Annotated in this window: 37 protein-coding genes and 1 other annotated feature (1 of these 38 only partly in view); of the genes, 28 read left to right on the top strand and 9 right to left on the bottom strand. The window is 39.1% G+C overall.

The window, feature by feature from the left end:
• The first annotated feature begins 936 nt into the window (after window positions 1-936).
• The gene (locus ACXYMX_RS05905) at window positions 937-2616 is read left to right on the top strand and encodes a formate--tetrahydrofolate ligase (RefSeq protein ID WP_459043316.1); all 1680 of its coding nucleotides are present in this window, start codon (window positions 937-939) and stop codon (window positions 2614-2616) included.
• 111 nt (window positions 2617-2727) lie between these two features.
• Here the strand turns inward: ACXYMX_RS05905 and ACXYMX_RS05900 are convergent, their stop codons facing one another.
• Window positions 2728-4425, bottom strand: coding sequence for a M3 family oligoendopeptidase (locus ACXYMX_RS05900; RefSeq protein WP_459043315.1), 1698 nt, complete (start codon window positions 4423-4425; stop codon window positions 2728-2730).
• A 209-nt stretch (window positions 4426-4634) separates the two neighbouring features.
• Between ACXYMX_RS05900 and dpaL the strand changes: the two genes are divergently transcribed.
• The 3 genes from dpaL (at window position 4635) to ACXYMX_RS05885 (ending at window position 7001) form a co-directional block, all read left to right on the top strand.
• Entirely contained in the window at window positions 4635-5864 is a 1230-nt protein-coding gene (dpaL, locus tag ACXYMX_RS05895; protein ID WP_459043314.1) for a diaminopropionate ammonia-lyase, read from the top strand.
• Between the two features lie 38 nt (window positions 5865-5902).
• On the top strand, window positions 5903-6571 hold the full coding sequence (locus tag ACXYMX_RS05890) for a GntR family transcriptional regulator (protein ID WP_459043313.1): 669 nt from the start codon (window positions 5903-5905) through the stop codon (window positions 6569-6571).
• 142 nt (window positions 6572-6713) lie between these two features.
• On the top strand, window positions 6714-7001 hold the full coding sequence (locus tag ACXYMX_RS05885) for a DUF6509 family protein (RefSeq protein WP_459043312.1): 288 nt from the start codon (window positions 6714-6716) through the stop codon (window positions 6999-7001).
• 62 nt (window positions 7002-7063) lie between these two features.
• Here ACXYMX_RS05885 and ACXYMX_RS05880 read toward each other — a convergent pair whose 3' ends face one another.
• The gene (locus ACXYMX_RS05880) at window positions 7064-8752 is read right to left on the bottom strand and encodes a methyl-accepting chemotaxis protein (RefSeq protein WP_459043311.1); all 1689 of its coding nucleotides are present in this window, start codon (window positions 8750-8752) and stop codon (window positions 7064-7066) included.
• A gap of 259 nt (window positions 8753-9011) precedes the next feature.
• On the opposite strand from ACXYMX_RS05880, the gene ACXYMX_RS05875 reads away from it, so the two are divergent.
• On the top strand, window positions 9012-9995 hold the full coding sequence (locus tag ACXYMX_RS05875; protein WP_459043310.1) for an NAD(P)/FAD-dependent oxidoreductase: 984 nt from the start codon (window positions 9012-9014) through the stop codon (window positions 9993-9995).
• A gap of 116 nt (window positions 9996-10111) precedes the next feature.
• Here ACXYMX_RS05875 and ACXYMX_RS05870 read toward each other — a convergent pair whose 3' ends face one another.
• The 3 genes from ACXYMX_RS05870 to ACXYMX_RS05860 all read right to left on the bottom strand — a co-directional run bounded on the left by ACXYMX_RS05870 (window position 10112) and on the right by ACXYMX_RS05860 (window position 13207).
• Window positions 10112-11218, bottom strand: coding sequence for a DUF1648 domain-containing protein (locus tag ACXYMX_RS05870; protein WP_459043309.1), 1107 nt, complete (start codon window positions 11216-11218; stop codon window positions 10112-10114).
• Window positions 11215-11595, bottom strand: coding sequence for a GntR family transcriptional regulator (locus ACXYMX_RS05865; protein WP_459043308.1), 381 nt, complete (start codon window positions 11593-11595; stop codon window positions 11215-11217). Before ACXYMX_RS05865 ends, ACXYMX_RS05870 begins: the two co-directional genes overlap by 4 nt.
• Window positions 11596-11716: 121 nt before the next feature.
• Window positions 11717-13207 (bottom strand): polysaccharide deacetylase family protein, encoded by a 1491-nt coding sequence (locus ACXYMX_RS05860; protein WP_459043307.1) that lies wholly within the window; start codon window positions 13205-13207, stop codon window positions 11717-11719.
• A gap of 416 nt (window positions 13208-13623) precedes the next feature.
• On the opposite strand from ACXYMX_RS05860, the gene trhO reads away from it, so the two are divergent.
• The 4 genes from trhO (at window position 13624) to recQ (ending at window position 17989) form a co-directional block, all read left to right on the top strand.
• Window positions 13624-14598, top strand: coding sequence for an oxygen-dependent tRNA uridine(34) hydroxylase TrhO (gene trhO, locus ACXYMX_RS05855; protein ID WP_459043306.1), 975 nt, complete (start codon window positions 13624-13626; stop codon window positions 14596-14598).
• 111 nt (window positions 14599-14709) lie between these two features.
• Window positions 14710-15522, top strand: coding sequence for a DUF368 domain-containing protein (locus ACXYMX_RS05850; RefSeq protein ID WP_459043305.1), 813 nt, complete (start codon window positions 14710-14712; stop codon window positions 15520-15522).
• Window positions 15523-15725: 203 nt separating this feature from the next.
• Entirely contained in the window at window positions 15726-16157 is a 432-nt protein-coding gene (locus ACXYMX_RS05845) for a hypothetical protein (RefSeq protein ID WP_459043304.1), read from the top strand.
• A gap of 59 nt (window positions 16158-16216) precedes the next feature.
• Window positions 16217-17989: a DNA helicase RecQ gene (recQ, locus tag ACXYMX_RS05840; RefSeq protein WP_459043303.1), complete on the top strand. Its 1773-nt coding sequence runs from the start codon at window positions 16217-16219 to the stop codon at window positions 17987-17989.
• A 22-nt stretch (window positions 17990-18011) separates the two neighbouring features.
• Here recQ and ACXYMX_RS05835 read toward each other — a convergent pair whose 3' ends face one another.
• The gene (locus tag ACXYMX_RS05835) at window positions 18012-19166 is read right to left on the bottom strand and encodes an MFS transporter (RefSeq protein ID WP_459043302.1); all 1155 of its coding nucleotides are present in this window, start codon (window positions 19164-19166) and stop codon (window positions 18012-18014) included.
• Window positions 19167-19345: 179 nt separating this feature from the next.
• Between ACXYMX_RS05835 and ACXYMX_RS05830 the strand changes: the two genes are divergently transcribed.
• From ACXYMX_RS05830 to ACXYMX_RS05805, 6 genes are all read left to right on the top strand, one after another.
• Window positions 19346-20332, top strand: a complete 987-nt coding sequence (locus tag ACXYMX_RS05830; RefSeq protein WP_459043301.1) for a diaminopimelate dehydrogenase — start codon at window positions 19346-19348, stop codon at window positions 20330-20332.
• A gap of 231 nt (window positions 20333-20563) precedes the next feature.
• Entirely contained in the window at window positions 20564-21652 is a 1089-nt protein-coding gene (locus ACXYMX_RS05825; protein WP_459043300.1) for a M42 family metallopeptidase, read from the top strand.
• A gap of 132 nt (window positions 21653-21784) precedes the next feature.
• Window positions 21785-22747 (top strand): ornithine carbamoyltransferase, encoded by a 963-nt coding sequence (gene argF, locus ACXYMX_RS05820; protein WP_459043299.1) that lies wholly within the window; start codon window positions 21785-21787, stop codon window positions 22745-22747.
• 155 nt (window positions 22748-22902) lie between these two features.
• On the top strand, window positions 22903-23118 hold the full coding sequence (locus ACXYMX_RS05815) for a helix-turn-helix transcriptional regulator (RefSeq protein WP_459043298.1): 216 nt from the start codon (window positions 22903-22905) through the stop codon (window positions 23116-23118).
• Window positions 23108-23599 carry a hypothetical protein gene (locus tag ACXYMX_RS05810; protein ID WP_459043297.1) on the top strand — a complete coding sequence of 164 codons (492 nt, stop codon included), beginning with the start codon at window positions 23108-23110 and terminating at the stop codon, window positions 23597-23599. Before ACXYMX_RS05815 ends, ACXYMX_RS05810 begins: the two co-directional genes overlap by 11 nt.
• Before the next feature lie 66 nt (window positions 23600-23665).
• Entirely contained in the window at window positions 23666-24112 is a 447-nt protein-coding gene (locus ACXYMX_RS05805; protein ID WP_459043296.1) for a small multi-drug export protein, read from the top strand.
• A 620-nt stretch (window positions 24113-24732) separates the two neighbouring features.
• Here the strand turns inward: ACXYMX_RS05805 and sspI are convergent.
• Entirely contained in the window at window positions 24733-24945 is a 213-nt protein-coding gene (sspI, locus tag ACXYMX_RS05800) for a small acid-soluble spore protein SspI (RefSeq protein ID WP_459043295.1), read from the bottom strand.
• Window positions 24946-25038: 93 nt separating this feature from the next.
• Here sspI and ACXYMX_RS05795 point away from each other — a divergent pair, with 93 nt between their 5' ends.
• The 3 genes from ACXYMX_RS05795 to pheT all read left to right on the top strand — a co-directional run bounded on the left by ACXYMX_RS05795 (window position 25039) and on the right by pheT (window position 29595).
• The gene (locus tag ACXYMX_RS05795; protein WP_459043294.1) at window positions 25039-25800 is read left to right on the top strand and encodes a TrmH family RNA methyltransferase; all 762 of its coding nucleotides are present in this window, start codon (window positions 25039-25041) and stop codon (window positions 25798-25800) included.
• A gap of 56 nt (window positions 25801-25856) precedes the next feature.
• Window positions 25857-26086, top strand: a binding site (T-box leader).
• A 46-nt stretch (window positions 26087-26132) separates the two neighbouring features.
• Window positions 26133-27170: a phenylalanine--tRNA ligase subunit alpha gene (gene pheS / locus ACXYMX_RS05790; RefSeq protein ID WP_459043293.1), complete on the top strand. Its 1038-nt coding sequence runs from the start codon at window positions 26133-26135 to the stop codon at window positions 27168-27170.
• 13 nt (window positions 27171-27183) lie between these two features.
• On the top strand, window positions 27184-29595 hold the full coding sequence (pheT, locus tag ACXYMX_RS05785) for a phenylalanine--tRNA ligase subunit beta (RefSeq protein ID WP_459043292.1): 2412 nt from the start codon (window positions 27184-27186) through the stop codon (window positions 29593-29595).
• 67 nt (window positions 29596-29662) lie between these two features.
• On the opposite strand, the gene ACXYMX_RS05780 is transcribed toward pheT, so the two are convergent.
• On the bottom strand, window positions 29663-30232 hold the full coding sequence (locus ACXYMX_RS05780; protein WP_459043291.1) for a hypothetical protein: 570 nt from the start codon (window positions 30230-30232) through the stop codon (window positions 29663-29665).
• Between the two features lie 44 nt (window positions 30233-30276).
• A complete protein-coding gene (rnhC, locus tag ACXYMX_RS05775; protein WP_459043290.1) occupies window positions 30277-31206 on the bottom strand; it encodes a ribonuclease HIII in 930 nt (309 codons plus the stop codon).
• Window positions 31207-31294: 88 nt separating this feature from the next.
• On the opposite strand from rnhC, the gene zapA reads away from it, so the two are divergent.
• The 10 genes from zapA to ACXYMX_RS05725 form a co-directional block, all read left to right on the top strand.
• Complete coding sequence (gene zapA, locus ACXYMX_RS05770; RefSeq protein WP_459043289.1) at window positions 31295-31555, top strand: cell division protein ZapA; 261 nt, start codon at window positions 31295-31297, stop codon at window positions 31553-31555.
• 8 nt (window positions 31556-31563) lie between these two features.
• Window positions 31564-32103, top strand: coding sequence for a CvpA family protein (locus ACXYMX_RS05765; RefSeq protein ID WP_459043288.1), 540 nt, complete (start codon window positions 31564-31566; stop codon window positions 32101-32103).
• A gap of 90 nt (window positions 32104-32193) precedes the next feature.
• Window positions 32194-33900 carry a DNA polymerase/3'-5' exonuclease PolX gene (gene polX, locus ACXYMX_RS05760; RefSeq protein ID WP_459043287.1) on the top strand — a complete coding sequence of 569 codons (1707 nt, stop codon included), beginning with the start codon at window positions 32194-32196 and terminating at the stop codon, window positions 33898-33900.
• Window positions 33901-33916: 16 nt separating this feature from the next.
• Complete coding sequence (locus tag ACXYMX_RS05755) at window positions 33917-36274, top strand: endonuclease MutS2 (protein WP_459043286.1); 2358 nt, start codon at window positions 33917-33919, stop codon at window positions 36272-36274.
• 65 nt (window positions 36275-36339) lie between these two features.
• The gene (locus ACXYMX_RS05750; protein WP_459043285.1) at window positions 36340-36753 is read left to right on the top strand and encodes a DUF350 domain-containing protein; all 414 of its coding nucleotides are present in this window, start codon (window positions 36340-36342) and stop codon (window positions 36751-36753) included.
• Between the two features lie 342 nt (window positions 36754-37095).
• Complete coding sequence (locus ACXYMX_RS05745; protein WP_459043284.1) at window positions 37096-38793, top strand: long-chain-fatty-acid--CoA ligase; 1698 nt, start codon at window positions 37096-37098, stop codon at window positions 38791-38793.
• Between the two features lie 90 nt (window positions 38794-38883).
• A complete protein-coding gene (locus ACXYMX_RS05740) occupies window positions 38884-39468 on the top strand; it encodes a TetR/AcrR family transcriptional regulator (protein ID WP_459043283.1) in 585 nt (194 codons plus the stop codon).
• Window positions 39469-39520: 52 nt separating this feature from the next.
• On the top strand, window positions 39521-40294 hold the full coding sequence (locus ACXYMX_RS05735) for an enoyl-CoA hydratase (RefSeq protein ID WP_459043282.1): 774 nt from the start codon (window positions 39521-39523) through the stop codon (window positions 40292-40294).
• A 29-nt stretch (window positions 40295-40323) separates the two neighbouring features.
• Window positions 40324-41097, top strand: coding sequence for an electron transfer flavoprotein subunit beta/FixA family protein (locus ACXYMX_RS05730; RefSeq protein WP_459043281.1), 774 nt, complete (start codon window positions 40324-40326; stop codon window positions 41095-41097).
• 35 nt (window positions 41098-41132) lie between these two features.
• Window positions 41133-41642, top strand: the 5' portion of a protein-coding gene (locus tag ACXYMX_RS05725; protein WP_459043280.1) for an electron transfer flavoprotein subunit alpha/FixB family protein. Its footprint extends 465 nt past the window's final position; 510 of the gene's 975 nt are visible here — the first part of the coding sequence; its start codon is at window positions 41133-41135; its stop codon lies beyond the right edge, outside the window.

Genomic DNA, 41642 nt, shown 5'->3' with positions numbered 1-41642 from the left:
CAGGAGTATCGATGAGATAGTTTCAGAAAACATGGTTTCTTCATTCCTATCTTCAATTGTAAAGTTGAAATTTATTTCATAAACTTCCTGTGTTTTCATGCCAAAGGCATTTATCACAGAACTTGTCGAACTGGCCCGATTGTTGTATTGACACTTTATATTTAATACGCTCCGTTGCTTGGAGTACAGGCGCCGACTCCAGCGGGAACAGCGCGAGCTGAAGACCCCACAGGAGCGTGCCCTTCGCGACGAGGAGGCTGAAGTCGTGCCCGCGGAAAGCGTGCGCCGGAACGGAGAGCAACAGTTTATCAATGTTGGGTTTGGCCCGATTGTTGAATTGACACTTTATATTTAATACACTCCGTTGCTTGGAGTGCAGGCGTCGACTCCAGCGGGAACAGTGCGAGCTGAAAGCCCTGCAGGTAGCGAAGCGGACGACGAGATTGAAGCCGTGCCCGCGGAAAGCGTACGCCGGAACGCAAAGCAACAGTTTTTCTACATTCGTTTTGGCTCAGTTTGCTGAATACTCAATATATACTTATCCTACTGCTATCATACCATAATTACCACAAAAATCCTTTTTATATACAGAAAAGCACCGCTATTTGCGATCCTGATCATTGCTCTATATCTATATTATTTCGCTTGTTAATTCAACTCTTGTACCAGTGAACTGAACGGGTTACATACGATTGATAAGGCGTTTAACTTATTTTTTATTGATTAGCCAATGAAATGGAAAGGAACTCAAAAGATTGGTAAAGGAGCGGGAGGGAAAATCATCGACATACTCACTGAAAGTATCGAGAAGAGAATTGGATTTTTAGTATATTAAGTATAAACTGAATATATTATGGAGAAATTCTGTAAAGAGTCGCCAATTCATTCAGTGTTTGTTAAAGTATTAATAGGAAATTGAAAATAGGGAGTATGAAAATGACGAAAAATATTTTACCTCTGACAGATTTACAAATAGCTTCGAAATCAAAAATGCAATTGATTGGTGAAATCGCTAAACGTGCGGGAATTCCAGAAGAAGCAGTTGAACCTTACGGTCGATTTAGAGCGAAAATAGACGGCTCAAAATTAAATGAATGCAAAGTAAAGGGGAAAGTTGTTCTTGTAACAGCGATTAGCCCTACACCAGCAGGAGAAGGGAAATCAACTGTAACTGTAGGACTTGCAGATGCTTTAACGCGACTTGGCGAAAAGACGATGATTGCATTACGGGAACCTTCGTTAGGTCCTGTTATGGGGATGAAGGGCGGAGCAACTGGCGGAGGGTATGCGCAAGTACTTCCAATGGAGGAAATTAATCTTCACTTTAATGGAGACATTCATGCGATTACGACTGCCAATAATGCGCTTAGTGCTCTGATAGATAATCATCTACATAGAGGAAATGAGCTCAATATCGATCCTCGCAGAATTACTTGGAAGCGAGTAATTGATATGAATGATCGTGCGCTTCGCAATATCACAATCGGATTAGGAGGCCCCCAGCAAGGCGTTCCAAGACAAGAGGGCTTTGATATTACTGTTGCATCTGAAATTATGGCAATATTTTGTCTGGCGAAAGATTTAGAGGATTTAAAAGAGCGAATTGCTCGAGTCGTTATCGGTTATACATATTCTAAAGAAGTTGTTACTGTTAAAGACTTGGGTGTGCAGGGCGCATTAACACTTTTACTAAAAGAGGCGTTTAAACCGAATTTAGTGCAAACGATTGAAGGTACGCCTGCATTAATTCACGGAGGCCCTTTTGCTAATATTGCCCATGGCTGTAACTCCCTGGCAGCGACAAACACTGCACGTGGATTAGCGGATATAGTTGTTACAGAAGCGGGCTTTGGATCGGACCTTGGAGCTGAAAAGTTTATGAACATTAAAGCTAGACAAGGTGAATTCGGGCCAGATGCAGTCGTACTTGTAGCAACTGTTCGTGCACTTAAAATGCATGGCGGTGTACTTAAAACTGAACTTGCAGAAGAAAATATAAAAGCCGTTATGGATGGAATCCCTAACCTACAAAAGCACATTGAAACGATTCGGGTGTTTGGCGTGGAGCCGGTAGTCGCTTTAAATCGATTTGTAACAGATACAACGGCAGAAATAGAGGCAATTCTTTTTTGGTGCAAAGAAAACGGAGTTTCAGCGGCCTTAACTGAAGTTTGGGAAAAAGGCGGACATGGTGGAATCGAGCTCGGAAAGAAAGTTATCGAGCTGCTGGATCAAGAAAACAACTTCAAACCCATTTATGAGTTAGAAGATTCAATACCAAATAAAATTCGAACAATCGTTCAAAATGTTTATGGTGGAGAAGATGTAGCATTTACTAAAGAGGCATTGAAAAACCTTGAGGATATTGAAAAGAATGGTTGGGCGAACTTACCTGTTTGCATGGCAAAAACCCAATACTCATTTACAGATGATCCCTTGTTAATAGGGCGACCTGAAGGATTTAAAGTAACGGTAAGAGAAATCATTCCAAAACTTGGCGCGGGTTTTCTGGTTTGCTTAACGGGTGAAATAATGACGATGCCAGGTCTTCCAAAACAACCGGCTGCACTAAATATGGATGTAGATAAAGAAGGCAACGCTGTCGGACTTATGTGATAGGTTGCGTATCTACTAAGGGTTATGTGAAAAAGTAGACGATCGTTTAGTAAATAATAAAGCGGGACTGCCTTAGAATCGAATGATTCATTAGGCAGTCCCGTTTTTCTTTTATAGTAATTGGTCGTCTATAGAATTTAAATAGCTTTCGATAGTATCAATAACTGATTCCACACATGAGTCTTCAAAAGGGGAAATTAAACTCGATTCTTCGACTAGCTTTGTAAAAGGCAGTGATCCTCCAAGTTGGCAAAGGTGTAAATAATCTACCCAAGCATCTTTATGATTTTCACGCGAACGTTTCCAGAACTGGAACGCACAAATCTGCGCCAATGTATAATCGATGTAGTAAAATGGATCGGAATAAATATGACTTTGTCGCTGCCACAAACCTCCAGCTTCTAAATAACTGATGCCATCATAATCTCGATTTGGAAGATACTTTTTCTCAATCTTCTTCCATTCATTTTTTCGTTCAGAAGGAGTCAGTTCTGGATTTTCATAGACAACATGTTGAAATTCATCGACGGCAACACCGTAAGGAAGGAATAATACTGCATCGCTTAGATGTGCAAATTTATATTTGTCTGTATCTTCTCTGAAGAAGAGTTCCATCCACGGCCAAGTGAAAAACTCCATACTCATGGAGTGGATTTCTGCACTTTCATACGTCGGCCAAATATACTCTGGAATACCAATGTTCCGGCTAGAGTAAACTTGGAAAGCATGTCCAGCTTCATGTGTAAGTACATCTATATCTCCAGAAGTTCCGTTGAAATTCGAAAATATAAATGGAGAGTCGTAGTTATCAATAAATGTGCAATAGCCTCCACTTTCTTTCCCTTTTTTAGCCTCAACATCTAATAGTTTTTTATCCAACATAAATTGGAAAAATGTATCCGTCTCAGGTGAAAGCTCTGCATACATTTTCTTTCCGTTTTCAATAATCCATTCAGGAGATCCTTTTGGAGTAGCATTGCCAGAAAGAAATTTTAGCGATTCATCATACGATTTTAGTTTTTCTACGCCAATCCGTTTTGCCTGACGCTCGTAGAGTTTGGTCGCTAGTGGGACAATGTGGTCGCGCACTTGATCGCGAAACTTTTTAACCATAGATGCATCATAGTCGATTCGGTTCATACGAATGTAACCAAGTTCAACGAAGTTTTTGTACCCTAATGTAGTTGCAATCTCGTGACGAATCTTCACGAGCTCATCGTAGATCTCATCAAATTTATCCCCGTTATCTGAGAAAAATTGAACAACTGTTTCGGATGCTGCTTTACGTACTTCACGATTTGGTGATTCTGAATAAGGACCCATTTGTGCAAGCGTTAACGATTTTCCATCAAATTCAATTTGTGCGGATGCGACCAGTTTTGAATAATCGGAAGAGAGTTTATTTTCCTTTTGAAGCAAAGGTACAATGGCCGGTGAGAATGAACTGATGGAGTTATCTGCTAGTGCAAATAATTGAGAACCCCATTTATCCTCAAGTTCAGCTCTAAAAGGTGTAGCAACAAGCTCCTTATAGTAAGCAGTTTCTAGTTCTTGGTATTCGGGATTGATTTCATCAAAAAAGTCTCTTTCGGCTTTGTAAAATTCATCATTCGTATCAATCGAAGCTCGAATATACGCTAGATTTGATTGTGTAGAATAATCGCTGCCTATTGCATTAATTTTTTCAATTACCTTATTTTGTTCTTCAAATGAAGCGGCTGCTTTGAATTTCGATAAAAGTACCTCGAAGTCAGCTTTAATATCTTGGATGACGGGTCTTTCATATTGATATTCATTAAATGTAATCATTTCTGATCCTCCTTAAATCCTCACGTAGAAGTAACTACAGTCTTCATTATTTATGAAATAGAAAAATATTGCAACGAAAAAAAGTTATCCATCATATAAATAACATTATTGTAAATTGTATAATATGTGTAGTGTGGTATATTACATATCAGTCAGCTAAATTGACTTTCATTTTAAAAGAGATTTGAAATTTGAAAGGGGAATGCAAAATGCAAAATTCAACAAATCAATTACTAAAGTGGGAATTCAATCGTATGAAACCCGAATTTAAAATAGATCAGGCTATTATGGATTTTACAACAGAAGAAATAAATAAGGTACATACATTTCAACAATCCTATAAGGAATATAATGAAACACCTTTAGTAAGGCTCTCTGAATTAGCAAAACATTTAAATGTTGAAGAAATATTTGTGAAAGATGAGTCGCATCGATTTGGATTAAACGCGTTTAAAGTTCTTGGAGGTATATATGCGGTAGGAAAATATCTTGCAGCGAAATTAAATAGAGATATTGAATCACTTTCTTTTGAAGAATTAAAATCACCTGAGGTAAAAAAGAGTTTAGGAGAAATTACATTCATTTCAACGACTGATGGAAATCATGGACGTGGAATAGCCTGGGCAGCTAGAGAATTAGGCCATAAATCAAGAATATATATGCCGAAAGGATCTACTCAGAGTCGACTCGAGGCGATACGAAGTGAAGGCGCATTTGCTGAAATAACAGATGAGAACTATGACGATACGGTTCGCTATTCAGCAAGATTAGCAGAAGAAAATGGTTGGGTAACCGTTCAAGATACTTCATGGGAAGGCTATGTAGAAATACCAGTTTGGATTATGCAAGGATATGCATCGCTTGCTAAAGAATCGATTGAACAAATGGCGAAGCATACGAGTAAATCACCGACACATGTGTTTTTACAAGCAGGGGTAGGTTCTTATGCAGCATCAATTACAGCTTTCCTCGTGCAGTATTATAAGGAAATGTATCCGAAAATAATTGTTGTTGAACCGCATTTGGCCAATTGCTATTATTTATCTTTCAAAAAAGCAGATCATGCCATCCATTCTGTAGGCGGAGCGATGAACACAATTATGGCGGGATTATCATGCGGAGAACCAAGCCCGGGTGCTTGGGAAATATTAAAGAACTATTCCGATGCTTCGTTTTCATGTGATGATAAAATTGCAGCGCTTGGCATGAGAGTTTTAGGAAATCCACTGAAGCAAGACGCACCAATCATTTCAGGGGAGTCAGGTGCAGTCACAGCAGGGCTATTGTATTATTTAATGACAAATAATGATTCGATTGAAGTGAGAAAACAACTTGGCTTAGACGAAAATTCGACCGTATTATTAATTAATACTGAGGGAGATACGGACGAAGAAAATTACAGGAAAGTCGTTTGGGACGGGATACCTTCCTTAGATTAAAAGATGCATTTTAAACCTAGTGTTAGGAGGAGAATGAAATGCTACCAAATAAGGCAACGGGCAAGATTAAGCGTACGTTCATGCGCGATGAAGTATACAACACGTTACGTGAATGGATAATCACCGGTGAACTAGAGCCCAATCAACAATTAAAAGATCAGGAACTATCGGATAGATTAGGGATTAGCCGTACGCCTATTCGAGAGGCTTTACTTAAACTTGAAGACGAGGGGCTCGTCATTACTAAAGCAAATCGTTGGACACTAGTAGCTCCAATCGACTTACTGGATGCTGAAAATATCTATTCAATCGTAGGTACACTTGAAGGACTAGCGATTGAACAAGGAATTCAAAACATAACAGCAATAGATATTGATGAACTAGAAAAACTCAATCAAACCTTTAAAGAAACGATGGATTCAATAGAGAGGATTAAGTCATTTTTAGCAGATAATGCGTTTCATGAAAAGATTGTTCGATTTGCTAACAACTTGGAATTAGTGAAGTTGCTTGAAAGTTTGAAAGTGAAAATAATGAGAATTGAAATTCATTATTTTAGTCAAACAGATAGCAATCATACATCTTACTACGAACATGAGAAAATAATAAAAGCTTTAAAGGAATTAAATGCACCACTTGCAGTACAAGAGATTAAGGCGAATTGGATCAACAGTTTGAAACGAATCCAGAAGGATGAGGAATCTTAATATTTACAGCAAATTCTCATTCCGAATAGGTTTGATCAATTTCTTGTTTGAAAATAGAGTGCGATATACGTACTTTTTTATCTAATAGTGTATTATGAAGAAAGATGAAAACTAATTTTAATTTTAAAGGTGGATGATGTTTATGAACATAACCGAATATACGTTAGATAAGATGAATGACCCAACTGGAATTCTAACTGGGGATCGCTACGAATACCGACTTTATATTTCATTAGATGAAGAAGATGAGTTGTATTCAGAGGGTGGGACAGGCTTAAGAGTAATTTTTGCTGTCGACGAAGGCGTAGAGCGTATCGCAACATATAACTTTTTTGACCGCGCATCTGAGAGTCAGTTAGATTTCGAATTAGAAGAAGATGAAAAAGCTGAGATTCTTGCGTTTTGTAAAGAGAATCTTGTTGAAAAATAAATTATGAGAAAAATCCTGTACACAGAAATTCTTGTGTACAGGATTTTCTTTCGTAGAAAGCATTATATTTTGAATCGATTAACTTCCTGCTGCAATTCTTCTGCAACGTTCGCAAGTGCTTGCGAACTGGAGGAAATTTCTTGGTTCACGCCAAGTTGCTCAACTGTAGCGGCGCTCGTATCATGTGCAGTGGTTACAGCAGCTTCTACAAGTGTAATCACATCCGCAGAACCTACAGACACGACATCGGTGATTGTACGAATTTCCTCAATCGCAGCAGTCACTGTGCCAACATTACGATCGACTATACGAACTGCTTGTTCAATTTCTTGGAAGATATTCATAGAACTCGAAGTGGATAAAAGACCTGCATCTACACTTTGACTGCCAATATTAATCGAGATAACTGCTTTCTTAGTATCTTCTTGAATGGTATTCATCATAAATTCAATCTCAGATGCGGATGTTTTAGATTGCTCGGCAAGTCTACGAACCTCCTCTGCAACAACAGCAAAACCTTTTCCATGTTCACCCGCACGTGCCGCTTCTATTGCTGCATTCAAAGCGAGTAAGTTCGTTTGTTCAGAAATGGCGGTAATGATGGCGGTTACCTTTTGTATTTCAACAGATTGCTCAGCCACTTGGCGAATAATTGTTGCGGAATGATCGATTGTGGAGTGAATGTTATCCATTTGACTGGATACTTCCGCAACAATTTTAGAGCCATCTGTAACAAGTATTGAAACGGTATTGGAAGATGAAAGCATGTCGTTATTACTGTCTGCAATGCGTTGGACGCCACTTTGTAAAGATTGCATTGAATTGGCAGTTTCATTGACGATAATTGTTTGTCTTTCACTACCACGCATATTTTCTTCGGCCGCTGCAGCTACCACTTCTGAAGACGCAAGACTTTCTTCGGAGCTTGCGGATAACTGTTCAGCTTGGGATGCGAGTTGCTGGGATGTAAAACGAACGCGTTGTAGCATAGCTCTTAAGTCTGCAGACATTTTATTGAATGAAACCGCCATTGCACCAATCTCATCCCGATTTTTGATAAGTATTGGTTCATGTTGTAAATCACCTGCAGCAATTCGTTCGATGGCCTGCGTCATCTTTTGAACAGGACGTGCGATACTTCGGCTAATTGCAATCGCAACAACGATGCTTATTAGTAGTCCTAAAGCAATTAGAACCAACATTATAAGATTTGTAGTTGCAATAAGAGTGTTTATGTCGTTTCGTGTTTGCTTCATTATGTCTTGTTGAGATATTTTTAGTTCTTCAGCTTTTGCCATGAGACGATTATTATAACTTGCAGCTTCAATTGCTGACGCCCGAACTTGTCCTTCTGTTCCACGCATGTTCATCTCAGTTGTAGCCTGGACTTTATTAATATAAAGATTTCGAATACTTGTAACTTCTTCAATGATTATGGCGTCTTCTTTACTGTCAATGATACTCGCTAACTCATCAAGTAAAGCAGAGGATTTCTCGACAGCTTTCTCATTGTCCTCAAGGTGGACCCTGGTCTTATTAATTACGTAAGCATTCAAGGCTATAAAACTATCTTTTTGTGTACTAATCAATTCATCAACCAAATTTACTTTATGAGTTCGATCATCTAAAAGCAGCTGATATTCACTATTTGTTTTTTGCATTGAATAAAAAGACGTACCGCCTATTAATAGCATGAGAATAAGTAGAATTGAAAATCCAGTCCATAACTTTTTTGAAACAGATAGTTTCATTACAAAATCCCCCTAAATAACATTCTCTATACAGTTCTAATATCCCATTATACTGAATTAAGTAATATTTACTATGGGTTGTTAGCTTAAGAAGCAAATATAGTGAAATTTAGTGGGGAATACCAAAGGGGTGGCTTAAGCTGAAACAGATTATGTGTATTTTTTAACGGGTTGTTAGATAATGTACATAGTAGTAAGATTGAAATGAATTAGTATGGGCTAGCGTAGGAATAGACTAAATAAATTGGAGTGTTTGCAAATGGACAAGGAAATAGTTGATATTACAATTATCGGGGGCGGACCTACAGGACTTTTCGCTTCCTTTTATGCTGGAATGAGAGAAATGTCAGTGAAAATTATTGATAGCTTGCCACAACTCGGCGGGCAGCTCATTGAACTTTATCCAGAAAAATACATTTACGATGTGGGTGGGTTTCCTAAAGTTCTTGCAAAAGACTTTGTGGCGAACTTAGTTACACAGGCACATTATTCAAATCCGGAGATTATTCTCGGGGAAACTGCGCTTTCGGCAACTAAAGATGGAGATCACTTTATTCTTGAAACAGATAAAGGTGTCCATTTAACAAGAACAATATTGTTAACAGCTGGAATTGGAGCTTTTCGCCCAAGGAAGATTGGTTTGAAAGAAGAAGTGAATTTTGAAGAAAAGACGCTTCATTATGGAATTAAGGATTTAAGTATATTTAAAAATAAGGAAGTACTTATTTGTGGCGGGGGAGACTCTGCAGTGGATTGGTCACTAATGCTGGAAGACATAGCATCGAATGTAACGCTGGTTCATCGCCGGGAACGATTTACTGCTCACGAAACAAGCGTAAATCAGCTAATGGAGTCAAAAGTGAAAGTCCTTACTTCTCGTGCCGTAAAATCTATAGAAGGCGAAGATAGCAACGTGAGTGGCATCGTACTCGCGGACAAAGAAGGCAATGAAGAACTTTTACCAATAGATCATCTTATTGTTAATTATGGAAACATTTCTTCCCTTGGCCCTTTAAAAGAATGGGGACTGGATATGGACCGAAATTCCATTAAAGTGAATACGCGTATGGAAACGAATATTGAAGGGATCTACGCAGCAGGGGACGTAACTACTTTTGACGGCAAGGTTAAGCTAATTGCGGTTGGTCTAGGTGAAGCACCTATTGCAGTGAATCATGCAAAAGCGTATATCGACCCTAAGGCGAGAGTGCAGCCACTTCATAGTACAAGCGTATTTAGTTAATTTAAGAAGATGAAAAGTAGTTCATTTAAAAACGACGTAATTCATATGTGCTTCCCGAATAAACGGAAGGGCATAATGGATTACGTCGTTTTTTTGCGTGCATCTACTCATTTATTTTATAAAAGAAAAGTAAAAAGTAGTATAAGTGCAATTGGTCCAAATAAAATAACGAATCCTAAAGGTTGGCCAAAGTTTAGTGTCCATCCAACACCGAAACGTTTTTCTACAAAAATAGACGGGTCATTTTTATTAATGTAAAATAGACCGCCTTTCCAATATTGATCGTCATCATAATCGGTGACACCTTCAACTTCTTCGTCGAGCGTGTCAACGTCTAATCGTGTTCCACTTTGTCCAAGTTTAAATGCATAAACACCTGTTAATACAAAAATAACAACTAAAAACCCTATCGGAAGGATAAACAATACGAATGGATTATTCATTTTTTCATGAATCATACCCAATTGAAGAAAACTAAAAAGAATCGTCATGATCAACATGATTGCAAATAGTAACCAACTTGTATATTTTCGAAAAGCTAGTTGCTGCGTCCGAGTTTTGTTTTTTGCTGTTGCACTTATTTTAATTCCAGATTTCTTAGTCAACTCATTAATCGCTAGCATCATAACTTGAAGAACGAAAAGGATAAGTAACAAGGACAATGCGGAAAAAGGTGTTTTTTTACTAAATGCATCTGGCTGGCCATCAATACCCCAATGGGTGGGTATTAATTCTGGTAGATTCGCATATTGCGTAGCTGAGTAAGCTATCAACCCAACTGTAATCAAGATCGGTAATGTGAAAAATACCCAATGCAACATTTCATCCGCCGTACGAACGGTAAGATCAGTAATGCGTATTTGTTTTAAATCTGTACCCCAGTTATTCGTCTTCTTTAAGTTGGCAGTCTTTACATGAAATAAAAAATAAAGACTCATACTTAAGAGGAGAATCGCAAACTGGATTGCAGTTCCTGTTAACACTAGGGTTTCTTCTCCAATTTCTGTTGTCAATGCCCATATTGTAAAAATGGTGATCGACAAAGCTCCAAAAACTGCGGTGATGATGGAGTAATATTTTTTATAAGAACTTAAGGTCGATTCATCGACGAGTGGAGTTGGTATTGTAACACCAAATACGAGTGTCTTTTTCAATAAGTAAGGCATTGAAGCTTGAATTCCAACGAGAAATAACCCAACGAAAAGAAATATACTTAGTGTCATTCTAATTCCTCCTCAATTTTATTGAATAGTTTATGGACCATTGAAATGATTTCCTTGTCTTGAATCCCAACAGCTAGTGCTTCCGCAATTACCGGTCTCATATATGCTTCGATTCGTTTTTGTGCAAGATCTGTCGGATTCTGTGGATTCACGATTACACCTGATTTTGGAATGATTTGTACAATCCCTTTTTTCTCAAGTTCGTGGTAAGCCTTGTTTACAGTATGCATATTTACTCCGAGATCCGCCGCTAAGCTACGGACAGATGGAAGAGATTTTCCTTCACGAAGAGAACCACTAGCAACACCTTCAATAAGAGCATTTACTAACTGTGTGTATATGGGAATCTCTGAATGGGGTTCAATTTTAATATACATTCGAATCTCTCCTTTTCAATTATCCCAATGAATGTGTTCTACTATCATTATAGCAAATGTGTTCTGTAAGTTCTAAAAAATACCCCGATTCACCAAATACTTTTGGCAAATCGGGGTTTTGTCATTTATCGAGTTCAGAAACTTTAACAAAAATGAATCCTTCTTGTTGCAAATAAGCGAGCATGGCCTCTAAGCCGTCAGCAGTTGATTGATGGATGTCATGCATTAGGATAATACTTCCGTCATTTACGTTATTTTGAACACTTGCTAATAGGTTAGCTGGATTTCTATGCTTCCAGTCTAATGTATCAACATCCCAAAGGACTACTGGCAAATCGGTTTGCGCTCGGACATTTTTATTTACCGAACCGTAAGGAGGTCTGAATCCACCCGTCATTTTTAAACCAGTAACTTCTTCGATAATTGCTGTCGTTCTATGAATCTCATTACTAACTCTTTCGCCACTCAACTTTGTTAAGTCTGGGTGGTTCCATGAGTGGTTTGCAAGTTCATGACCTGCATCGGCAACACTTTTGGCGATCTCAGGATAATACTCAACTCGGCTTCCTAGCATGAAAAAAGTTGCTTTGGCATCATATTTTGCTAAGGTCTCAAGGATTTGTGTGGTTACTTTTGGATCTGGGCCATCATCAAATGTAAGTGCCACCCGCTTTTTCTCTGGAATTGTTGGTGGTACTTCCGTTTCGCTAGATTCTGGATTTTCAATCGTATCAGCACCATCCTCATCTACTGCTTCTTCAGAAGATGAATCTTCACTAGGTGATTGAACTACGTCCTCCTCTACAACTTTGAAAACGTCTGCAAGAACAGAGTTTAACTCTAGTAATGGAATGCTAACGATAGGGACACCAGCTGATTTGGCGGCAATCGGGTATCTATCGAAATAAAAGTAAATTTCTTCGTCTGAAACAGCAAAGTTAGAAAAGTTATTCCAACTTGGTTCTGTATGAAGTTGTGCCTTTTCAGGGTATATGGATTTAGAATACGCTGGATCTTCAAATAGCTTTTCTCGAACTAGTTTTGAAACTAACTCAAGGTGTTTATCGTCAGAAGAAAAAAGGTCTTGTATCGTAATCTCTTCTCCAGTTTTAGGGTTTAAGTGAAAAGATTGAATTTCTGTCGACCCATTTGCACCACCGGAATAGCTTGTATTTACAAGAACAAACGAATAGTTTCCTGATTGATGTGAAAATGTTTCGAACGAAATATTTAATTCACCTGGAATATCTAGCTGTTTAACTCTGTTCTCATTCATTTTTGCTGAATATATTTCTTTTGCTTGTTGTTTATAAGTTGAGATTTTTTGATTAAATGATTTATGTATACTTTGTGGATATTGAATAGCTGAAGGAGCGAATGGATCGTTGAAGATTTCTGTGACGATTTTAATTCCAGGATAATTTGAATCGATCGAATCAATGATAACAGGAACTTCGATTTCTTTTTTGACCGTGCTACTCGAAGAAGCACTCTTTTCTAAGGATAGGAAAATTAAAACTCCGCTTGTGATTACAAGTGAAAATATGAAAAATGTAAACACGATATCTATCCAGGCTCTGTGCTTTTTTCTATCGTTTCGTTTCATAGTCATTTCATTTATAGACTCCTTTTTCTAGATTTATAGAGTTAGACGTTAGGAAAGTCGTAATAGTTTTAAAATCTCATTGTTTTTATGTTGTATTTTGTCGATTGCTATCTAAGTATAGTCTACTAGCAAGCCCGTCTGCAAATGATCAAAGAACTAATTTGCAAATTTCACAAGAAAACATCACTCGACTCGTTACTAGATATCAAAATTCATTGAAAAATAAAGTGAGTTGTGACACATTTTCGAAATTTGGAAAGTAGGTATGTTAATCCTTTTTCAGATTAAAGAATTATGATACAATACGAATGTCTCGGATCTTGCAAATGCGGGAATGTTTTCGTATGTTTACAAATATAAATGTAACATCCGATCCAGTTGTTAATATAACATGCAATTATAAAAACAAGGTGGTTGGAAAGATGGAAAAAGGTACACATCGGATTCTGCTTTACTATAAATATGTAGAGGTTGAGGATCCAGAAACATTTGCGGCTGAGCATTTAAAAAACTGCAAAGAAATCGGTTTGAAAGGGCGCATTATCATTGGCTCTGAAGGAATTAACGGAACGTGTTCGGGAACTATTGAACAAACAGATGCATATATGGAACTTTTAAGAAATGATTTACGTTTTAAAGATATTGTATTTAAGATCGATGAATCAGATGGTCATGCTTTTAAGAAGATGCATGTTCGTGCGCGTGAAGAAATTGTTAATCTTAGTTTGGAAGACGATGTCAATCCAAATGAACTTACAGGAGCTTATCTAAGTCCTGAAGATTTTTTCAAGCAGATGCAAGAAGAAGATACGGTCGTTATTGATGCAAGAAATGATTATGAGTATGATGTAGGCCACTTTAGAGGCGCAATACGTCCAGATATTCAAAACTTCCGTGAGCTTCCTGAGTGGATGCGAGAAAACAAAGAGAAATTTGAAGGTAAGAAAATTTTAGCTTATTGTACAGGTGGAATTCGTTGCGAGAAATTTTCAGGGTGGCTTGTTCGTGAAGGCTATGAAGACGTAGGGCAATTGGATGGTGGAATCGTTTCTTATGGGAAAGATCCAGTTGTAAAAGGGGAACTTTGGGATGGCCAATGTTACGTCTTTGATGAAAGACTTGTCGTTCCTGTTAATCAAGTGGACCATGTGATCATTGGGCGCGATCATTTCGATGGTGAACCATGTGAGCGCTATGTAAACTGTGCGAATCCGGTATGTAATGCACAAATTCTATGTTCTGAAGAAAATGAGTATCTATATATGAGAAGTTGTACTGATGAATGTCGAGTTCATCCACGAAATCGTTATTTCATAGAACATAACATGACTGTGGAAGAATACGATGAACGTATGGCTGCAATTGAAAATCATAGAAGTGAAACTCTTGTGAGGTAATAAAAAATGTCGGCTGTGCAGATTTGAAATTTCGCAGTCGACTTTTTTATTGACTTTTCATACCTAGAGTACTTCAAAATCAGGCTGAATATTGAAAGGATGGACTTAGTAATGAGGTGGAGTAATTTATATCGCGGTGTTTTCATGGCGATCAGTGATTTAATCCCTGGAGTTAGCGGCGGAACAATCGCATTCATTTTAGGTATTTATGATGAATTGTTAGAATCTATCAGTGGGATTTTTAGTCGCAACTGGAAGAAGCATATTGGGTTTTTATTGCCTTTAGGTATTGGCGTCGTGATTACTCTACTTTTATTTAGCAAGGTGATTGAGTATTTATTAGAAAATCATGCGATACCAACGCAGTTTTTCTTCATTGGTCTAATTATTGGTGTGATTCCATTTATTGCAAAGCAATCGGAAATGAAAAAGTATTTCAAGGCAAAACATTTTTTCATTATGTTTATTGTAGGAGTTGCCCTAGCATCTTTTGCATTTGTCAGCCCTCAGGATACGACACCGATGACAGAACTCACTACTTCAAATGTACTCGGCTTATTTTTTTCGGGGTGGTTAGGTAGTATGGCCATGCTGTTGCCGGGAATTAGTGGATCATTTATATTATTATTATTGGGTGTATATTCTACCGCAATTGCCGCATTATCGAATTTGAATTTCTCAATTATTGCTGTTATAGGTGCTGGTGTTGTTGTTGGTTTTATAGTTAGTAGTAAAGCGATTAGTTATTTACTTAAGAATTTTAAACTAATAATGTTCGCTGTAATTATGGGCTTAATTTTGGGGTCAATTTTTGTTGTTTATCCAGGACTTCCATCCAATGGGATGATGTTCGTGATAAGTATAGGTACCTTCATTGCAGGTTTACTAATTGCGAAAGTGTTCAGTTCTCCTCAGGCAACATGAGTTTGCTTTGGCAATGAAAGTATTTCGTAAAGAGTTATATATATTAAAAACGTGAGAACATTACCAGTTCAAGCGTTTTTTTATTGCTTTAGATCGATTGTCTCCAGTTATGGTATCCATCTGCTTACACTTTTGTGATTAGGTATTTCATTTCAATAAGGTTAGGAATCTGGTATTGTTAGAGTAAGAATTAAGAGGGAAGGATGAGTGCTATGTCAGGACCTGCATTACGTCAACTTCACGCGCATCGTGCGATTCATGAGGGCGGACTTTCTGGAGCAATTAGTAAAACATCGAATATGATGGATTATTTAAAGCAAGGTGACTTAGAAACTGCTGAGAAGGCGGCGAACGACTTAATTGATTACTGGAAAACACGAGTTATTAGTCATGCTGATGCTGAGGAATCAGGCTTTTATTTGGAAATTGCTAATGAAAATCCCGAATTAAAAGAATCGATTACAATGCTAACGCGTGATCATGATTTACTTCGAATTATTGTAAAAGATATCGAAGAAATTCGAGAAACAGAAGGCTTAAGTCCAGAGGTACTTCATCGATTTCATTCATTAATGGTTATTAATGAGATACATAGTAGAGATGAAGAACGTCTTTTATTTACAGATAATAAATAGGAGTGTTTTGAAAGCGCCTTTTCGTAGGCGTTTTCATTCTTAAGGGAGGAAAGTTGTCATTGAATCATAAAGCTACGGAAGTACTACAGACTTATTTTGGATATGACTCATTCCGTAAAGGTCAGAAGGATGTAATCGATAAGGTCCTAGGCGGACAAGATACACTTTGCGTAATGCCGACAGGTGGAGGGAAATCTGTCTGTTATCAAGTCCCTGCACTTGTTATGAAAGGCACAATCCTCGTTGTTTCTCCTCTTATTTCGCTCATGAAAGATCAGGTAGATGCTTTGCATGAAGCAGGTATTCCAGCTGCATATATTAATAGTTCGATGTCAGGAGAAGAATATCAGCGAACGATGGAAGCGGCGCTCTACGGAGAATACCGCTTGCTCTATATTGCCCCTGAAAGATTGGATTCTCCATCGTTTACGAACCAACTTCGTCTTATGGACGTTCCTATGGTTGCCATTGACGAAGCGCATTGTATTTCGCAATGGGGACATGACTTCCGTCCAAGTTATCGGAATATCAAAAACGTCATTTCTTATTTTGAACAAAAACCAGTCGTGCTTGCGTTGACAGCAACTGCGACACCGACTGTTCGTGAAGATATTTGTTCTCAACTTGGAATCTCAGATGGCAATACGGTCATGACAGGATTTGAACGTGCAAATCTTTCCTTTTCAGTAATCAAGGGACAGGACCGTGAAAAGTATGTAAAGGAATACGTGAAGAAAAACGAAGGGGAAGCTGGTATTATTTACGCCGCGACCCGAAAAGCTGTCGATCAAGTACACGATACACTTTTAAAGATGGGGATATCGGCGGAGAAATATCACGCAGGCCTACCGGATGAAGACAGGCAGTCAGGGCAAGACCGTTTTTTGAACGATGAAGCTTCGGTAATGGTTGCGACAAATGCCTTTGGTATGGGAATTGATAAATCGAATATACGTTATGTTATTCATTATCAAATGCCGAGAAATATGGAAAGCTATTACCAAGAGGCAGGTCGTGCGGGACGGGATGGCTTGGATAGTGAATGCTCGCTGTTGTTTTCATCTCAGGACGTGCAAACGCAACGATTTCTGATCGATCAATCACAAGATCAAACTCGAATTCCAGGGGAGTTAGAGAAACTCCAGTCGATGATTGACTATTGCCATACAGAAGTTTGTTTACAAAAATTCATTATTTCTTATTTCGGTGAAAAAGATGTCAAAACCTGTGGTCGATGCGCAAATTGTACAGATACACGGGAAAGTTCCGATGTGACTGAGGATGTTCAGAAAGTATTGTCATGTGTTATTCGCATGGGGCAACGTTTCGGAAAGACAATGATTGCACAAGTTCTCACAGGATCTCGAAATAAGAAAATGGCTGATTTTAACTTCGAGAAATTATCGACGTATGGCTTAATGAAGGGTAGAAGTGCAAAGGAAGTAACTGATTTTGTTGAATTTATTATTTCTGAGGGTTTTCTCGGTGTAGAAAATGGCCAATTCCCTGTGATTTATGTGACGGAGCAAGGAAAAGAAATATTAATGGGGCAAGGCAAGGTTCTTCGAAAAGTATCTGTCGTTACAAAACAAATAACAAAAGACGATCCGTTATTTGAACAACTTCGTGTCTTACGAAGAAGTTTAGCAACCGAAGCTGGGGTCCCACCGTTTGTTGTTTTCTCAGACACAACATTACGTGACATGGCAGCAAGAATCCCACTTACGGATGAAGAGTTCCTGGATATCCATGGAGTGGGTCAAGTAAAGTTAGAACGCTATGGACAGGCCTTTATGGATGAAATCAAGAATTACAAAATGCAGAATGCTTAAATAAAAAATCCGTAAAGCTGAATTATTTCAGCTTTACGGATTTTTTTAGTCCAAAGATTGCATAGGTTGCGACGGCTAGAAGGATAACTCCAGTAAGCATAAAAGCACTCTTGTATTCCAAGTCTAAAAAGCCGATAACTCCCGAACCTGCAACAACTCCAATAGAAAAGAATGCATAGAAATAGCCATAAGCTTTACCACGGAATTCCGCTGATGAAGAATCAATTAGCAATGAATTAATTGAAGGGAATAGGAATGCAAATCCTAGACCATAAACAATCATGGCTACATACAGTAAACTCAGCTCTTCTACTTGGCTTAAAAACAACATACTTAGTCCCATCATTCCCATTCCAAATGTCAGGGTAATCATAGGTCGGACTCGGTCAAAAATACGGTTGACGGGCAATAAAAAGATTAATATTGCAGTAATTCCAAATGTGCTCAATAAAAGTCCTGTAGTTTTTGTATCGAAACCGAGAAAAGCAACTTTCAAAGGCAATACAAGTGCAAGTACACCTTGTGAAAACATTAAAAAGAATGCACCTGCAAAAGCACGAACCATTCCCGACGATTGAAATAACATGCGTACACGGAAATTGGATGCTTTTTTTGTTGAGGGTAGTTTACGAACATATGTAAAAGACCTAAGAATAAAGAATGCAGAGATTGCAATTATCATCATAATTCCGCCATTTACAGCCATGATGAAAGGTGTGCTTGTTTTAGCAGCGACGATACCACCATATGCCGGACCTAATATTGCGGCTAACCCAACAAATGCTCCTGAAATAGCAACATTCCGACCACGTTTTGAATCTTCTGTTCGATTAGCTAAATATGTGAAAGCTGCTGGAACGATTAATCCTTCCATAAAGCCGTGAATAAAACGTACCCCGAGAAGACTATATGAATGATCTACGAATGAATACAGAAACAAAGAAAGAGATGCACCAAAAAGTCCTAATACTAGAATAACAAAGGGTCCTTGTCGGTCTGTCATGAAACCAGAAATGACGTTCCCTATCGTATTTGAAAATGAGTAGAGACCAACAGCAATACCTATGATGAAGGGGGTTGCCCCAGGTAATGATTGAGCGTAAGGACTCATTACAGGTAATTGAGAAAATAAATCAAAAAAGGAGAAAAAGACTATTAAATAGACAAAGTTCCGCATTAAATAAAGCCTCATTTCATTAGAGTAAACAAACCTACTACTACCTTACCATGATTTGTGCTCAAATGGATAAGGATAGATTGTGAACAATTCTCATCTATTATGCCTGATTCCAAAGTTGGCATTCATCTAGCAGAAAAGTTAGAATGGTTTTTAAGATCTGGAAAGGGGAAATTACATTGAGTAAAAAAATTAGAATAGGCATTGCAGGCTATGGCAATCTGGGTAGAGGGGTAGAATCTGCAATTGCACAAAATAAGGATATGGAGCTTGTAGGCGTTTTTACAAGACGAAATCCATCTGATGTACACTTGTTAAATGCTAAAGTACCAGTTTATATGGTAGACGATTTGAAAGATTTTCAAGAGAAGATAGATGTACTCATTCTTTGTGGTGGATCAAAAAATGATCTACCTGAGCAAGGTCCTGAGTTTGCTAAATTATTCAACACAATTGATAGTTTTGACACACATGCAAAAATTCCAGCTTATTTTGAAGCTGTAGATGCATCTGCTACTCCTAATAAGAAGACATCAATTATCTCGGTTGGCTGGGATCCGGGTTTATTCTCAATCAATCGTTTATTTGGCGAAGTTGTATTATCAGAAGGAGAAACGTATACATTTTGGGGGAAAGGCTTGAGTCAAGGCCATTCAGACGCTGTAAGGCGAGTTGAAGGAGTAAAAGGTGGAGTGCAATATACGATTCCAAATCCAGATGCAGTAGACCGAGTCCGCAGTGGGTCATTTCCTGAGTTAACAACACGTGAAAAACATACACGTGAATGCTACATTGTGCTTGAAGAAGGTGCGGACGCAGAGCTGGTGAAGCAAACAATTGTAACAATGCCCGATTACTTTATTGATTACGACACAACAGTAACTTTTATTAGTGAGGAAGAACTGAATCAGAATCACTCCGCAATGCCTCATGGTGGGTTTGTCATCCGCAGCGGTAAAACTGGGGAAAATACTTCACAAGTTATCGAGTATTCATTGAAATTGGACAGCAATCCAGAATTCACTTCAAGTGTATTGGTCGCGTATGCACGGGCAGCCTATCGGTTGCATCAAAACGGGGATTATGGTGCGAAAACTGTATTTGACATAGCTCCTGGTTTGTTATCACCGAAAAGCGCGGCAGAATTACGTAAAGAGATGCTCTGAGTGTGGGTGTAAAGACCCTTTTCGCCGATAAAAGACGAGGATGCGCCGATATCCGTTAGTGGGGCGGCGATATCTTGTCGTATTGCGCCGATAACCGTTAAAGTTTCGTCGATATACGCAATGGAACCGCCGATATATCTACACTACCTCACTATCAGTAGAATGTTTTGATAATGTATTCCTTTTCACATATACTATCCTTATGGCAATTTATTTAGGAGGGCGAAGGACTTGACGAAATTGGACGAAACACTAACGATGCTTAAAGAATTAACAGATGCAAAAGGGATTCCCGGAAACGAGCGGGAGCCACGTGAGGTTATGAGAAAGTATATGGAGCCTTTCGCTGATGAAATCGAGCAAGATGGTTTAGGATCATTGATCGCAAAGAAAACTGGTGAAGCAAGCGGACCAAAAATCATGGTTGCGGGTCATTTAGATGAAGTTGGATTTATGATTTCTAAAATTGACGATAAAGGCTTTCTATCATTTCAAACAGTGGGTGGCTGGTGGTCACAGGTTATGCTCGCCCAACGAGTAACAATCGTTACACGTAAAGGTGACACAGTGACGGGTGTAATCGGTTCAAAACCGCCGCATATCCTTTCACCAGAGGCACGTAAAAAGCCGGTAGATATTAAAGACATGTTTATCGACATTGGTGCAACTTCAAAAGAAGAAGCGATGGAATGGGGCATCTTACCTGGTGACATGGTCGTTCCATATTTCGAATTCACTGTCATGAATAACGAAAAATACCTTCTTGCAAAAGCATGGGATAACCGAATTGGTTGTGCAATTGCAATCGATGTAATGAAAGCGTTAAAAAATGACAAGCATCCGAACATCGTATTTGGTGTAGGTGCTGCTCAAGAAGAAGTTGGTTTACGTGGTGCACGAACAGCAGCGACGAAAATCCAACCAGACATCGGATTCGCAGTGGACGTAGGAATTGCTGGTGATACGCCTGGAGTTACTTCAAAGGAAGCGACAGGTAAAATGGGCGATGGGCCACAAATTCTATTATTCGATGCTTCTATGGTTTCACACAAGGGATTACGTGAACTTGTTGTCGACACAGCCGAGGAAAATGGAATCCCATATCAGTTCGAAACAATTCCTGGGGGAGGAACCGATGCAGGTTCTATCCACTTGTCAGGAAATGGTGTGCCATCACTTGCGATCTGTATTCCAACACGATACATTCACAGCCATGCGGCTATGTTGCACCGTGATGATTTTGACAACACAGTAAAACTGATTGTTGAGGTAATCAAAAAGTTAGACCGTGACACGGTAAATAAAATTACATTTGACTAATATACCAACTCAAGCGAATCCATTCGCTTGAGTTTTATTTTTTGTTTTTTTAATAAAAATACACTTGACATTATAAATATGCATACATATAATCATATATACAATTGAAATTGAATGTTGGGAGATGTATGAATGGTGAAATTAGAGAGTGAGCAAACAGATATTGTTGAGGGCCTTAAGGGAAGAGACTTGCTATCGCTTTTGGATTATACAAGCGAAGAGATAACGTACTTATTAAATTATGCTAATCAGATGAAAAAAGATATGCTTCAAGGAAAAATGCCGAAAATACTCGCTGGAAAAACGTTGGGGATGATTTTTGAAAAACATTCTACACGTACGCGTATTTCATTTGAAGTAGGGATGAATCAACTAGGCGGGTATGCAATGTTCATGAACGCTCGTGACATGCAAATAGGACGCGGAGAATCGATCTATGACACTGGACATGTTTTGTCGGAATATCTAGATGGGGTTATGATTCGTGCAAACTCTCATGAGATGGTGAAAGAGTTGGCTAAGAATTCAACGATACCAGTTATTAATGGTCTAACGGATATTTTTCATCCATGTCAAGCGCTGGCGGATTTATTGACGATTTTAGAAGTGAAAGGAAGCTTAGCAGGTCAAAAAATCGCTTATATCGGTGATGGCAATAACGTTGCTCATTCTCTAATTATTGCGGCTGCACATATGGGAATGCATATTTCGGTTGCAACGCCAAAAGGTTTTGAATGCAATCCGAATCTGTTGGTAAAAGCAAAAGCAATCGCAGAGACTACTGGGGGAAGCATTGTTGAAACAACTGATCCTGTAGCTGCTGTAAAAGATGCAGATGCTGTCTATACGGATGTCTGGACGAGTATGGGGCAGGAAGAGGAATCAGCTGCCCGTCTTGAAGCTTTTAAAGACTTTCAAATTAACGATGAACTTATTGCGCATGCCAAAGACGATTATATGTTTTTGCACTGCCTACCTGCACATCGCGAGGAAGAAGTTGCAACATCTGTCATTGATGGTCCAAATTCGTATGTATTTCAACAAGCAGGTAATCGACTGCACGCACAAAAAGCTTTACTGGCATTACTCTTGTAAAAATGAAGAAAAAAATAGATTGATTCAAGCTCATAAAAGTTTTACAGTTCGGATCCTTGGATTCGAACTTTTTTTGTTCATTAAACTTAACTAAATGCATATAATACTTTACATAATGTTAAGTTTACTGTACATTACGAGTAGGAGGTGTCGTGATGCTGAACAACAGGTTGAAAGAGTTACGTGCTCGTCATAGTTTTACCCAAATTGAACTAGCCAAACGTGTAGGCGTAACGCGACAATCAATCGGTTTTATTGAAAAAGGTGAATTTTCACCATCTGTGACACTATCTTTGAAACTTGCCCGGGCACTTGACTGTGACATTAACGAACTATTCTGGTTGGAAGGGGACGAAGAAAATGAAAAATGATATGCGCATTACCTATCCTTTGTGGATGATTTGTTTTCTTTTGTTAATTGCCGCGTCTGTCTATCTTGTCGGGAGCACGATCGTTATTGAAAGCGAGGCTGAGAATGAGATTTCATTTCTGTTGGACATAAGTTCTAAAATGATTTTGTTTCTTACTTTACTTGTACTTCTCGTCGGAAGTCTAACTACATTCACTATAAAAGTTCTAAAGCATAACCGTTTGAATCCACTAAGAAAGTTTAGTTTTTTTTATATGAAGCCTCCAGAGTATATAGATGACGACGAATTATTTCAACATGCGACGGGGCTAGCTACTAGAAAAGTGTATTCCTTTTTTGTGACAGCAATTCCTGTACTTTCCGTCTTGTATATTTTAACGCCAATTGGTAAGATGTGGATGGTAATAGGACTGTTACTTTTGGGGGTTATGCAATACTTAATTTATTATTTAGTTCTTAGAAAGTATGTCCTGATAAAGTGAATTTGATGTAGCTGTATATGTTAGTTTGGATGTTGCGTTTTATTCGTATTTGAAAGGGAAATGTGTATGTTTGAATATCTGTTAGTATTTCTAGGAGGGGCAATTCCGTGGTTGGAAATTGCGCTTGTTATTCCACTAGGCATAGTGAGTGGATTGTCTCCTTTTTGGGTAATCATTGCCGCGTTTACAGGTAATTTATTTACGGTACTTCTAGTAATTCTTGGATTTCAAAGAGTGAAAGAATGGCGCGAGAAAAGGAAAAAGGCAAAAGATCAAAGTGAATCAAAACGGACTGAACGCGGGAAACGGATTTGGAATAAATATGGAATGCCTGGGCTAGCTCTCTTAGGTCCAATTTTAATCGGGACTCATATCGCAGCTTTTATAGCACTTGCTCTAGGAGCTAGTAAGAAAAATACCACGTTCTGGCTAACGATAAGTATACTAATTTGGTCGATTGTATTTGGAGTAGCAACAGCGATGGGCTTTGATTTTTTTGTGAAGGTTGCATAAATAGGTTCTCAGAACGTTGAGTTTGTTAAACGAATAGGTCATGTGCAAGTATGTAAACTTGCACATGACCTATTTGTTTTTTAAAGGTATGAATATTGTTTTATAGACTAAACAGGCGCTTGCGCTTTTCTATGTCTAGTCTTCAGCGCCTAGCCCCTCGGGTCACAAGCCATTTTGCTGTGGTGGCTGAAGTACGCCTCCTCGCAAAGAGTCTTGTGCCTGTCGGGGCTAAACAGTCGCTTGCACTTTTCTATGGGCTAGACTCCAGCGCCTAGCCCCGCGGGGTCACAAGCCATTTTGCTGTGATGGCTGAAGTACGCCTTCTCGCAAAATGTCTTGTGCCTGTCGGGGCTGTTCAGGCGCTTGCGCTTTTCTATGGGCTAGACTCCAGCGCCTAGCCCCTCGGGGTCACATTTCATTTTGCTGTGAAGGCTGAAGTACGCCTTCTCGCAAACTGTCTTGTGCCTGTCGGGGCTGATCAGGCGCTTGCGCTTTTCTATGGGCTAGTCTCCAGCGCCTAGCCCCTCGAGTCGCTTCAGTCTTGCTGATAAAGGCAAAGAGCGCCTTTACCTTCAAGCCTTCCAGCGCTTGTCGGGGCTAAACAGGCGCTTGCGCTTTTCTTAGCTCGCTGCAAAAACTTGTGCCAGTTCTCCTGCTATTTTGGATTTTTCTTGTTCGCCTGAACTGTTCCACAGTTTTTCGAAAAAAACACCCAATCCAGGTAACAAGTGCTCTTCACCTCTTTGTATGGCATCCTCAACGACCCCGCGAATGTCCTCCGCTGAATTGTTCGTCATGTTTGCCGATATTGCATCCCTAATTTGAAAATCCATTTAATCAGCCTCCTTCACCTTCATTTTGGACACAATTATCGCCAACTATACTACTATTTGTTACACTAAAAAGAAAAAGGCGGTTACCGATAAATGAAACGCATTGAATCGATTCAAAACTCACTTGTGAAGCATTGGAAAAAACTAGTTCTTACCCGAAAAGAACGGGATAAGTCTGGAGAATTCCTCGTTGAAGGATTTCATCTCGTTGAAGAAGCACTAAAAAACAATGGTGCAATTCTAGCATTGATTGTTCGTGAGGATGTGAAAATGCCTACAAGTTGGAATATAGAGGGCGTCCATCTCGTAGAAGTGACAAGCGCCGTTGCAAAAGAGTTTTCGGAAACCGAACACTCCCAAGGAATCTTTGCACATTGTAGACAGCCGGTACATAGTGAAGACAATTACACTGAGTGGAACACCCTTTTATTAATCGACTCTGTTCAAGATCCTGGAAATGTAGGAACGATGATTCGAACTGCCGATGCGGCTGGAATAGATGCTGTTATTCTTGGCAAAGGAACGGCAGATGCATATAATCCGAAAACTGTACGTTCAGGACAAGGGTCTCATTTTAATATTCCTGTAATTAGGGGAGACTTAGTGGAATGGGTTCAAAAGCTAAAGGTGGAGGGAGTCCAAGTGTTAGGCACAGGATTAGATAATGCCATCGCATATACTGACGCTGAAATTGATAAGGGATTTGCACTCATAGTTGGAAATGAGGGGAGCGGCGTCAATCCTGAACTTCTATCGCTTGCTGATCATACGGTTATGATTCCACTGCGTGGGAAAGCCGAATCGTTAAATGTGGCAGTCGCAACAGGTATTCTACTCTATGCATATTCAAAATAATGACCTAGTTGATGAATCTGAGACAATCGGTTATACTAATAGACAGTGTAATTAATTCAAAAGCAATGAATGGGAAAAGTAAGCAAACCATGAACCGAAAGGGAGTTCGCACCTTGACTGGAAGTGCGAATCGGCTATTGTTTGTTGAAGTTCACCCCGTGAGCTGCCACCAGGACCAGAGAATTCTGTAAAGGTGAGCCGGTGCTGGACCGTTATTCCAATTTGAGAGATCCGCCTTCGGGTGTGATAATCTGGGTGGTACCGCGAAATCGTCCTCGTCCCTTTTATAGGGGCGAGTTTTTTTATTTTTAGTTTAGAAAAGGAGAATCGCAATGGATCAACAATTAAAAGAATTGAAAGAACGTGCACTTGCAAAAATTAAAGAAGCAACAAATTTGAAAGATTTAAATGATGTCCGCGTTGCTTATTTAGGAAAAAAAGGGCCGATTACAGACTTGCTTAAAGGGATGGGGAAACTACCCGCCGAAGAGCGACCTAAAATAGGGGCACTTGTGAACGTAATCCGTCAAGCCGTTACGGAAGTACTAGAAGAGCGTATGACTAAGCTCGAAGAAGAAGCGATTAATGAACAGCTTGCAAAGGAATCGATTGACGTAACACTTCCTGGCAGACCTGCACGTACGGGTAACCATCATCCGCTTACACGTGTCGTTGAAGAAATTGAAGATTTCTTCATTAGCATGGGTTATGAAATTGCAGAAGGTCCCGAAGTTGAGAAAGATTACTACAACTTTGAAGCACTTAACTTACCAAAAGGGCACCCAGCTCGTGATATGCAAGATTCATTTTATATATCGGAAGACATTCTTCTGCGCACACATACATCTCCTGTACAAGCACGTACGATGGAAACAAAAGGCGGAGCTCCGATTAAGATCATCTGTCCAGGAAAAGTGTATCGACGTGACAGTGACGATGCAACGCACTCTCATCAGTTTACTCAAATTGAAGGTCTCGTCGTCGGTCCGGATATTCGGATGAGTGACTTAAAAGGGACACTATCTTTATTCGCAAAGAAAATGTTTGGTGATGAACGAGAGATTCGACTTCGTCCAAGTTTTTTCCCATTCACAGAGCCATCCGTTGAAATGGATATTTCTTGTTTTAAATGTGGCGGGGACGGATGCAATGTTTGTAAGAAAACAGGTTGGATTGAAATATTAGGCGCAGGAATGGTGCATCCGAACGTGTTAAGAATGGCGGGTTATGACCCTACAGTCGTGACAGGTTTTGCATTTGGAATGGGACCAGAACGTGTTGCAATGTTGAAATATGGAGTGGAAGATATTCGTCATTTCTATACGAATGATGTGCGTTTTGTATCACAATTCCACCGGACGGAAGTTTAAGGAGGAGTATACGATGTTAGTTTCTACAAATTGGCTAAAAGAATATGTGAATATAGATGGAATCTCAACGGAAGATCTTGCGGAGAGAATTACGCGATCAGGAATTGAGGTTGACTCAATTATTGATAGATCCCAAGGAATGACGAATGTTGTTGTTGGTTATGTGATGGAATGTGTTCAGCACCCAGATGCAGATAAGCTGAGCGTTTGTCAGGTAGATGTTGGGGAAGAAGTAACACAAATTATTTGTGGAGCACCGAACATTGCGGAAGGCCAAAAAGTAATTGTGGCACGTCCAGGAGCAGTTCTACCAGGTGATTTTAAAATTAAAAAAGCAAAACTGCGCGGAGAAGAATCGAACGGAATGATCTGTTCACTTCAAGAACTTGCAATCGAAGGGAAACTTGTTCCAAAAGCGTATGCTGAAGGTATTTATGTACTCCCTGAAGATGCAGTACCTGGAGAAGATGCGTTAGCGCTTTTAGGCTTAGATGATAAAGTACTTGAATTTGATTTAACGCCGAACCGTTCAGACGCATTAAGCATGTTAGGTGTAGCGTATGAAGTTGGCGCAATCTTATCTAAAGGTATCAAGCTTCCAGAAATTTTGTATACAGAATCGAAGCAAAAAGCTGAAGAAGTTCTTAAACTTCGCATTAATTCACTTGAAAACAATCCATTATACGCAGCAAAAGTTATTAAAAATGTGAAAGTAGCCGAATCGCCATTGTGGTTGCAAAATCGCTTAATGTCAGTTGGGGTTCGACCACATAATAACGTCGTTGATGTGACGAACTATGTATTGATGGAGTATGGACAACCACTTCATGCATTTGACTACGACCGCCTTGGAACTGGTGAAATCGTCGTTCGTCTTGCAGAAAAAGGCGAGAAAATCAGAACACTCGATGATACAGAGCGCAATTTGGAGCCACATCAATTAGTAATTACGAACGGCAAAGAACCGGTCGCAATTGCAGGTGTAATGGGTGGACTGAATTCAGAAGTTCATTCCGGGACAACTACGATTGTTTTAGAATCAGCTTATTTTGCACCAGGTTCTGTACGTCAGACATCAAAAGAGCACGGATTGCGTAGCGATGCAAGTACAAGATTTGAAAAAGGCGTCGATCCAGATCGTGTTATTGAAGCAGTGGAACGTGCAGCACAGCTTATTTCTGAGCTTGCTGACGGTGAAGTATTATCCGGAATAGTCATGATTGATGAATTGGATAAATCCCCTGTACGTATTACGATTTCTCCGGATGATATAAATAACCGATTAGGGATGAAAATTTCTCTTGAAGAAATGATGTCCATCTTGTCGCGCTTGAAAATCGAAACAAACGCAGTAAATGGCAAGCTCTTCATAGTCGCACCAACTCGCAGACAGGATTTGCGCATTGAAGAGGATATTATTGAAGAAATCGCAAGACTTTATGGGTATGATCACATTCCGATGACATTACCGATTTCAGAAACGAATCCAGGTGGTTTAACACCTTACCAGGCGAAAAGACGAACTGTTAGAGCTTTCTTAGAAGGCGCTGGATTGTACCAAGCACTGACATATTCTTTAACATCAAAAGAGCAATCACAAAAGTATGCGCTTGAGACTGCTCCACTTACGGAATTACTTATGCCAATGAGTGAGGATCGAAGTGTACTTCGCCAGAGTTTAATTCCTCATCTTCTTGAGGCGGCAACGTATAATGTTGCACGCCGTAATGATTCTGTCGCTTTTTATGAGACGGGTGCTGTTTTCCTAGGTGAGACAGAAGAGGGTCTACCGAAAGAAGTTGAGCATGTCGCTGCAGTAATTACAGGCAAATGGGTAGATCATGCTTGGCAGGCAGAAACTAAAGAAGTAGATTTCTTTGTTCTCAAAGGGATAGTTGAAGGCATGATGGATGTTCTTGGTCTCGTTGAAGGAGTATCATTTGAACAGGCAGTTATAGAAGGAATGCATCCCGGACGCACAGCCAATATCTTACTAAATAAAGAGCGTATTGGTTTGATTGGTCAGGTACATCCAACTGAGCAGAAAAAACGTGATTTAAAAAATACGTATGTTATGGAAATAAATCTCGAAAAGATCCTTGAAATTGAAACGGAAGAATTGTTGTATGTGCCAGTGCCACGTTTCCCTTCAAGTTCTAGAGATATTGCACTCGTTGTATCAAGCGAAACTTCTGCAGGAACTCTCGAAAGCATCATTCGACTTGCAGGCGGAAAATTGCTGAACGACGTTAAGTTATTCGATTTGTATGAAGGTGCGAATGTAGAAGATGGCAAGAAGTCCGTTGCATTCTCGTTAACCTATTCAGATCCTGAACGTACATTGACTGACGAAGAAGTCGTTCATGCACATGAAAAAGTATTGAATGCTTTAACGAACGAAGCAGGAGCTTTGCTTCGCGGATAAAAAGTTTGAAAGCGCATTTAGGATTCGTTTCCTAAATGCGCTTTCTTTAATTCGGATAATAGGTACATTAATCAATTACGGTAAATCCAATTTCTTCTTGGAGTTTGAATGTTGTATTTTCAGTCGCACTTCCAGGGTCTTCCGTCCAAAAATCTGCATAACCATGAACGATGTACTCTCCTTCAGGAAACTTATCGTCCATCAGAGATTTGACGAAGTCGATATAGCTTTTGTCGTTTTCATCACTATATCCTCCCGCAAATGCATAATCTTCTCTAAGTGGTTCATTTTGAAGTAACGTAGTAATGATAAGGGGTTCATTCATTGCATAATCGATATCCAAGCCACGTGTTCTTTCCGTTATAGGGAAGTAAAAAGGCGAGGCTGCATGAAAAATATCAATAGACTCTTGCTCTCCAACGTACGTTAATTCTGCATAAATAGAAATGTCTTCCCCTAAGTAAAACAACTCTTTTTCAGTAACTAAGCGGTATATAAAGTCACCATCTTTAACTGAAGCCTCTGCTGGAGGTAACGGACTGCCAGGCTTGTTTAAATTATCTGTGGAAGTAGGTTTTCCGGTTCCGCATGCACTTAACAAGAATAAAACGATAAAAAGTAATGGGAATATTCTCATAGATAATCACCTCATTAGATTAGTTCGTTTCTAGCAACGAATAGTTACATTCTTTTCCGTTCCGCAATTTTTTTGGCTTTCATAGCATTTGCGAAATGCCATTTGGTCATCGATTTCAACTGATCTTCGCCTTTTGTTAACAATAACTTTGCGGCGACCTCATCGACTTTTGCACCCGCTCCTTTGGGTAGTGTTACTCCGGCGTGTTTACTTAACTGGTCCATTTCTTTTAAAAATGCTACTCGAGCAATAATTGAAGCGGCAGCTACCGAAAGATGCAGACCTTCTGCTTTCGTTGAAAACAACACATTTTCACGAATGATTTCAGGTGCAGATTTTATATGATTATAATAGACACCACGTTCCGCAAACTGGTCGATTAAAATATACTCGGGTTTCTCTTCACCCATTTTTCTTAGGACGTGCTTTAAAGCTTGATTATGAAGAAGCGCCTTAATTTTTCCTTGGGACCAGCCGCGACTTTGAATCTCATTGTATTTCTCGTTTTTCAATGTAAGGACACTGTGGATGAGTGTAGCCTTCAGGTCAGGTGCAATCGTTCGCATCAGATCATCCGTTAGTTGCTTGGAATCCTTAACTCCAAGTTCGCGTACGAGTTCAAGTTGGTCTGAGCGGACGTAACATGCGGCGACGGTTACTGGGCCAAAAAAATCGCCTGTCCCTGTTTCATCGGACCCTACGACAGAACGTTCAGCAAATCGTTCCGGCAAAACATCGCCTTTTGTTTGAACTTGATTGTTTTTAGTTTCTACTTTACCCCATAGAGAAGCTTCACGTTCAGCCCCTCCACCTTGAAAGAGTACTTTGCCTGATTTGTAAGCTGTAATTGAAGCGTCAGATAGTTTGGCAGCAAAAATTACTCCAGGTGCGTTTCGAATAACTTTTGACGAAGCATAATGGTGCTTTACCTTTTCTAGCATTTGCTTCGTTAATAGCAATACTTGATTACTCAATTTATAACTTCCTTTCGTCGACTTTATTCCAAGTAAAAGAGTTTCGTGGTATGATTATAACAAGAGTTTGATGAGGGAGGTCAAGTCGTTGGTGGGAATACAAAAAACACGCATAGCTGTTGAGATATATGGTCAAACTTATAAAATGGTTGGTTCAGAGTCGAGCACTCATATGCGCTTGGTCGCCTCGATGGTCGACGACAAGATGAAAGAAATCAGTTCGAAAAATCAAAATCTCGATATGACGAAAATCGCAGTACTAACCGCTATAAACAGTGTACATGATTATGTGAAATTACAGGAAAAAGTTTTGCTTTTGGAAGAAGAATTGAATAATTTGAAGGGTTGACGGACTACATGTTAGATTTACTAATCGTATTTTTGCTCCTGGCTGGTTTGATTACTGGTTTTAGGCGCGGTCTTATCGTACAAATAATACATATGACAGGTTTTATTATTGCTCTACTCGTATCTTATAAATACTATGAAATGCTTGCCGAGAAGTTTGTGTTGTGGATACCTTATCCAGGTGTAACTGCTGGATCGAAGTTGTCGTTTGCAGTTGAAGAGCTAGATTTAGATGAGACTTTTTATAGGTTACTAGCATTTGTACTTATATTTATTATTGTTAAATTTGCTTTGCAATTAATCGCATCTATGTTTGACTTCTTGAAATACTTACCGGTTCTTGGTTTTGTGTCAAGGTTTGTGGGTGCAGCATTAGGATTCATAGAATTTTATCTACTAATTTTCTTCGTCCTATATTTAACGGCGATGTTACCAATAGACATGATTCAAAACTTTATGGAGAATTCAATATTAAAAGATGCGATGTTTGAGCATACACCAATTCTGTCTGAAAAAGTAAAAAACTGGTGGTATATTTATACTACATGACAGCTTCCCTCTTACATAGAGGGGAGTTTTTTCACACTATTGACGTTCCATCGCGATAGCGCACATGCTTATAAAAATGGAGGGTTCCTGTTGAATAAAAAAACAATCATACGCACATTTGAAAAAATTGCATTGTATATGGAGTTACTTGGAGAGAATCATTTTAAAGTTTCAGCATTCAGAAAAGCTGCAAATGTTCTCGAACTTGAACCAAGGAGTCTCGCTGAAATGGATGACATTTTAAAGTTGAAAGGGATCGGGAAAGGTACAGGAGCAGTCATTTCCGATTTGATTGAAAAAGGAGAATCTGACCTCCTAACTGAATTAGAGGAAACAGTTCCTAAAGGGCTTGTTCCTTTATTGAAAATACCGGGTTTAGGTGGAAAAAGGATTGCCAAGTTGCATGAAGCAATTGGCATTGACTCAGTCGATTCCCTTAGAGAAGCCTGTGAAGAAGGAAGAGTTAGTAAGGTACCGGGGTTTGGAAAGAAAACAGAAGAAAATTATTTAGAGGAAATTAAAATTTTAGGAACGAGAAGTGGCAAACATCCAATTTGGCAAGTGGAGAAAGTTGTTTCTCTAGTAGAAGAAGAGTTACAGAAAGTATCTGAAATTAAACGATTCTCTGTTGCAGGAAGTTACCGTAGAACTGAAGAAGAAAGCAGCGATGTTGATTTTATTGTCGTCACGGATGAGCCAGGCGTGGTGCGTGAAAAACTACTTGCATCCTTACCAATTTCAGCAACAATTGCAGGGGGAGATGCAAAACTATCCGTTACACTGGATCTCGAAGAGGCAATTGATGCAGATTTTCGTTTTGTGAAAGAAGAGCAATTTGCGTCTGCAATCCACCATTTCACCGGTTCGAAAGATCATAATGTACGGATGCGTCAACTTGCAAAATCTAAGGGACTTAAGATTAGTGAATATGGTGTTGAACAGGAAGATGGATCTGTGACGACATTTGAATCAGAAGAGGAGTTCTTCAACTATTTTGACTTGCCATTTATCCCGCCTGCAATTCGAAAGAATGGAACGGAATTGGATCGATCGCATGAAATAGCTGGACTTCTTGAACTAAGCGACATTAAATCGGATCTCCATATGCACTCTACTTGGTCAGACGGTGCACATTCAATTCGAGAGATGGTCGAAGCTGCACGCTTAAAAGGGTATTCACATATCGTCATAACGGATCACTCAGATTATTTGAAAGTTGCAAATGGCTTAAGCCCAGAACGATTGAGAGAGCAAATAGCCGAAATTCGTTTGTTAAATAAAGAATATGAGGACATCGAGGTTTTCTGTGGCACCGAAATGGATATTTTGCCAGATGCTTCATTAGATTTTGACGATGAACTACTTTCAGAATTAGATTTTGTCATTGCATCCATTCATTCCAGTTTTAATCAGCCGGAAGAAGAAATTATGGAACGACTCCATACAGCTATGAAGAATCCGCATGTGAATATGATTGCGCATCCAACAGGTCGAATTATCGGGCAACGGGATGGGTATCGAGTAGACATACCTCAATTAATTAAATGGGCACAAGAATACGGAAAAATATTGGAGCTCAACGCTAGCCCTTACCGTTTAGATTTAAAAACAGAGCATTTACAAATGGCTCAAGAGGCTGGGGTTCGTATTGCTATAAATACAGATGCCCATGCAAAAGAACAATTAGATATTATGAGTATAGGTGTAAATTACAGCCAAAAAGCTTGGTTGAAAAAAGAGAATGTGGTCAATACATGGCCATTAGATAAATTTATCCGCGAAATCGTGGGAAAATGAAAGGTAGTGTAAGACAATGGAAACCCGTGTCTTAAAAACACTTGAATTTGATAAAATCCGAGAGCTAGTTGCTGAACAATGTACATCATCAGCTGGACGAACATTTATGGAAGCACTAGAACCAGTTAGTAACTTCGAAGAGGTAATACGACTTCTTGAAGAGACCGACGAAGGCCTTTCTATTCTTCGTGTTCGTGGAAATGTTCCAATGGGCGGAATAAAAGACATTCGTCCCCACGCAAAACGAGTACAAATGGACGGTATGTTAAGCGCTTTTGAACTTATGGAAATTTCGAATACCGTTCGCGCAAGTCGTATTTTACGCCAGTTTATAGAAGTGCTAGTTGCAGATGAGGATATTGAAATCCCTCATTTTGTTTCGAAAAAAGAATCGATTCCTGTACTGACTGGATTAGAACATGAAATCAATTCAGCGATTGATGAAAATGGACATGTCATGGATAGTGCTTCAAGTACCCTTCGTTCAATTCGTCAAGGTCTACGTACGCAAGAAGCACGTGTCAGAGAGAGACTTGAAAGTTATACACGTGGACGAAACGCTGAGAAAATGCTGTCGGATTCTATCGTTACAATACGTAATGATCGATTTGTAATTCCGGTAAAATCAGAATATCGCTCGCATTACGGCGGTGTCATTCACGATATGTCATCATCTGGTCAAACATTATTTATTGAACCAGATGCAGTTGTGCAAGCAAACAACGAAATCAGGAACTTGAAGATGAAAGAATCAGAAGAAGTGGAAAAGATTCTTCTTGGATTATCAGAGAAGGTTCAAGAAGTTGCACATGATTTATTTATTCTCGTTTCTATTTTATCTGAAATTGATGTCATTCTAGCGAAAGCAAAATATGGTGCCCTTAACAAATACACAAAACCAGAAGTGAACAACAAAGGATATATTCGACTATCCCAAGCAAGACATCCATTGTTACCAGTTGAGGAAGCGGTCGCGAATAATATCGAGTTTGGCAATGAAATTACTACGATTGTAATAACTGGACCAAATACCGGTGGGAAAACAGTCACACTGAAAACGGTAGGTCTTTGCGTATTAATGGCACAAGCTGGCTTACCTATTCCAGTTCTTGATGGATCAGAAATTGCTGTATTCGAATCTGTTTACGCAGATATTGGCGATGAACAGTCAATTGAGCAAAGTTTAAGTACGTTTTCTTCTCGAATGGTAAATATCGTAGACATTTTAAAGAAATACGATGATAAATCGTTAATCATTTTAGATGAGCTTGGGTCAGGAACGGATCCGCAAGAAGGTGCCGCTCTTGCTATTTCCATTTTAGATGAAATACATGGCAGCGGAGCGAGGGTACTGGCTACGACACATTACCCAGAGCTAAAAGCATATGGATTCAATCGACCTGGCATCGCGAATGCAAGCGTTGAATTTAACGTTGAGACACTTAGTCCCACGTATCGATTATTAATAGGCGTTCCGGGTCGGAGTAATGCGTTTGAAATATCAAAGCGCCTCGGTTTATCAGATCATATTATCGACCGTGCAAAGACATTTACAGGAACCGACCGCGGTGAAGTCGAGTCAATGATTGCTTCTTTAGAAGAGAGTAGAGTGCGATCTGAAAAAGATGCCGACAAAACACATTCTGTCTTAGAAGATACAGAAAAACTGAAAAAAGAATTTGAAGAAAAGCTAGCGAATTATGAAACGATGAAAGAAACACTTGAAGAAAAAGCAAAAGAACGGGCAAGAAAGATTGTAGAAGATGCAAAGCGTGAATCGGAGAAGGTTATTTCGGAGTTAAGAGAGTTACGATTACATGCGGGCGCATCTGTTAAAGAACATGAACTCATTGAAGCGCGAAAACGCCTTGAGAACGTTGGACCGGGTGAAGTGAAGAAGAAACAAGTTCAAGCTAAAGTGGGACCTAGGCCGTTAGCTGTTGGCGATGAAGTTCAAGTTCTCAGCTATGGTCAAAAAGGAACCTTACTTGATAAAGTTTCAAATACGGAATGGATTGTCCAAATAGGCATCTTGAAAATGAAGTTAGAAGAGTCTGGTCTCCAATATATGAAGCCTGAAAAAGAAAAAAAGACCTATATTTCAACTTCTGTTAGAGGCCGTGATTCCCATGTGAAAATGGAGTTGGATTTGCGTGGAGAACGATACGAAGATGCAATTCATCGAACAGAAAAATATCTTGACGATGCGATATTGTCTAACTATCATCAAGTATCTATCATTCATGGAAAAGGAACCGGCGCATTAAGACAAGGAATTCAGCAGTATTTGAAAAAACATTCTCGTGTTAAAACGTACCGATTTGGTGAACCAGGTGAAGGCGGTTACGGTGTAACTGTCGTGGAATTAAAATAAAGTGAAACCTTTTCACTTCGCATCCGTAAGAGTAGGAATGACCGAGTAAAAAAGGAGTCGTTTTTATGACGAAATCTGGTTTTTGGACGAATCCGTTTGTTGAAGCTGCAGGGTACTTTAGTGTTGTCGTGCTTTGTTTGATTGTGTCTATGGTTTTATTTGAGCTTGTTACAAAATATAAAAATTGGGAACAAATCAAAAGTGGAAACCTTTCAGTAGCCCTTGCTACTGGAGGGAAGATTTTTGGGGTTTGTAACATATTCCGGTTTTCAATTGAAAGACATAATACATTGCCAGAGATGATTGCATGGGGCTTTTTTGGTTTTTCATTATTAATTTTTGCTTACATCTTATTTGAATTTCTTACCCCGAAATTTAATGTAGATAAAGAGATTGAAAAAGATAATCGATCTGTAGGTTTTATATCGTTAACTATTTCAGTTGGATTGTCATACGTGATTGGTGCAAGTATCTCATAGGAGTCGTTGATAAATGGAGAAGTTATCTAAAATCTTAATTGTTGTTTGTATACTATTTGTTCTCGTCGGCGTTTATTGGCTAACATTCTTGGCGGGTTAAAAGTACCTTATGGTACTTTTTTTATTTTCACTAAAAAGATTTAATCCTAATTGCATTCGAATTACACGATTCGACGTTGCTCATCAAACTTTTCAACTCGCTAGCGAGCAAATGAAAATATCGGATTGGATCTTCATTAAAATGATTATATTAAAAATGTATTTGTAAGCGCACTCATTTAATACTATAATTAAGAATAGGAATATTCAATGAAGTATAAAAAATGAAAGTGGGTGCTTAAAATGACGAATAAAGTTTGGTTAGACTTGTATCCTGAGGAAATTCCGAAGACACTTGACTATGAAAAGATTCCGTTGCAAGAGTTTTTGACAAGGGCAAGTTCGAAATATCCTGATAAAAGAGCCATTCATTTTATGGGTAAAGACGTCTTGTATAAAGAACTTTATGAATCGGCATTAAAGTTTGCCAACTATTTACAATCAATCGGGATTGTAAAAGGCGACCGTGTAGCGATTATGTTGCCCAATTGTCCACAGGCCGTTATAGCCTATTATGGGATTCTTTATACTGGAGCGATTGTTGTTCAAACGAATCCACTTTATACCGAAAGAGAACTAGAATACCAGATGAAAGATTCTGGTGCAAAAGTAATTCTTGCGATGGATATACTTTATCCTAGAGTGACGAAAATCGTGAAAAACACAGATATTGAACATGTCATTGTTACTGGAATAAAGGATTATTTACCCTTCCCCAAAAATCTAATTTATCCATTTATCCAGAAAAAACAATATGGCATTACAGTAAAAGTAGAACATCGTGGCATTAATCACCTTTTTACAGAAGTTATGAAAATAGCTAAACCCACTCCAATCAGTTATGAGTTTGATTACGAGAATGATATTGCACTTTTACAATACACAGGTGGTACGACGGGGCCTCCAAAAGGTGTTATACTAACGCATAAAAACTTAATCGCTAATACAACGATGTGTAATGCTTGGTTGTATAAGTGTGAAGAAGGCAAAGAGACGATCATGGGCATACTTCCTTTCTTCCACGTGTATGGAATGACAACAGTTTTAATCTTGTCAGTCATGTTGGGGAATAAGATGGTGTTGTTACCTAAATTTGATGCATTAACAGCATTGAAAACAATCGACAAGCAAAAACCTACATTGTTCCCAGGTGCACCAACAATATATATTGGATTGCTAAATCATCCTGATGTTTCAAAATATGATTTGTCTTCTATAAAGGCTTGTCTAAGTGGGTCTGCAGCGTTGCCAGTTGAAATACAACAAAAATTTGAAAAGCTATCTGGTGGTCGACTTGTAGAAGGATACGGACTGACTGAAACATCACCAGTTACACATGTTAACTTTGTTTGGCAAGAAAATCCGGTGAAAGGTTCAGTTGGGGTACCATGGCCAGACACGGATTCAAGTGTTTTTGGTCCTGATTCTACAGAACCATTGAAACCTGGGGAAATCGGAGAAATCGTCGTCAAGGGTCCTCAAGTAATGAGAGGATACTGGAACAAACCGGAAGACACTAAGGAAACATTTAGAGATGGATGGTTCCTAACGGGTGATCTTGGTTACATGGATGAAAAAGGTTATTTTTATATTGTTGATCGACAAAAAGATATGATAATTGCAGGCGGCTTTAATATTTATCCGAGAGAGATTGAAGAAGTGTTATATGAACATGAAGCAATTCTAGAATGCGTTATTGCAGGAATTCCAGATCCATACAGAGGAGAAACTGTAAAAGCATATATAGTGCTGAAAGAAGGCGCTTCTGTGACGGAGAAAGAACTGGATGCATTTTGTCGTGAACATCTAGCTTCTTTTAAAGTACCTAGAGAATATGAATTCCGAACTGAGCTTCCTAAAACAGCGGTTGGTAAAATTCTCAGAAGAAGTTTGATTGATGAAGAAAAAAAGAAGTTGGAAAAAGAAGCGCTGAGCTCATAACGAAAAACTTGACTACAGCGTAAATTACTATTAATATGAAAATATGAATGATACCTCATTCATATTTTCGTTTTTGGTGGTGATTAAATAATGAAGCGTGATAAGCCGAAGTATAAGCAAATTATCGATGCTGCAGTGATTGTTATTGCAGAGAACGGGTACCACCAAGCGCAAGTTTCAAAAATTGCAAAAGAGGCTGGCGTTGCTGATGGAACGATTTATCTTTATTTTAAAAATAAAGAAGATATTCTCATCTCCGTATTCAGAGAGAAAATGGCCATCTTTACAAATAATTTGCGTGTTATCTTGGATAAGGATATCGACACTTCAGAGAAGTTGCTGAAAATGATAGAAAGCCACTTCCGAGTACTAAACGAGGATAGGCATCTTGCAATCGTAACTCAATTAGAGTTAAGGCAATCGAACAAAGATCTAAGATTAAAAATAAATGAAGTGTTAAAAGAATATCTAAGTCTTCTAGATAACATTTTAAAAGAAGGAATTAATAATGGCGAGTTAACTGTCGGTTTAGATGTTCGACTTGCTAGGCAAATGGTTTTTGGAACAATGGATGAGACACTCACTTCGTGGGTGATGAATGACCAAAAGTATGATTTGATAAAATTATCAACGGATGTACATAAGCTAATCATGAATGGGATGCGAGCTGAGTAAATTGACTCCGTATTTGATAGTTAAAACGTTTATTAAAAAGGGGCGTAGTATTTTGGAGTATATAAGCATTTCGATTGAAGATGGGGTAGCTGTTGCAACAATTGATAGACCTCCGGCAAATGCATTAGCTCGCGCATTGATTTTGGAAGTGGATTCACTTTTAAATCAGGTAGAGAATGATGATTCGGTCAGAGTAATTGTGTTGCGTGGTGAAGGTAGATTTTTCTCTGCAGGTGCAGATATTAAAGAATTTACAACGGTCACTTCTGGGGAAGAGTTTTCAAAGCTTGCTTCAAGTGGCCAGGAAGTATTTGAACGACTCGAGTCTTTTGGAAAGCCAGTCATTGCCTCTATTCACGGCGCGGCGCTAGGAGGCGGCTTAGAACTTGCTATGGCATGTCATATGCGCCTTGTTACTGAGAATGCCAAGCTTGGATTACCTGAATTACAACTGGGTCTTATACCAGGTTTTGCAGGATCACAGCGACTACCTCGATATGTAGGTATGCCTAAAGCTGCTGAAATGTTATTAACGAGCGAACCTATTACTGCCGAAGAAGCGGTGCGATACGGTCTTGCTAATAAAGCGTATAAGGAAGATGAGCTTCTACCAAAAACGATGGAGCTTGCAAAGAAAATTGCGAAAAAAGGTCCAGTCGCAGTAAAAGCTACACTTAAAATGTTGCAATTTTCCAAACCGGAGTCTTATTATAGAGGAGTGAAGGCGGAGGCCGATTCATTCGGTGAAGTTTTCACTTCTGAAGATGCAAAAGAGGGAATACAGGCATTTTTGGAAAAAAGAGAACCTATTTTCAAGGGAAATTAATTTATTAAAAAGCTGAGGGGGTTTGTAACATGAATATTTTTGTTTTGGTCAAGCGTACGTTTGACACTGAAGAAAGAATCACGATTAGTGGCGGTAAAATTGCTGAAGATGGTGCAGAGTTTATTATTAACCCATATGATGAGTATGCGATCGAAGAAGCAATCCAGGTGCGCGATGCAAACGGTGGCGAGGTAACTGTCATCACAATTGGTGATGAAGAAGCAGAAAAGCAACTTCGTACAGCATTAGCGATGGGTGCAGACAAAGCTGTACTTATTAACACGGAAGATGATTTGGATGAAATGGACGAGTTCACATCTGCTAAAATACTTGCAGAATACTTGAAAGATAAAGATGTTGATTTAATTCTTGCTGGAAACGTTGCAATTGATGGCGGTTCGGGTCAAGTTGGACCACGTGTTGCAGAATTATTAGGCATTAACTATGTAACTACAATAACTAAGCTAGAAATTGATGGAACGGCAGTTAAAATTGTTCGGGATGTAGAGGGAGATTCTGAAATGATCGAAACTTCACTACCCCTTCTTGTAACTGCTCAACAAGGACTTAACGAACCTCGTTATCCTTCACTACCGGGTATAATGCAAGCAAAGAGGAAGCCACTCGAAGAACTTGAGTTGGATGATTTGGACCTTGAAGAGGACGATGTAGCTGCGAAGACGGAAACGGTTGAAATCTATCTTCCGGCTGGTAAAGAAGCTGGAAGAGTACTAGAAGGCGACTTATCCGATCAAGTAGCGGAACTTGTAAACTTACTTAAAAACGAAGCGAAAGTAATCTAAATAGATTTCGAAATCGTACTGGGAGGGTCAAATACATGTCGAAAAAAGTATTAGTACTTGGTGAAGCACGTGAAGGTGTCCTGCGTAATGTTTCGTTTGAAGCAATTGCTGCAGCTAAAAAGATTTCTGGTGGAGGGGAAGTTGTCGCAGTATTACTAGGCGATGCTGTTCAATCACTTGGAGAAGAAATGATTCAGTATGGTGCTGACCGCGTAATTGCAGTAGAGCATCCACACTTGAAACAATATACATCTGATGGATATAGCCAAGGTTTCATGGCAGTATACGAACAAGAAAAGCCGGAAGCTATTGTTTTTGGTCATACGGCGCTAGGGAAAGATTTATCTCCAAAAATTGCAAGTAAACTTTCTTCTGGATTAATCTCAGACGTGACTGACATAGAAGGCGATGGCGACAATGCGCTATTTATTCGCCCTATTTATTCAGGTAAAGCATTTGAAAAAGTAAAAGTAAAAGATGGTTTGTTGTTTATCACAATCCGTCCAAATAATATCGCGCCACTTGAACAGGATGCTGGAAAAAGC

Source organism: Sporosarcina sp. CAU 1771, assembly GCF_054482775.1.
The sequence above is the reverse complement of the archived record's forward strand: the minus strand, read 5'-3'. Positions and strand labels throughout refer to the sequence as shown.

What these genes read in the sequence shown, in the direction of transcription:
- ACXYMX_RS05890 (WP_459043313.1), top strand. Translation starts at nt 5,903, where the DNA reads ATGCTACCAAATAAGGCAACGGGCAAGATTAAGCGTACGTTCATGCGC.
- trhO (WP_459043306.1), top strand. Translation starts at nt 13,624, where the DNA reads ATGGAAAAAGGTACACATCGGATTCTGCTTTACTATAAATATGTAGAG.
- dpaL (WP_459043314.1), top strand. Translation starts at nt 4,635, where the DNA reads ATGCAAAATTCAACAAATCAATTACTAAAGTGGGAATTCAATCGTATG.
- sspI (WP_459043295.1), bottom strand. Translation starts at nt 24,945, where the DNA reads ATGGATTTTCAAATTAGGGATGCAATATCGGCAAACATGACGAACAAT.
- ACXYMX_RS05795 (WP_459043294.1), top strand. Translation starts at nt 25,039, where the DNA reads ATGAAACGCATTGAATCGATTCAAAACTCACTTGTGAAGCATTGGAAA.
- ACXYMX_RS05875 (WP_459043310.1), top strand. Translation starts at nt 9,012, where the DNA reads ATGGACAAGGAAATAGTTGATATTACAATTATCGGGGGCGGACCTACA.
- ACXYMX_RS05740 (WP_459043283.1), top strand. Translation starts at nt 38,884, where the DNA reads ATGAAGCGTGATAAGCCGAAGTATAAGCAAATTATCGATGCTGCAGTG.
- ACXYMX_RS05730 (WP_459043281.1), top strand. Translation starts at nt 40,324, where the DNA reads ATGAATATTTTTGTTTTGGTCAAGCGTACGTTTGACACTGAAGAAAGA.
- ACXYMX_RS05835 (WP_459043302.1), bottom strand. Translation starts at nt 19,166, where the DNA reads ATGCGGAACTTTGTCTATTTAATAGTCTTTTTCTCCTTTTTTGATTTA.
- ACXYMX_RS05860 (WP_459043307.1), bottom strand. Translation starts at nt 13,207, where the DNA reads ATGACTATGAAACGAAACGATAGAAAAAAGCACAGAGCCTGGATAGAT.
- ACXYMX_RS05850 (WP_459043305.1), top strand. Translation starts at nt 14,710, where the DNA reads ATGAGGTGGAGTAATTTATATCGCGGTGTTTTCATGGCGATCAGTGAT.
- ACXYMX_RS05905 (WP_459043316.1), top strand. Translation starts at nt 937, where the DNA reads ATGACGAAAAATATTTTACCTCTGACAGATTTACAAATAGCTTCGAAA.
- pheS (WP_459043293.1), top strand. Translation starts at nt 26,133, where the DNA reads ATGGATCAACAATTAAAAGAATTGAAAGAACGTGCACTTGCAAAAATT.
- ACXYMX_RS05765 (WP_459043288.1), top strand. Translation starts at nt 31,564, where the DNA reads ATGTTAGATTTACTAATCGTATTTTTGCTCCTGGCTGGTTTGATTACT.
- ACXYMX_RS05900 (WP_459043315.1), bottom strand. Translation starts at nt 4,425, where the DNA reads ATGATTACATTTAATGAATATCAATATGAAAGACCCGTCATCCAAGAT.
- ACXYMX_RS05865 (WP_459043308.1), bottom strand. Translation starts at nt 11,595, where the DNA reads ATGTATATTAAAATTGAACCCCATTCAGAGATTCCCATATACACACAG.
- ACXYMX_RS05750 (WP_459043285.1), top strand. Translation starts at nt 36,340, where the DNA reads ATGACGAAATCTGGTTTTTGGACGAATCCGTTTGTTGAAGCTGCAGGG.
- ACXYMX_RS05815 (WP_459043298.1), top strand. Translation starts at nt 22,903, where the DNA reads ATGCTGAACAACAGGTTGAAAGAGTTACGTGCTCGTCATAGTTTTACC.
- ACXYMX_RS05805 (WP_459043296.1), top strand. Translation starts at nt 23,666, where the DNA reads ATGTTTGAATATCTGTTAGTATTTCTAGGAGGGGCAATTCCGTGGTTG.
- ACXYMX_RS05870 (WP_459043309.1), bottom strand. Translation starts at nt 11,218, where the DNA reads ATGACACTAAGTATATTTCTTTTCGTTGGGTTATTTCTCGTTGGAATT.
- ACXYMX_RS05745 (WP_459043284.1), top strand. Translation starts at nt 37,096, where the DNA reads ATGACGAATAAAGTTTGGTTAGACTTGTATCCTGAGGAAATTCCGAAG.
- ACXYMX_RS05810 (WP_459043297.1), top strand. Translation starts at nt 23,108, where the DNA reads ATGAAAAATGATATGCGCATTACCTATCCTTTGTGGATGATTTGTTTT.
- pheT (WP_459043292.1), top strand. Translation starts at nt 27,184, where the DNA reads ATGTTAGTTTCTACAAATTGGCTAAAAGAATATGTGAATATAGATGGA.
- ACXYMX_RS05885 (WP_459043312.1), top strand. Translation starts at nt 6,714, where the DNA reads ATGAACATAACCGAATATACGTTAGATAAGATGAATGACCCAACTGGA.
- ACXYMX_RS05755 (WP_459043286.1), top strand. Translation starts at nt 33,917, where the DNA reads ATGGAAACCCGTGTCTTAAAAACACTTGAATTTGATAAAATCCGAGAG.
- ACXYMX_RS05845 (WP_459043304.1), top strand. Translation starts at nt 15,726, where the DNA reads ATGAGTGCTATGTCAGGACCTGCATTACGTCAACTTCACGCGCATCGT.
- ACXYMX_RS05780 (WP_459043291.1), bottom strand. Translation starts at nt 30,232, where the DNA reads ATGAGAATATTCCCATTACTTTTTATCGTTTTATTCTTGTTAAGTGCA.
- ACXYMX_RS05880 (WP_459043311.1), bottom strand. Translation starts at nt 8,752, where the DNA reads ATGAAACTATCTGTTTCAAAAAAGTTATGGACTGGATTTTCAATTCTA.
- argF (WP_459043299.1), top strand. Translation starts at nt 21,785, where the DNA reads ATGGTGAAATTAGAGAGTGAGCAAACAGATATTGTTGAGGGCCTTAAG.